Source organism: Actinomadura sp. NPDC047616 (assembly GCF_040642915.1).
In the GTDB taxonomy this organism is placed as follows: domain Bacteria; phylum Actinomycetota; class Actinomycetes; order Streptosporangiales; family Streptosporangiaceae; genus Spirillospora; species Spirillospora miaoliensis.
This window is the reverse complement of sequence record NZ_JBEYTB010000011.1, coordinates 114808-170102: the sequence shown is the minus strand read 5'-3', so window position 1 is coordinate 170102 and position 55295 is coordinate 114808. Positions and strand designations below refer to the sequence as shown.

Below are 55295 nucleotides of genomic sequence, written 5' to 3'. Positions count from 1 at the left end.
GAGCCGACCACGTCGGTGAAGTCGGCCAGGCCCTCGGCCAGCGCCGCGGCCGCCTCGGTGTCGCCCGCCTCGGCCGCCTGCTGCGCCTCCACGCGGCGCTTGTTGGTCAGCGCCAGCTCCTGGTTGGCGGTGACGTAGCCGCGCAGCTCGCTCTCGTACGCGGCGAACGCGGCGTGGTGGTCGCCGCCCGCCGCCTTCAGCTCCCCGGCCAGCACGTACGCGCCGACCATCGCCATGGACGTGCCCTGCCCCGACAGCGGCGACCCGCAGTAGCCCGCGTCGCCCAGCAGCGCCACCCGGCCGTGCGACCAGGAGTCCATGTGGATCTGCGCCATGGAGTCGAAGTGGAAGTCCGGCGCGTCCCACATGTGCTCCAGCAGCCGCGGGATCACCCAGCCGGCGTTCCTGAGCCGCTCGGCCAGGATCCGCTTCTGCCCGGCCACGTCGCGGTGGTCGTACTCCAGCGGCGTCGCGCTCTCGAACCCCAGGTAGACCCGCAGCTCGGTGTTGTCGCGGGCGGTCAGGACACCGCCGCCCCAGCCGTCCGGCGTCTGGTGGAACACCTGCCAGCGGTCCAGGCCGAGGAAGTTCGGGGCGCTCCACACGCCCACGTACGTTCCGAGATGGGTGATGAAGTCCGACTCGGGCCCGAACACCAGCCGCCGGGTGGTGGAGTGCAGCCCGTCCGCGCCGACGACCAGGTCGAACCGGCGCCGCCCCCCACCGGCGAACACCACGTCGACGCCGTGCTCGTCCTGCTCCACGGCCGCCGGGGAGTCGTCGAACAGGTACTCCACCTCCCCGCCCGCGGCCCGCATGAGGATCGCGGCCAGGTCGTCGCGCAGCACCTCCACGTCCGGCGAGGCCAGGTCGCCGCCGCTGAGCGTGTGCTCCTCGCTGCGGAAGATCTCCGCGCCGTCGGCGTCGACCATCGACATCCCGCGCATCCCCGTGGACGCCGCGCGGATCTCCGCCAGCACGCCCATCCGCTCGGCCACGTCCAGGGCCGGCCCGCGCACGTCGACCGCCTGCCCGCCGGGACGCGGCCCCGGCGCCCGCTCCACCACCGTGACGTCGAAACCGTGCCGCACCAGCCAGTACGCCAGCGCGGGACCGCCGATGCTCGCGCCGCAGATCAGCACCTTCGCGTCGGTCATCGGGACTCTCCTTCGGATCGCCTGCTCCCGCCTACCTCCCGTAGGCTCGCGGGCCGCGCTGACCGCCCGCGCACGGCCGGCGCACCGCGCACTGACCGCGCCGCGCGATCATGAAGGCATGACGACGGGCGGGGCGGTCTACCTGATCACGGGCGTGCAGGCGTCCGGCAAGTCCACGGTGGCGCAGGCGCTGGCCGAGCGGTTGCCGAGGTCGGCGCATGTGCGGGGCGACGCGTTCCGGCGGTTCGTCGTGAACGGGCGCGCGGAGATGACGCCGGAGCCGTCGCCGGACGCCCTCGCGCAGCTCCGCCTCCGCTACCGGCTGGCCGCCCAGGCCGCCGACGCCTACGCCGACGAGGGCTTCACGGCCGTCCTCCAGGACGTGGTGCTGGGGGAGTGGCTGCCGTGGCTGGCCGGACGCGTCCGCACCCGCCCGCTGTACGTGGTGGTGCTCGCGCCCAGGGCGGAGGCCGTCGCCGCCCGGGAGGCGGGCCGCGCCAAACGCGCCTACGGAACGTTCACCGTCGCCCAGCTCGACCGGGGCCTGCGCGAGACGACCCCCCGCATCGGCCTCTGGCTCGACACCTCCGACCAGACCGTCGACGAGACCGTGGACGAGATCCTGGCGCGGGCCACCCCATACGCCTAGTGGTACGCCTAGTGCGCGCTGGGCAGGCGCGCCGGGCAGCCCGGTTCGCAGTGCCCGGCGTGCCAGGCCAGGCGCCGGGCGAACGAGCGCATCACCCGCCGCATGACGAAGCGCGCGATCGCCCCCGTGATCCGGTACTTCGGCTCGAACACCGCACGCCAGCGGACGAGCGTGTACGGGCCGTGGGGCTCCATCGTCACGTCGGCCCGGTAACCCCGCAGCGGCATCCAGGACACCACCACGTACCCGTAGTGCCGGGGCGGGTCGTACGCCACGACCTTCTCGCGCGCGCCCCCGATCTTCCGGATGGCGCCCACGCCGTTGGGCACCTCGTCGCCCTCGCGGATCCGGGTCGCGGCCGGGAAACGGCCCCACTCGTTCCACGCCTCCGCCACGCTGAGGTGCTTGAAGATCGCCTCGGCGGTCGCGGTGGACGTGGCGGTGGCCTCGACCTCGTACTGCATGCGCCCTCCCGTCACAAGGACAGGATGGACGCGAGAAGGCGTTCCTGGAAGGCCGTCACGTCACTGCCGACGGCGACCCTGACCGGACGGCGTTCGTCGTCGGCGGGCAGCGACCGGGCGTCCCACACGGTCGTGCCCCGGGTCAGCTCACCGCGCAGCTCCACGCGCACCGGCCGTTCGGCGTACTCGCCGAGCCCAGGGTCGACGGCCAGCATGGCGGCCAGCGCGTCGTGGATGACCGCGCCCCGGCGCTTGAGCGTCGGGGTGTAGGCCGTCACGTAGAACTCCAGGATCTTCGTGGCGAACCGGGCCGGCTCCGAGTCGTGCGCGGACAGGCGGTCCAGCCAGGCGTCGCCCACCGCGGTCGGGTGGGTGGCGTCCAGCGGGACCAGCACCATCGGCCAGTCCGCGGCGAACACCAGGTCGGCGGCCTCGGGGTCGTGCCAGATGTTGGCCTCGGCGTGCGTGGTGATGTTGCCCGGGTGGTCGAACGCGCCGCCCATGATGACCACCTCGCGCACCAGCGCCGGCAGCTCGGGGTCGAGCAGCAGGGCGGCGCCGAGGTTGGTCAGCGGCCCGGTGGCCAGCAGCGTCAGCTCTCCGGGCCGCGACCGGGCCAGCCGCACGATCTGCGCCGCCGCCGCCTCGTCCACCGGCCGCCCCGCCGGGTCGGGCAGCCCGGTGTCGCCGAGCCCGTCGGTGCCGTGCCAGTCCAGCGCGTAGTGCACGTCCTGCGCCATGGGACGGGCCGCGCCCACCGCCACCGGCACCTCGTGCAGACCCGCCAGCTCCAGCACCCGCAACGTGTTGAGGGCGCCGGAGTCCGGGTCGACGTTGCCGTGCACGGTGCCCACGCCCACCAGCTCCGCCTTCCCCTCGCGCACGAGGGACGCCAGGTAGAGCAGGGTGATCGCGTCGTCGATGCCGGTGTCGCAGTCGAACAGGATGGCGGGCACGGAACTCCTCGGAGGTTGTGCGGATCAGGCGGTGTCGACCACCTGGAAGGGCTCGGCCAGGCGGCCGTCCGGAAGGCCCGCGGCGGCCGCGTTGGCCCCCAGCCAGCCGCGCAGCATCTCGGCGAGGCCCTCGCCCATGTGCGCGGTCTGGGTGACGTGGGACTTCAACGCCGCCAGCTTACGGTCGAAATTGTCGGTGACGTCCACGTAGTGGTTGACGGTGGGACCGCCGCTGAGCCACACCTCCCGCGCCGTCCACGCCTCCAGGCCCTCGTCGGCCAGCAGCTCGGGGTAGGCGTAGGGGTTGCGCGCGTCGGGGTACACCGCGTCGAGGGCGGCCGCGCCCACCGCCCGGTGGTCGGGGTGGCTGGGGTAGATCCGCTCGTAGTTGCGTTCCGGGCTGGGCATCACGACGCGGTCGGGCCGCACCTGGCGGATCACCCGGGCGATGTCGCGGCGCAGGTCGAACGTCGGCTCCAGCAGCCCGTCGGGATAGCCGAGGAACCGCACGTCGTCGACGCCGACGCAGGCCGCCGCGGCGCGCTGCTCGTCGCGGCGCAGCGCGCCCATCTCCGCGCGGGTCATGCCGTCGTCGAACCCCCCGGCGTCGCCGTCGGTGACGATCAGGTACGTCACCTCGATGCCGCGGGAGGTCCAGCCGGCGATCGTCCCGGCCGCGCCGAAGTCGACGTCGTCCGGATGCGCCATCACCGCCAGGACGCGCCGCACCTCACTGTCGTCGAGCACATTCGTCACAAGATCACCCTAACCGGAGGTCGCGTGCCTGCCGCCATGGTCGCCACTCGGGCCTGGGACGCGCCAGCCCGCGAGGGTAAGGAACCGCACATGCGCAAACTCATCAACGCCCCGGCGGACGTGGTCGCCGACGCGCTGCGCGGCCTGGCCGCCGCGCATCCCTCGCTGCGGGTGGACCCGGAGGGCAGGACCGTCGTGCGGGCCGACGCGCCGCGCCCCGGGAAGGTCGCGCTGGTCTCGGGCGGAGGCTCCGGCCACGAGCCCCTGCACGCCGGGTTCGTCGGGTACGGCATGCTCGACGCGGCGGCGCCCGGGGAGGTGTTCACCTCGCCGGTGCCCGACCAGATCCTCGCCGCCACCCTCGCCGTGCACGGCGACGCGGGCGTGCTGCACGTCGTCAAGAACTACACCGGCGACGTGCTCAACTTCCGGGTGGCCGCCGAGCTGGCCGAGGACGAGGAGGTCGAGGTCGCCGCGGCGGTGGTGAACGACGACGTCGCCGTGGAGGACGCCGTGCACACCGCCGGGCGGCGCGGCACCGGCGGCACGCTGTTCGTCGAGAAGATCGCCGGGGCGCTGGCCGAGGAGGGCGCCCGCCTGGCACAGGTCGCGGACGTGGCGCGGGAGGTCAACGAGCGCACCCGCTCGTTCGGGGTGGCGCTGTCGTCCTGCACGGTGCCGGCCGTCGGGGAGCCCATGTTCCGGCTCGGCGAGGACGAGATCGAGCTGGGCATCGGCATCCACGGCGAGCCCGGCCGCGAGCGCGTCAGGATGATGCCGGCCGCCGAGATCGTGGACGTCGCGCTCACCGCGATCGACGCGGACGTGCCGCTGCGCGGCGCCGAGGTGCTGGTGCTGGTCAACGGCATGGGCGGCACCCCGCTGATGGAGCAGTACATCGCCTACGCGGCGGCGGCCGAGTGGCTGGAGCGGCACGGCGCCACCGTGGCGCGGAGCCTGGTCGGCGCGTTCGTCACCAGCCTGGAGATGGCCGGCTGCATGATCTCGGTGTGCCGCCTCACCCCCGAGCTGACCCGCCTGTGGGACGCCCCCGTCGAGACCCCCGCGCTGAGGTGGGGCCGGTGAACGTCCTGGAATGGATGCGGCGGGCGGCCGAGATGATCGCGGCGGAGGCCGAGCGGCTGTCCCGGCTGGACGCGGCCATCGGCGACGGCGACCACGGCCACAACCTCGACCGCGGGTTCGCCGCGGCCGTGGAGGCGCTGCCGGAGAACGCCACGCCCGGCCGGGCGCTGGTCCTGGCGGGACGGGCGATCGTGTCCAGGACCGGCGGGGTGTCCGGCCCGCTGTACGGGATGGCGGTGCGCCGGGCGGGCAAGGAGCTGGGCGACGCCACGGAGGTCGACGCGGCCAGGCTCGGCGCCGCGCTGCGGGCCGCGCTGGGGTGCGTCCAGGAGCTGGGCGAGGCCGAGGAGGGCGAGAAGACGATGGTGGACGCGCTGGCCCCCGCCGTCGCCGCCTACGAGCAGGCCCTGGCGGCCGGGGGCGACCTGGCGGCGTGCGCGCGGGCGGCGGCGGACGCGGCCGAACGCGGCGCGCAGGCCACGGTGCCGATGCAGGCCCGCAAGGGCCGTGCCAGCTATCTGGGCCGGCGCAGCATCGGGCACCTGGATCCCGGCGCCGTGTCCACCGCCCTCCTCATCCGGGCGCTCGCCGACGTGGCGTCCGAAGACGCCTGAGGGGGCCGGGATGGTCGGGATCGTGGTGATCGCGCACAGCCGGACGCTGGCCGAGGGCGTCGCCGAGGTGGCACGGGCGATGGGCGTCGGCAAGGCCGTCGTGGAGCCCGCCGGCGGTGACGTCCACGGCGGCCTGGGCACCAGCATGGAGCGGCTGGAACGGGCGGTGCGCGCGGCCGACGGCGGCGACGGCGTGGTGGTGCTGGCCGACCTCGGCAGCTCCGTCCTGACGGCCAAGGCGTTCGTGGCGGACGCCGGGACCGGCGTCGTCCTCGCCGACGCGCCCCTGGTGGAGGGCGCCGTCGCCGCCGCGTCGATGGCCGCCACCGGGGCGGACCTGCGCACCGTCGTCCAGGCGGCCGAGGCCGCCCGAGGGCACCGCAAGACCTGATCACAAGCCTGGTCGCAAGACCTGGTCGCAGGACCGCCGGGGCGCCGCCGGACCCGAGCGAAAGGACGAGAACGTCGGACGGGCGCCGTACACTCGCACATGATGTCGAACACGCATGCCCATCCCCTGTTGGACGGCCTGAACCCGCAGCAGCGCGCCGCGGTCGTGCACTCCGGAAGCCCGCTGCTGATCGTCGCGGGCGCCGGGTCGGGCAAGACGCGCGTGCTCACCCACCGCGTCGCCCACCTGCTGGCCGAGCGGGACGTGCATCCCGGGCAGATCCTGGCGATCACGTTCACCAACAAGGCCGCCGCGGAGATGCGCGAGCGCGTGTCGGCGCTGGTGGGGCCGCGGGCCGGCGCCATGTGGGTGATGACCTTCCACTCGGCGTGCGTGCGGATCCTGCGCCGCGAGGCCAAGCGGCTCGGTTTCCCCTCCAGCTTCTCGATCTACGACCAGGCCGACGCGCAGCGGCTGATGGCCCTGGTCTGCCGCGAGCTCGACCTGGACCCCAAGCGCTACCCGCCCCGCTCGTTCAGCGCCCAGGTGTCCAACCTGAAGAACGAGCTGATCGACTACGAGACGTTCAAGTCCCGGGCCGGCTCGCACATGGAGCAGACGCTCGCCGAGGCCTACGAGATGTACCAGGCGCGGCTGCAGCAGGCCGGCGCCATGGACTTCGACGACCTGATCATGCTGACGGTCAACCTGCTGCAGGCGTTCCCGGAGGCCGCCGAGCACTACCGGCGCCGGTTCCGGCACGTGCTGGTCGACGAGTACCAGGACACCAACCACGCCCAGTACGAGCTGGTGCGCGAGCTGACCGCGCCGGTCGAGGGGGTCGGCCCGGCCGAGCTGTGCGTGGTGGGCGACGCCGACCAGTCGATCTACGCCTTCCGCGGCGCCACCATCCGCAACATCCTGGAGTTCGAGCGCGACTACCCGGACGCCACGACGATCCTGCTGGAGCAGAACTACCGCTCCACCCAGACGATCCTGTCGGCGGCCAACGCGGTGATCGAGCGCAACGCCGACCGCAAGCCCAAGAAGCTGTGGTCCGACCAGGGCGAGGGCCACCCGATCGTCGGCTACGTGGCCGACAACGAGCACGACGAGGCCGCGTTCGTCGCGCACGAGGTCGACCGGCTCACCGACGCGGGCGACGCCCGCCCCGGCGACGTGGCGGTGTTCTACCGCACCAACGCCCAGTCGCGCGTGTTCGAAGAGGTGTTCATCCGCGTCGGCCTGCCCTACAAGGTCGTCGGCGGCGTCCGCTTCTACGAGCGCAAGGAGGTCCGCGACCTGCTGGCCTACCTGCGCGTCCTGGTCAACCCTGAGGACACCGTCTCGCTGCGGCGCATCCTGAACGTGCCCAAGCGCGGCATCGGCGACCGCGCCGAGGCGTGCGTCGAGGCGTACGCCTCCCGCGAGCGGATCTCGTTCTGGCAGGCGCTGCGCCGTCCCGAGGACGTGCCGGGCATGGCCACCCGCTCCATCAACGCCGTCCGCGAGTTCGTGGCGCTGCTGGAGGAGCTGCGCGGCGAGGTCCCCGACCGCACCCCGGCCGAGATGATCGAGTCGGTGCTGCGCAAGAGCGGCTACCTGGCCGAGCTGCAGGCGTCCAAGGACCCCCAGGACGAGACCCGCGTGGAGAACCTGCACGAGATGGAGGCCGTCGCCCGCGAGTTCGAAGATCGACTGGACGAGGAGCCCGCCCAGGGGCGCCTGGTCGACTTCCTGGAGCAGGTGGCCCTCGTCGCCGACGCCGACTCCATCCCCGGCGGCGCCAAGAGCGCCCCGCTGCCGCCCGGCGAGCAGCCCGAGGAGACCGACCAGGGCGTCGTCACCCTGATGACCCTGCACACCGCCAAGGGCCTGGAGTTCCCGGTGGTGTTCCTCACCGGCATGGAGGACGGCGTCTTCCCGCACCTGCGCGCCATGAGCAACCCCAAGGAGCTCGAGGAGGAGCGCCGCCTCGCCTACGTCGGCATCACGCGCGCCCGCCAGCGGCTCTACCTGACGCGTGCGGCGATGCGCAGCTCGTGGGGCGCGCCGCAGGTCAACCCGGCGTCCCGGTTCCTGGCCGAGGTGCCCGGCAACCTGCTGCGGTGGGAGCGCGCGGCGTCGTCCACCTCGTCCCCGGCCATGGCGTCGCTGGCGGCCCGTCCCGGCACGCGGTCGCCGGGCAACCGCGCCGTCCCGTCGCTGTCCCCGGGCGACAAGGTCACCCACGACTCGTTCGGGCTCGGCACGGTCGTCTCGGTGGACGGCGCGGGCGAGCGGGCCGCGGCCAGCATCGACTTCGGCGGCGAGTACGGGGTCAAGCGCCTCGTCCTGCGCTACGCCCCCGTCGAGAAGCTCTAGCGTTCGGCGTGGCGGGCCGGCTCGGGCAGTCCGAGCCAGCGTGCCGCGGCGGCGCGCAGGGCGTCCAGTTCCGCGGTGTCCGGACGGGGGGACGACGACGCCCACGCCACATGGCAGTCGGGCCGCAGCAGCAGCGCCGTGACGGACACGGCGTCGGGATCTTCGGGGCGCGCGGCGACCACTTGCACGCGGCCGTCCCAGCCGGAGGTCTCCCGCGCCGCCGACGCGTCCTCGGTCAGGTCGATGAGCAGGGGCCGCGCGGTCGCGGTCAGCTCCGCGAGCCGGACGGCGCCGGCCGGCGTGCGTAGATCGAGGTCGGGGGCGAAACGGCCGGTCAGCGGATGCGCGTCGGCCGCGCCCATGTCGTAGCGGACGTCGGAGCCCGCGGTGAGGGCGGCCAGGCGCGCCACGGTGCCGGGGTCGGCCAGCAGTTCGGCGAACAGCTCGCGCAGCTCGGTGACGTCGCTTCCCGGCGCGGTCAGAGCGGCCTGCGCCTGCGCCAGCATGGCCATGCGGCGCGCGGCGGGGCGGCGTTCGGCGTCGTAGCTGTCCAGCAGCCCGGGCGGGTCGGCGTCACGGACCGCCGCGGCGAGCTTCCAGCCCAGGTTGACCGCGTCCTGCAGGGCCAGGTTCAGGCCGGAGCCGCCCGACGCGCTCACGTGCGCGGCGTCGCCGACGAGGAAGACCCGGCCGGCGCGGAAGCGTTCGGCCAGCCGGGTGTTGCCGCCGCTCAGCCGGCGCAGCACGTGCGGCCCGTCCCCGGCGGGCGGGTCGAACGGCACGTCGGCGCCGAGGACGCGGCGGACGCTGGCGCGCAGCTCGTCCAGGGTCATCGGGCCCTCGGGCTCGGGCTGGTCCCACTCGGTGGTGCTGACCAGCGGCGGACGCCCGGGGAACGGCGCGTAGGAGAAGGTGCCGTGCTCGGTGCGGCGCGGCAGGAACGGCGGGACGGGCCCGTATCCGGGCACGTCCAGCGCGCCCGTCGCCGGGTCGATCCAGCCCGCGGGGACGGTGACGTGCGCCGTCCGGCTGGTCGTCCGGTCATAGGTGATCCCGGGGAAGCCGATGCCGGACCGCTTGCGGGTGACGCTGTGAGCCCCGTCCGCGCCGACCAGGTAGCGGGCGCGGACACGGTACGGGCCGTCGGGGCCCTCGACCTCGGCGGTGACCGCGTCGTCGTCCTGGGCGAACGCGACGAGCCGGTGCCCGCGCCGTATCTCGGCGCCGAGGTCGGCGGCGCGTTCCTGCAGCACCTGCTCGATGTGCCGCTGCGTGGCGGGCAGCGCGTAGAGCGGGCTCTCGTCCAGCAGGCTCAGGTTCAGCGGCATCGCGGCGAACATGAAGTACGCCGAGTTCGGCTGCGGCGGCCCGGGCGCTCCGGCGAGCCGCTCGTACAGGCCCCGGCGGTCGACCATCCGCACGACCTGCCCGAGCAGCCCGTTGGCCTTGGGCACGCCGCTCGGCTCGGGCAGGCGCTCCAGCACCAGCGGCCGCACCCCGGCCAGGCGCAGCTCGCAGGCCAGCATCAGCCCGGTCGGGCCGCCTCCGACGATGACGACATCGGTGTTCATCGGTCTCCTCCTGGGGCGGGCAGGCCCGCGGTCAGCCGGTCGAACGCCTCGCGCAGCACGGGGCCGAGCGGCGTCGGCTCGTCGGCGCGCAGGCAGTGCTCGGTCGCCACGCCGATGGCCGCGCAGACCGCGGCGGCGGCGAGCTTGGGGTACAGGTCGCGGTCGGGGTTCAGGCCGGTGCGCTCGGCGATCGCCGCGGCCAGCTCGTCCTGGGCGGCGGCGTTGGCCTTGACGATCTCGCCGTGCAGCGCCGGGTCGGCCAGCATGAGCCGCACCGCGTCCTGCCAGCGGCGGTCGTGGGCCAGGCCGCCGCGCGGGGCGGAGTCGGCGGGCGCGAACTCGGCGAGCACCGCGCCCGTGATCGAGTCCCACAGCGGCTCACCGGCCGGACGCGCGCGCAGCTCGTCGGCGATCCGCAGCACCCGGTCGACATGGCGGGACGCCACCGCCTCGGCCTTGCCGGAGAAGTAGTTGCGGAAGGTGCGCGGCGAGACGTTCGCGGCGGCGGCGATGTCGTCCACCGTGACCTTGTCCCAGCCGCGTTCCACGCACAGCCGGATGGCCGCCATGCTCAGCGCGCTCCGCGTCTCACGCCGCTTGCGCTCCCGCAACCCCAAGGCCGCGTCCTCGCCCACGAATCGCTCATGACTCACACCCCCGACCCTAACCAAAACTTTGCCACATCGGCAATCTTTCCAAACCGGCAGATTTATGAGGGGCGCGGTGGGGTGGATCGGGGGCGGATCGCGGTCGTGGTGATCGAACACAGCCACTTGCCGGCCGTTGAACGTCGGGACGGGTGGCTGGGGCTGGTCAGGTGGTGGTGGGGCGGCGGAGTAGCAGGTTCACGGCGACCAGGTCGAGCACGGTCCGGTCGTCCTCGGTGAGGAGTTCGCCTCGGGTGCGGACGATTCCGCGGTCGGGCTTGGACCGCGACGGCCGGGTGTCCAGGACGGTGGCGCGCAGCCGCACCGTGTCACCGGGACGCAGCGGCGCGGGCCAGCGCAGCTCGTCCAGGCCGGGGGAGGCGAGGCTTGCCACCCGGGAGAGGTAGTGGTCGGCGAAGATCCGCATGAAGATGCCGCCGGTGTGCCAGCCGCTGGCGATCAGCCCGCCGAACGGCCCGCCGGCCGCGTACGCGGGGTCCACGTGGATCGGCTGCGGGTCGAAGCGTTCGGCGAACTCCAGGATCTCCGCCTCGCCGACCGTCACGGTGCCGTACTCGTACACCGCGCCCGGCACGTAGTCCTCGAAGTAGCGGTCGTCGATCGGAGTGGAGAAGTCCCCGTTCAGCGGCTTTGTCATGGGCACAAGAATGCCGTTCACCGGCCGGGCGCGGCGAGGCGCTCCAGCCACTCGGCCAGCAGTGCCCGTTCGGCCGGGCTGAGCGGGTCGTCCGCCGACGCGGCGGCGAGTTCGGCGCGCAACGCCATCGCCTGCGCGGCCAGGGGCCTGGACCCGGTGCTCTCCTCGGCGGTCGTGATGGCCGCGATCATCGCCTCCCGGGTGCGGGTGGACAGGTCGCCGCCCGCCGCGTCCGGATCGTTGATCAGCGTGAGCACGACGCCGACGCCCGCCGCGTGCACCATCCGGGCCGCGACCTCGGGCGGGACGGTCAGGCGTCCGGCCCTGGCGATGCCGGTGACGATCTCCAGCAGGAGCCGCTCGCTCTCCCGGGCGGCGGCGGAACGGTGACCGGACGGGGCGGACCCGTACATCACCACGTAGAGGGCGGGGTTCTTCAGGCCGAACTCCACGTGCAGGTCCCAGCCGTCGCGCAGCCGCTTGAGGGGGTCGGCGGGGATGAGCATGGCCCGCTTCTCGGCCACGTACGTCTCGAAGCCGTGGGCCGCGACCGCCTCCAGCAGCCCGCGCTTGTCGCCGAAGTGGTGGTAGAGCGTGGGGGCGCCGACCCCCGCGGCCTGGCAGATCGCCCTGGTAGAGACCGGTTCGCTTCCCGACTCGGCCAGCAGCGTGGCGGCCGCGTGCAGGATCCGCTCCCGGGTATCGCCGTCCTTGCCGTCCTTCACGGACGCCAGTCTAGAGCAGTGCTCTACCGTTCTTCATGTAACGCTACTACACAAGTTGATGTATCGTCGTTTTCGAAACAACGCGTTCACTCGAAGGAGTCACTGATGCGTGCAGCCGTTATGACCGCGCCGGACACGCCGCTGACGATCGAGGACCGGCCGGTCCCCGAGCCGGGCCCCGGCGAACTGCTGATCAGGGTGGTCGCCTGCGGGATGTGCCACTCGGAGGTCGTCCAGTGGCACGGCCACCACGTGTTCGGCCGCTTCCCGGTGGTGCCGGGCCACGAGATCAGCGGCGTCGTGGAGGCCCTCGGCCGGGACGTCGACTTCCCGGCCGTCGGTACGCGGGTGGGCGTGCCGTTCCTGTACGACTCGTGCGGCCACTGCGACATGTGCGTGCGCGGTGACCAGATTCTGTGCCGCGACAAGCGGGCCACCGGGCTGAGCGTGGACGGCGGCTACGCCGAATACGTGATCGTCAAGGCGGGGTACGCGACCCCGATCCCCGACGGGCTGGACCCGGTCGCCGCCGCCCCGCTGATGTGCGCGGGCATCACCGGCTTCAACGGCCTGCGCCAGGGCGGCGTCCGTCCCGGCTCGAAGGTGGCCGTGCTGGGCACCGGCGGCGTCGGCACCATGGCGATCCGCTTCGCCGCGGCGATGGGCGCCCGCGTCGCGGTCGTCTCCCGTGGCCGGCACAGCGAGGACGAGGCCAAGCGCCTCGGCGCCGAACTGTTCGTGGCCACCGACGAGCAGGACCCGGCCGAAGCCCTGCGCGCCTGGGACGGCGGCGCCGACCTCGTCCTCAACACCACACCCGCCAACGCCGCGGCCGAGGCCGCCCTCGGCGGCATCGCCCCCGACGGCACCCTCCTCATGCTGGGCTACGGCCAGGCGCCGCTGAGCATCCCGCCGGTGGTGCTGGTGGTGAACCGGATCCGGGTCATGGGCATGCCGTCAGGCTCCCCGCACGACCTGCGCGACACCCTCGCCTTCGCCGCCGCGCACGGCATCGTCCCGGAGAGCACGCCGATCCCCTTGGAGGAGGCCCCCGCCACCCTCGCCGCGATGGCCGACGGCACCGCCCGGGGCCGCCACGTCATCACCTTCCCTTGACCCGCAGCGGTGGTGGGAACGGCTCGGCCGTTCCCACCACGTCATCCTGGCGGGGCGTTGCTCTCTTCCTAGACTCTTGATCTAGATATAGACGTGGTAGTCTAAATGTGCTGATCGCCACTGAGGTGCCCGCACGTTCGCGCTCGGATCGCGAGTCCGCGGGACGCCGACGACCCAGGCGGCGGCACTCACCGCACCCCTCCACGGGGATGCGGCCCGGCGTCGGCCGTCCCGGGGAGGGATCTGTGAGCGAGGCAATGGAAGACGATGAGCGCCGCCAACGGTCCGGCGAGGACGTCATCGATGAGCGGGACGCCGACGAGCACCTGATCCGCGAGGCGGAGAAGATCGCTGTCGCGTTGGGCAGGATGTTCCCCGGCCTGTGCGAGGTCGTCCTGCACGACCTGCGTGATCCCGCGAACGCCATCAGGGTGATCGAGAACAACCTGTCCGGTCGTCAGGTCGGCGACTCGGCCACCGAACTGGGGCTGCGGCGTATCAGCGACCCCGGGTATCCGAGCGTCGTCCAGAACTACGCCAACCGGTTTCCGGACGGACGTCCCGCGAAGAGCACGTCGATCGGCATCAAGAACTCCTCCGGGCGGTACGTCGCGGCGCTGTGCCTCAACCTCGACATCTCCGTGCTCTCGCCGCTGACGCTGACCCTGTCCAACCTCGTCGCGACGGAGACCGGCCATCGTGACGAGCCGCTCGAAACGCTGCGCGACCGCAACGCGCGAGAGCTCCGCCGCGCCGTCGAGAGCCTCTCCGCGGAGCGCGCCGCCACCCCCAGGGCCCTGTCCAGGGAAGCGAAGAAGGAAGTGGTCAGGAAGCTGCGGGAGGACGGCTACTTCGAGTCCCGCGACGCCGCGCAGACGATCGCCGATCTGCTCGGGATATCCCGAGCCACCGTCTACAACTACGCGAAGTGAGGTCGGGAGCCATGTGCCGTATGACCCCTCACAGCGCTTTCACCCGGGGCCCGGCCCTCCTGGAACGAGCCCTCCTGGAACGAATGGGCATCACACTGTGACCACCTCCGCCGCCCTCCTCACGCTGAACGACCCGGACACCCCGTTCGCGGTGGTCGACGTCCACCGAGCACGCCGGAACGCGCGGCGGCTCGAATCCAGGCTCGACCGGCTCGGGGTCCGGCTGCGGCCCCACGTGAAGACCGCGAAGTCCCTTCCCGTGGCCGCCCTGATGCAGCCCGGCGGCCCCGGCCCGATCACTGTCTCCACCCTCGCCGAGGCCGAGGCGTTCGCCGACGGCGGTTACACCGACATCACCTACGCCGTCGGCATCGACCCGCACAAGCTGCCGCGCGTTCTGGCGCTCCTGCGCCGGGGCGTCACGCTGCGGGTGCTGCTGGACAGCCCCGAACAGGCCACCGCCATCGCCCGAACCGCGCGCGAGGCCGGGACGCGGATCCCGGCCCTGATCGAGGTGGACTGCGACGGCCACCGAGGGGGCGTCACCGTCGACGACCCGTCCCTGGTCGGCATCGGGCGGACGTTGCACGACGCCGGTTGCCTGTCGGGGGTGCTGGTCCACGCCGGAGAGTCCTACTTCGCCACGACCCCGTCCGACCGGCGGAAGGCCGCGGCGAACGAACGCGACGCCGCGGTGGCCGCCGCGGACCGTCTGCGCGTCGAAGGGTTCCACGTCGACACGGTGAGCGTGGGCTCCACCCCCACGGCGCACGCCGCCGAGGATCTCACCGGCGTCACCGAGGTCCGCGCCGGCAACTACGTCTTCTTCGACCTCGTCATGGCCGGTCTCGGCGTCTGCCGACTCGACGACCTCGCCCTCTCGGTGGTCGTCACCGTCATCGGGCACCGGCCCGAGCACGGCTGGATCCTCACCGACGGCGGCTGGATGGCCATGTCGCGGGACCGCGGGACCGCCGACCAGGCCCAGGACCAGGGGTACGGCCTCGTCACCGACGTGCGGGGGAACCTGCTGCCCGGCCTGGTCATGTCCGGCGCGAGCCAGGAACACGGCATCCTCACCGCCCGCGACGGGCACGCCCTGCCGGACCTGCCCATCGGGACCAGGCTGCGCGTCCTGCCCAACCACGCGTGCGCCACCGCCGCCCAGCACCGCGGATACCACGTCGTCGACAGCGGCGAACCGGACGCCGGCGGGTCCGCACCGGCGGTGCGGGCGGTCTGGGAGCGCGTCGGAGGCTGGTGAGCCCCAGCCGTCCTCAAAGGCCGGTGAGCCCGAGCCGTCCCCGAAGGCCGGTGAGCCCGAGCCGTCCCGGAACGACATGTCAGGAGCATCATGACCACCGACAGGCCCGCCCTGATCGATCGCGCCGGCCGCCGCTACCCGATCGACGAGCCGCGCTGGTGCGGTGACGACGGATCACCGCTGCTGGTGGAACCCCTGCCCGGCATCACCCGCGAGCGGATCGACCCCGGGATCCCCTCGCAGTGGCGCTACGCCGCCGCACTCGCGCTGCCCGACACTCCCGCCGTGAGCCTGGGCGAGGGGCGGACCCCGCTGCTGCCCCGCCGCCTGGGGGGACTCGACGTCGCCGTCAAGGTGGAGACCGCCAACCCCACCGCCAGCTTCAAGGACCGAGGCACCTCGGTGATGATCAGCACCCTGCGCAGCCAGGGCGTCCGCGCCGTCCTGGAGGACTCCAGCGGCAACGGCGGCTCCTCCGTCGCCGCCTACTGCGCGGCGGCCGGGATCGACGCGCGGATCCTCGCCCCGGAGGCGACGTCGCCGGCCAAGATCCTGCAGAGCAGGATCCACGGCGCGTCGGTCGAGCTCGTGCCGGGCAGCCGGCAGGACACCGCGGACGAGGCGCTGCGCCGGTCCGCCGAACGCTTCTACGCCAGCCACAACTGGCATCCCCACTTCATCGAGGGCATCAAGCTCATCGCCTACGAGATCTGGGAGGACATGGGGTTCACCGCCCCGTCCGCCGTGGTCGTCCCGGCCGGTGCCGGGAGCCTCGTGCTGGGGTGCGCGGCGGGCTTCGGCGAGCTCTACCGGTCCGGTGAGATCGCGCGGATGCCGCGTCTGCTCGTCACGCAGCCGGAACGGTGCAGCCCGCTGGTCCGGGCGTTCGCCTCCGGTGCGGACGGCGTCGAACCGGCCGAGTGGGCCCCGACGCTCGCCGAAGGGACCGCGATCGCCCGCCCCGTCCGGGACCGGGAGGTACTGCGCGCGATCCGCGACACGGCGGGCGCGATGACGGCGGTGGCCGAGGAACGCCTGCGCCCGGCGACGCTCGCCCTGGCCAGGACCGGCCTCTACGCCGAACCCACCAGCGCCCAGGTGGTGCCCGGCGTCGAGCAGTTCGCGCGCGACGGCCACCTCACCCGCGACGACGACATCGTCGTCGTCCTGACCGGCTCGGGACTCAAGGCGAGCGCCGCGATGGCCCGGCTCCTGGACGCCGAACCTGACCGGTGATCGGCCGCCCCTACGCTCGTGGAGATGCGACTCGACCTCATCACGATCGTGGTGGACGACTACGACCGGGCCATCGAGTTCTTCACCCGCGCACTGGGATTCGACCTGGTCGAGGACTCGCCGTCCCTGACCAATGACGGCCGTCCCAAACGGTGGGTCGTCGTCCGGCCGCCGGGTGCCGAGACCGCCGTGCTGCTCGCCCGAGCCGACGGCGACCGCCAGGCGGCCGCCGTCGGAAACCAGACGGGCGGCCGCGTCGGTTTCTTCCTCCGTGTGGACGACTTCGACACCGCCTACGCACGCATGACGGCCGCCGGCGTCGAGTTCGTCAGCCCGCCCCGCACCGAGCCCTACGGCCGGGTCGCCGTCTTCCGCGACATCGCCGGCAACCTCTGGGACCTGCTCGGTCCCGCCTGACGGCCTCACGCGGCGGCGGCCCGGTCGTGCCACCGTGACCCGCCGCGTCATGGCGGTACGGGCGGAGGCTGCCCGTCCGTGCCGATGGCGTCCTCGGCATGGCCGGTGGACCGTCCGGGATCAGGACGGCTCTTCGTAGGTGATGTCGTGTTTGGCGGCGATGGGGTTGAGTTTGTGCGCGTCGAGCTTCCCGCCCGTGGTGATGTGCGGCCTGGCCTCGATGAGGTCCTCGACGAAGACGGGCCGTCGCCGACGTGACCGCGAACGCCAGATCGTGCCCTGGTAGTCCCGCGCTGCCCTCGCTCGGGTCACGGGGGCCTGGGCCGCCGGTTACGGCCGGTTGCTCCCGCTGGTGCCCCGCAACTCACGGAAGGCTTCTCTGAGTTCGGAGACCAGGAGGTCCGGCTGCTCCAAACCGGGGAAGTGCCCGCCGCGGTCCAGTTCGTGCCACGATCGGAGATCGCGGTAGCGTCGTTCGGCCCAGCGGCGCGTCGTCGGCCACGGCTCGGCCGGGAACAGCGAGCAGGCCGTCGGTACGGTCACCGGCTGCGCGTTCTCTTCCTCCGCGCTGAGCGGTACCCACCGCATCGCCTCCCAGTACCAGCGAGCGCTGGAGGCGCCGGTCCCGGTCAGCCAGTACAGGGCGATGCCGTCCACCTGTTGCCGCAAGCTCAGTCCGCCTCCGGCCTCGGGCCGGGTGTCCGCGTAAGCGGCGAACTTCTCACCGAGCCACGCGGCCAGGCCGGAGGGCGAGTCGAGCAGGGAGTAGCCCAGGGTCTGCGGGCGGGTGCTCATCAGCATCCCGAAGCCGTATCCGTCCGCCAGGTGCAGGTCGCGCCGGTCCAGGACGCGTTGTTCCGCCTCGGTCGGCGAAGTCCGGTCCTCCGGCAGGGGAGAGGCCAGCGGCATCGTCAGGTGCAGGCCCGCGATGCGCTCCGGAACCAGGCGCGCCAGTTCGGTGCTCACATACGCGCCCCAGTCTCCGCCGTGGGCGGCGAACCGTTCGTAGCCGAGGGCGCTCATCAGCTCGGCCCACGCTCGTGCGGTACGGCCGGGGTTCCAGCCCTGTTCACGTGGACGGTCGCTGAACCCGAAGCCCGGCAGCGCCGGCACCACCACGTGGAAGGCGTCGTCCGCGGAACCGCCGTGAGCGACGGGGTCACTAAGCGGCCCGAGCACATCCTCGAACTCGAATACCGAACCCGGCCAGCCGTGCGTCAGCAGCAGGGGGAGTGCCGTGGGCTCCGGTGAACGCACGTGCCAGAACGCGATGCGCAGCCCGTCGATGTGGGCGCGGTACTGCGGAATCGCGTTCCACTGTTCTTCCCTTTTCCGCCAGTCGTAATGACGCCATGCGTCCAGCAACGCGCTCATCCGGTGCAGTTCGATGCCTTGCGACGGGTCCGGCACCGTCTCCGGCTCCGGGAGCCGGGTGCGCTCCAGGCGGGCACGCAGGTCGGCCAAATCCTCGTCGGGGACGTGGATCGTGAACGGCTCGATTTCAGTCATCGCGATGACCTCCTCCCGTCGCGTGCGGAATGGAGATGTGCGATGTGGAACACCGCCTGATCGGCGGCAACTTTTCGCGTGTACGGCACGGCCCCGAGCCTAGGGACGTCGTGACCGCGAAGCCCATGTGCGAGGTTGCGGAGACAGCGGTCAGGAATTGCGGTACGCCGACGGCCGCATGCCGGTTTCGCGCAGGAACGCCGCCGAGAGGGCCCCGGGACTGGCGAAGCCGCAGCGTGGCGCGATCTCGGCGATCGGCAGGTCGCTGTTCCGCAGCAGGCGCTGCGCCTCCTCGATGCGCAGCCGGGTCAGATAGCGGTGCGGTGTCTCGCCCGTCGCCGCCTTGAAGACACGCACGAGGTGGTAAACGCTGAGGTAGACCTCGCCGGCGAGGTCGGCCAGGGTGAGCGGCTCGGCCAGCCGGTCGCGCATGAGCGCGATGACCGTCCGGACCCGCGTGTCGTCCCGTACCGGCACGCGCGGATCGGACCGCCCGCGATGGTGCGTGAGAAGGCGGACGGCCAGAAAGGCCGCCGCGGACTCCGCGTAGAGATCCCCGACCTCGTCCGCCGTGCCCAGGGCGCGCATGATCTCGTCGATGAGCGGGTCACCCGCCGCCACGGACGCGGCCATGCTCTCGTAGTCCACCGCATGCCCGCCCAGTTGCGCCGCGGTCCGTTCGACGGTGCCCCACGGGATATGGACCTGCACACTTCGCATCGGCCCGTCCGCCCGATAGCGGCGAAGCGCGGGCCGGCCGGGAACGCTCAGCTCAAGCCGCCCCGGGGACCAGGTGTGACGACTCCAACGGCCGCCGGTCCGCGTCTCCATCTCCGCGTGGCCTGCTTCGGCCAATACCAGGTGCAGGTCCGCCGTGCCCGGCAACTCCAAATCCTCGACCACGGGAGCGTGATCGAACCGCTGAACGAGCAACGACCGCCAGCCGACGTCCCAGCTGCAACGCGTCCGCCGCACATAGCGATCCATGTCGATACCGGCATACGGCTGGAAGTCGAAATGAACGGAGTCGAACACCATGCACCCGAGCGTAGAGCCGGCTTCCGAACTCCATAACGAACAAGGACCGCCCCGGCCCGGCCGCCCCTCCCGGCGAATGACGAGCGGCACCATCTGGTGCCGCGAACTCTTCAGCGGGACCGCCCCCCGTCGCGATCCCCGCTCCGGCCGCCATCCGGATCTGGCGCGCCGCCCCCTTTCGCCGAGTTCGGAGGCCCGGCGACAGGCCCATCGAAGATCCGTGACCTGCCAGACGCCTGTTGTTCCTGTGGATGCAGGCGGCCCACTCGGCGGGGTCAGTTCGAGGACGGGCCCATGCTGTGATGCCAGCGGGAGCCACCGCTGAAGGGCTGGGCCCGACAGATATCGATGCCACCGCGTGCGGCGCCCGATGATCGGATTTCGGCTCCGCCGGAGGGCGCGCCGCCGGTTCCTGGAGCTGCTGGCCGAGGGGGAAGGCCCTGAATCCTTCCTCAACCCCGCATGAGAAACCCCGACGGCCCGAGGCCGACGCGTGGTTCACCGACGTCCTCCGCACTCGGCTGTACAAACCCGCCTGCCTGCGCATGGCGGCACGGCGGCCGCCGCAGATCTTCGCTCGGGAGCAACACCGCCGCCCTCGGGAAGCCTGTGACGGGCCCCGTCCGGCTGGAGCCACGAGCCGACGCCCTGACCGCCGAGGCGACCGGTCGGCGGCAGGCCGCGAAGCCGACGTTCGTCGCGCCCTGCCGCCGATCATGCTCTCAGCGACACCGCGGTGGCCGTCTCAACCGGTGACCGATCTCAGGAGTGTCGCGGCGTGACGATGGGTGTCTAGCCTTCCGGGAAGAAGAGGAACAGCGTGCAGCCCGTCGTCGTCTGCGGGACATGTGAGGAACCCGCGGGGGCGTGGATGAAGGACCCGGCCGGGTAGTCCCGCTCCCCGTCGTTGAAGACGCCGGAGACCACGAAGACCTCCTCGGGACCCGGCTCATGGACGTCGACTCCCTGCCAGCACGTGTTCGCGTCCATCTGGAGCACGAAGGCCTTCGCGCCGTTGTCCCCCTGCCACAGCGGCCGCAGACGGATGCCTGGGAACAGTTCGCGGACCGGCGCGTCCTCGACGGTGGACCACACATAGCCAGACGTGTTCTGTTCTGTCGCCATGGGGCCAGCCTGGCGGCCGGCCGTCGCGCCGCCGAGTGTCAGGAAAGACATCATCCGGTACTTTTCTGCCATGCATCGGGTGACGGCGCTCGTCCGCCCCTCGCAATCGACCTTCGAACTCGCCTGCGCGGCCCAGGTGTTCGGCATCGAGCGGCCAGGACTTCCCGTGCGATACGCCTTCAACGTGTGCACAGAGCGCCCTGGTCCGGTCGCGACGCGCGCCGGTTACGACATGCTCGTGACCGACGGGCTGGACGCACTCGACCAGGCGGACACCGTGGTCATCCCGGGTTGGCTGCCGCCCGAGGAGCCCCCCTCACCTGCGGTCATGCAGGCCCTGTGCCGCGCGCACTCCCGCGGAGCGCGGTTGGTCAGCATCTGCTCCGGCGCCTTCGCGCTGGCGCACGCCGGTCTGCTGGACGGACGGCGGGCGACCACTCACTGGGCCCTGGCGGACGAGCTCGCCGCGCGCTTCCCGCACATCCAGGTCGACCCGGACGTGTTGTACGTGGACCACGGTGACGTGGCCACCAGCGCCGGAGCCGGGGCCGGCATCGACCTGTGCATGCACCTGGTCCGCAGCGACCAGGGCGCCCGGTACGCCGCGCATATCGCCCGGACGATGGTCATGCCGCCCCACCGCGAGGGCGGTCAGCTGCAGTACTCGGCGCCGCCACACCCCGCCCAAATCGACGGCACCCTCGCGCCTTTGCTGGAGTGGATCACCCGGAGACTCAGCGAACCGATCACCATCGAGAGCATGGCCGCGCAGGCGGGCGTGTCGGCGCGCACCCTCGCCCGCCGGTTCGCCGACCAGCTCGGCACCAGCCCCGGGCAGTGGCTGCTCGCCCAGCGGATCGCCGCCGCCCAGGACCTGCTGGAGTCCACCGACCTCCCCTTGGACGCCATCGCCCGCCGCGTCGGTCTCTCCTCGGCCACCAACCTCCGCAGGCGCTTCCTCAACACCCTCGGCACAACCCCAGGCGCCTACCGCCGAGCCTTCCGAACCAAGCCCCAATGACAATCCGAGGTTTCAACGACCCAGAGTGCTGTCCTCGGCTCGTCCGACCTGGAGGCACGTGCTGAGGGGGGGCTCGCTGAGGCTGACTTGCGTCACCGGATGTTGCGCCTGGTCACGCGTCGATTTCGTGCTGACGGATCTTGCGGACGAAGGCGGCCCACTCAGTGGGGGTGAATTCGAGGATGGGGCCGGTGCCGTGCTGCTTGGTGTCGCGGATGCCGATGGTGCCGTCGTCGGCTCGTCCCACCTCGACGCAGTGGCCGTTGGGCTCGCTGTGGCGTGACTTGAGCCAGCCGGAGTAGTGCTTGGTCATGTCTCCGATCCTGCATGGTCGGTGAGTCGGTCGGCTACCCCAGTGAGAAAGGCGATGCTGTCCTCCCGGGACAGGGCGGCCGCTCGAAGGCGGTCGTACATACCGGTGTACCGCGCCACTTCACTTCGTTTGGTGAGGATGAGATCGGTGGTGACGGTGTCGACCACCGCCATGGGCGCGTCCCCCGGATCGGCGAACGTGTAGAGGTAGAAGGAGCACTTGGGTAGGAATCCGCCCGGGATGCGTACGTCATGGGGGAGCACTTGGACGGTGATCCGCTCCTCGTTCGAGACGAGCTCGATCATGTGACGGAGCTGGGCGGCCATCGCCTGCGGCGGTACGGCCAGCCGGTGGATGACGCACTCGTCGAGCACCGTCTCGTAGTACGGGCCGTCCGGTCGGAGCAGTTGGCCCTGTCGGTTCTCGCGGGCGCTGATCATGCGGTCGGGGTGGTAGTCGAGTGACCCTTGGGTTTTGTCGAGGTCGACCAGCGCCGAGATGAATTCCGGGCTCTGGAGGATGGCGGGCATGGCCGTCTGGTCGTAGCTGCGGATCGTCTCGGCGTGGAATTCGAGGTCGGCCGCCAGCTTCTGACGCGGTCCCATGGACATGCCGTAGCGATCCCACCATCCGCGCGTCGCGGCCTCGCGGGCCAGTTGGATGATCTGGTCGTGCTGCTGTTCGGGGATTCCGAGGGCTTCGAGGATGTTCATCAGGTCGGCCAGGTCCGGGCGGAGTTGCGCGTTCTCCAGTCGAATGATCTTCGAACGTGAGATGTGAACGTACTCCGCCAGGGCGTCGATGGTGAGTCCGCGAGCTTCGCGGAGCTTGCGCACCTCGGCGGCGAGCTGGCGCCGGCGCAGATAGGGACTGCGCATGGCGACTCCTTTCCTTGGTCACTCTGCGTACAGGCCAAGACTCTGGGCGCCTCCGTCGAAATGTGCAAGGGAATCTTTGGGGCACATCAGACATTTTTTGGATAATCGCAGGTCAATTCGATCAAGTGGGAACATGCAAAGCCTGCACGTCCAATTTTTGGTGCCCCAAAGTTTGTGAATGTGAGATCTGAAGGCCCCGATTAGGTTGCCGGGCGGCCTTTTACGGCGGTTCTTGGTGCGCGGGTGGCCACGGGGGGTGACGATGTGGTGGTGAGCGGGCCGGGGGGCCGCTTGATCCGACTTCGTCCATTCCCGAGGTGTGCGATGTGCGTTTCGATCTTCTTCGCGAGCGAGCCGGCGGGCGGGATGCGCTGGCGGCGGTCCTTTCCGGGACAGGCGCGGTACGCGGCGGCCGCGCGGCGGTTCGTGGCGGCGCTGCTGGACGACTGCCCCTTCCTTGACGAGGTGACGCTGGCCGCCGACGAGCTGGTGGTGAACGCGCTGCGGCACACCAGGTCGGGCGGGCCCGGCGGGACGTTCGCGGTCGACGTCGGCCGCTGGGACGCGCTCGTCGCCGTCGCGGTCAGTGACCAGGGCGGGCCGAACGAGCCGGCCGTCGTGGACGCCCACGAGCTCGCGGAGTGCGGGCGAGGGCTGCGGACGATCTCGGCGATGGCGGCGGGATGGGGCTGGTTCGGCAACGAGCAGGCCCGGACGGTCACGGCCGTGTTCGCGTCGTCCGGCGTGTCCTGGGTGGCGGCCGCATGAACGGGCGGGTGGTGCGCGAGCAGACCGTCGACCAGGTGTGCTCCGCGCTGGGAACGGCCATGCGCGCCGACCCGGACGCCATCGCCTCGCTCGTGGAGTCGGCAGGGCTGGACGACTTCACCGCGGCTTTCCTCCGCGAGGCGCGGTCACTGGCGCTGGGCCTGGCGGCGGCGCTCAACACCGTCCTCGGCATCCACCGCCACGGCCGGGACCCCCACGACCGGGACGTGTGCCTGGCCTGCGGTACGGCGAAATGCCGCACGGTGCGCGGTGTGGCCGAGGCGCTGTCCGCGTACAGGGTGCGATTCAGTGGTGTCGACCGTGCCGAGGCGTGGCGCCGGGCCGAAGCCTGGTTCGCCCATCAGGCGGGACGTGCGGTGGCGGTGACAGTCGAAGAGTTCGACGCGGGATTCATCGTCCGATCCGCGCCTGGGGAGACAGTGGTGGTCGTCGATCGCCGTACCGGTGCACTCACCCAGTGGCCCGACCTCCCCACGGGCGCCCTCAGCGAGCATTACCGTCGCTATGCACAAGGTTCCCTTGGATAGGCGCCTGGCGCACGCGCCGTCGCCGCGGCCTACTGGCGGCCGTGGGTGGGGACGATGTCGAGTTCGCGCATTCGGCGGGTGCCCCATTCGCCCAGGGCGCTGAGCGCCGCGTAGAGGGCGACGCCTTCGTCGGTCAGTTCGTACTGGACCCGGGGCGGCGTCTCGTTGAACACGGTCCGCCTGACGATGCCGTCCGCCTCAAGTTCGCGGAGTTGCTGGGTGAGCACCTTCTCGCTGATGCCGGAGAGGCTCCGGCGCAACTCGCCGAATCGATGGATCCGCTCATCCAGCGCCCACAGGATCAGCGCTTTCCACTTGCCCCCGACAACGTCCATCGCGGCGTCGAGAGCGCAGATGTAGGGCGGGTTGCGCACCTGCCTCATGGTAGCCGGGACGGCCCGCCCTACTCGCGGACGGACTCAGCCGGCGGTGGCGACGGCGCGTCGCATCCGCCACAGTGAGGCGCGCAGGTGTCCGGCCAGGTCCGCGGGCACGCCCGCTTCCCCGGACGCGGCGAGGATGTTCTCCAGGCCGACCGCCTGCATCTCGGGGTTGTACTCGTCCGGAACGGTGTCACTCACGTCGGCACCGGCGACGAAGATCGGGAGCATCTGCTCCAGCCAGGGTTGCACCACCTCGCGCTTGAACGTCTCCACGTCGCCGCCTTCCGCGTGGAGCATCCTCACGGCGTGGTCCACCCCGGCCCCTATGCCGTACATACCGCTCAGCGCTGCCATGTCGTACAGCGCCGCGAACCCCGGGTCCTCGCCCACCCAGTGAGGACGGCCCAGAGGGCTGAGCGCGGGAGCGACACGGTCGAACAGGTCACGCGCACCGCTGTAGAGGATGAACGCTCCCTCCGTCCCCACCGTCGGCGGTACGGCCATGATCCCGCCCGCGAGGAGACGCACCTCGTACCCCTTGAGCCACCGGTCGAGCTCCCGCGCCTGCCGCACGGAGCCGCTGGTGAGGTTGACGAGCGTCCTGTCGGCCAGCTTCTGCACCACCGGGGCGAGCGTCTCGCGGACGCTGGCGTCATCCAGCAGGCACGCGACCGTCAGGTCGCTCGCCTCGATCGCCTCTTCCACACCCGACACCTCCCGCGCGCCGCGTGCGACAAGGTCGCCCGCCTTCCCGGGAGTGCGGTTCCAGACCGTCACCTCGCGACCGGCTGCGAGGAGCGCGCCCGCGAGCGCGCGCCCCATGGCGCCCAGACCGAGGATGCTGATTCGTTCATGCTGCTCGCTCATGCGGAACACTTTCACCGGCAGCGGTTCGTGCCACAAGAACGCACTTTGAAGTGCGTGGTTACCTGAAGGTTAGTTGTCACGGGGTGCGGGCCTATGGAAGGGAAGGGCTCGAACGAAAGGCATTTCCGCGGGAGGCGACGCACGCCTCTCCTGGGACCCGAAGGCGGCCGGGTTACGGTTGGGTGGGTGGGGTGCCTCTGTGGGAGGGGGCTTGATGGGCCGTTCCCGGTGGTCGGTGGGGCGGCGGTGGGCCGGGGTGCTGGTGGCGGGCTTGGCGGTGCTCGGACTGTCCGGATTCATGGCGGCGTGGCCTGGGGCAGGGCGAGATCCGACGTTGCGGGTGATGACCTACAACGTGCGGGGTGTGGCCGATCCGCCGCCTCGGGACTGGCGGACGCGGTTGCCCCTGGTGAAGCGGTTGCTGCGCAAGCACGATCCGGATCTGCTCGGCGTGCAGGAGGCCAAGTGGCCCCAGATGCGGGATCTGGAACGAGCACTGCCCGGTCACCGGTGGGTCGGCATGGGGTTACGGGGCGACACCCGGGATCAGTTTCTGGCCATTTTCTACCGTGCCGAGCGGTTCGATGTTCTGGATTCCGGCCACTTCTGGCTGTCGGACACGCCTGACGTCATCGGCTCGGCGACCTGGGGAAACAGGTACGTCCGGATGGTGACGTGGGTCGAACTGCGCGACCGGCGGACCGGTGTCGTCTTCTACCAGCTCAATACCCACTTCGATCACGAGTCGGAGAATTCCCGGACGAAGAGTGCCGATCTTGTGCTCAAGAAGGTGCGTGAACTCGAGGCCGGCGTTCCGGTGCTCGCCGCCGGCGATTTCAATGCCGCTGCGGGGAATTCGCGGCCGTACTCGATGCTGACCGGGACGGACGCGTTCCAGGACACCTGGGTGACGGCTCGGCGGCGTGGCGCCCAGTACAAGACCGACGCTCGCTGGCAGGCGCCGGTGCCGGGTGGGAGAAGGGTCGACTGGATCCTGTCGCGCGGGGCCGTGGAGACGCTGTGGAGCGAGATCGATCCATGGCAGGTCGGCGGCGTCTACCCGTCGGACCATTTCCCCGTGATCGCGCATCTGCGGCTTGACGTGCGCGCGGCGTCGTGAACCCCCGATGGCCGGCGGCGCTAGGCGTCGTCGGAGGGGCCGGCCAGGGTGCGGGCGGCGGACTCCTCCTCGGGGGTGAGGCCCCAGTGGCCGCCGTCGGGGGCGCGGCGGGCCTGCTCGTCGATCCAGCGGTGGTGCGCCTCCCAGGCGGCCTGCTTGCTGGAGCCCAGGGCCGCGCCGATCTGCGACCAGGACGCACCGGCCGCGCGCGCCGACCGGACCACCAGCTGGCGGCCATAGGCGGCCTTGCGGGCGATCACCTCTCCCAGGGCGAGGAGTTCCAGGGACTCCTCGCGGGTGAGGGTGGGCGTCGCGGCCTCGGCGGCCTCCGGGCCGGTGACGGCCAGTGCGTGCCGCGTGGCGAGTTCGTCGTAGCGGGCGACGGCGGTGCGGAGGGTGAACTCTCGTTCGAGCGCCTCGGGTGTGGACATGATCCGAGCCTGCCGTCAAGACAGCTTGACGTCAAGTCGGCCTGACGGCGTCAGCGTGTGCGCAGGGCGTTCAGGAAGTCGTCCAGGAGGGTGCGCTGGCGGTCGGGTGGGAAGCGGTCCGGGTCGAAGAGGGCCTGGACGACCAGGCCGTGGGTGAAGGCGGCGACCGTGGCGACGGTGTCGTCCACGTCGGCCGAGGCCGGCAGTTCGCCGCGGTCGCGGGCGGCGGCCACGTGGACGCGCAGGCGGGCGCGCCAGCGGTCGTAGCGGCGGCGTTCGCGGTCGGCCAGGTCGGGGTCGCCGAGGGAGCCGTCCCAGGACCCCACCCACACGCGGTTCACCACGGCGGCGCCGGGGGTGAGGGGGAGGACGTCCAGCAGGGCGGCGCGCAGGGCGGCCAGGCCCTCGTCGGACGGGACGCGGCGGGCGCGGCCTTCGGTGCGTTCGTCGGCCACGTCCAGGGCGTGCGCGATCAGCGCCTTCTTGTTCGGGAAGTAGTGGGTGAGCAGGCCCGTCGAGGCGCCCATCTCCGCCGCCACCGCGCGCAGTGTCAGCCCCGCGAAGCCGCGTTCGGACAGGACGCGCCACACCGCCTCGGACACGTCACGTCGCCGGGCGTCATGGTCACCTCGTGCGGGCATGCGTCATAGAGTACGTAACAAACGTTGGGTACGCACTCTGGAGGTCAGCGTGTTCGGTGTCGACCTGGGGGACGGGGCGCGGCTGCGTCCGCTGGAGCCGTGGCATGCGGAGGAGTTCCTGGCTCACGGCGAGCGTGCGCGCCCGCACATCGCCAACTGGATCCCTTGGGCCACCACGGTGACGGACGTCGAAAAGGCCCGGACGCTCCTGCGCGACTACGCCGACCGGCAGGCCGCCGACACGGGCCGCATGTACGGGATCTGGGTGGACGGCGTGCTCCGGGGCGGCACTGTGTTCCGGACGTTCGACACCGCGATGGGCGTCTGCGAGGTCGGAGTCTGGCTGGAGGCCGAGGCGGAGGGGCGCGGGCTGGTCAACCGCGCGGTCCGGCACATGATCGACTGGGCGGTCGGCGAACGCGGCATGGTGCGCGTGGAGTGGCGGTGCGCGCCGGACAACCTGCGCAGTCAGGCCGTCGCCAAGCGGCTCGGCATGCGGCTCGACGGGACGCTGCGGCAGTCCTACGTGTTCCACGGCGAGCGCCGGGACGAGCAGATCTGGTCGCTGCTGGCCGACGAGTGGCGCTGACCGCGAGCCTTGTCAGGGAACGGGCGGCACGGGCAGGGGGTGCTCCAGGGCCGTGAGCGTCAGCAGCACCAGGGACGCCGTCCAGCCCAGGGGCGCCACACCGGCGGGGCGGCCCTTGGCGTCCACCTTCTCCGGCAGGGCGCCCAGGGACGTGCGGTGCCGGGCCAGCCAGTCCAGGCGTGCCCGCGCCTCCTGAACGCGGCCCGACGAGGCGGCGGTCAATGCGAACATCGCCATCTCCGGGGTCCACGCCACGGTCCGGTTGCCCGCCCACTTCTCGCCGGGCAGCACCCCGCCGTTCGGCAGCGTGAGCCGTTCGGCCGCGTTCAGCACCGCCGCGCTCACCCCCCAGTCCTGCGGGGCGAACGGGGGAGCGACGAACGTCACAGAGGTGTCCATGCGGCCGCCCCGTACCGGAGAACGCGGGTAGCCGTAAGGGGCGAAATGCCGCGCCACCGCGTTCGACAGCCGCAGCGAGGCGTTCTGCCAGTGCGACGACCGCGCGAGATCGCCGCGGTCGCGCGCCAGGGCGGCCGCCGCGCGCAGGCCCGCCAGCACCGGCCCCACGACGCCCAGGGTGGGACGGTCCGGGTCCTGCTCGGTGCCGGGTGAACGCTCGAAGTAGTCCGACGACGGCGGCGGCAGCCCCTCGGAGTCGAGCGAGGAGGCCAGCTGGTCGGCGGCGCGCACCACCATCGGCCACAGCTCCGGCAGCCGTCCCGCCCCGGCCGGATCGTGCGTGTGGACGAGCCAGCTCGCCCACACCACCCAGCCCAGCGAGTCGAGCTGCGGGTCGCGGCCGTCGATCACCGCGCTGCCGTCGGGGTGGTACCGGGCCGCCCACCGGCCCTCGTCCGTCTGCACCCGCTCCAGGAACCGCAGCACCCGCCGCGCCTCCGGCGTGTGCCCGGTGACGGCGAACGCCGCCGCCGCGAACGCCGCGTCCCGAGGCCAGGCGTACCGCCACGCCCCGTACCACGACGCCAGCGACGCCCCGTTGGGACGGGTCAGCAGACGCAGGTCGAGCAGGGCCCTTTCGGCCATCTCCCGTTCGGTCGCGGTCTGTCCCGGGACCGTGCCCCGCGTCAGCCACAGGCTGTCGGACCGCACCGCCTGCCGCACCCGCGGATCGGACGCCGGAACTGTGATCGCCGTCTCGGCGCCGAACGGCACCAGCCGCACCCGCCCGTCGCGCAGCCGCACCACCGAGCTGCCCGGCAGGTACGCGGCGCCGTCCTCCTCGGCGTCCAGCGGCACCCCGGCGAACGGCCAGCCGCCGCCGCCCACCAGCCCCGGGCTGTCCCACCCGGGCCCGCCTCCGCTGGGCATGCGCGCCCCGCACGTGGCCGCCAGACCGGCGACGAGCAGCAACGCCACAGCGCGTCGCACCCTGCGCGGACCGCCGTCGCGCGCGGCCCCCACCCGGTCCTCGGCCACCGGCCCTTCTCCCCTTCTTCACCCCGCATTACCGCAAGGTGAAGACAAGTACATCAAAGGGTGTGCCGCGGTTTCTCCTCCTGCAGGTCAAACACGACATCCTTCTCAGGTGCCATATCGGTACCGTCGGCGACGCCGGTCACATCCCGGGCCGGTGAGACCGGACATCCTTCCCTGACGTCACACCGGGGCCGAGAACCCCGCGCCGAGCCTTCCCCCTGGCGTCCGGTCACTCCTGGTAAGGGGCTAGGCTGCATCGACGGAGCGGACCGCAGGGTGTGGCGGCCCCACGGACCCCCGTGTTGCACACCCCCCACTCGCGCGGTCATCAGCTGTCGATCCGTTACAAGGGACGCCTCGTGGACCTGTTCGAACATCAGGCGAAGGAACTCTTCGCCGAGTACGGGGTACCGGTGCCTACCGGCAAGGTCGCCCATACTCCCCAGGAAGCCCGGGCCGCCGCGGAGGAGCTGTTCGCCGCGGGAAGCTCGAAGGTCGTCGTCAAGGCCCAGGTCAAGACCGGCGGCCGCGGCAAGGCCGGCGGCGTGAAGCTCGCCGACAACGCCGACGAGGCCGAAGCCCTGGCCGGCCAGATCCTCGGCATGGACATCAAGGGCCACACGGTCCACAAGGTCCTGGTCGAGGAGGGCAGCGCGATCGCGCAGGAGTACTACTTCTCCTTCCTGCTCGACCGGGCCAACCGCACCTTCCTGTCGATCTGCTCCGCCGAGGGCGGCATGGAGATCGAGGAGGTCGCCGCGACCAACCCCGACGCCGTGGCCAAGGTGCCGGTGTCGGCGCTGGACGGCGTCGACCGCGCCAAGGCGCTGGAGATCGCCCAGGCGGGCAAGCTGCCGGCCGAGGCCCAGGAGGGCGCCGCCACCCTCATCGAGCGGCTGTGGGCGGTGTTCACCGACGAGGACGCCACCCTGGTCGAGGTCAACCCGATGATCCTCACCACCGACGGCCAGGTGAAGGCGCTCGACGGCAAGGTCACCCTGGACGACAACGCCGGGTTCCGGCAGGCCGAGCACGAGGCCCTGGAGGACAAGGCCGCCGCCGACCCGCTGGAGGCGCGCGCCAAGGCCAAGGACCTCAACTACGTCAAGCTGGACGGCACCGTCGGCATCATCGGCAACGGCGCCGGCCTGGTCATGTCCACGCTGGACGTCGTCGCCTACGCGGGCGAGGAGTTCGGCGGGCAGAAGCCGGCCAACTTCCTGGACATCGGCGGCGGCGCCTCCGCCGAGGTCATGGCCAACGGCCTGGAGATCGTGCTGTCGGACGCCGACGTCAAGGCCGTCTTCGTCAACGTGTTCGGCGGCATCACCGCGTGCGACGCCGTCGCCAACGGCATCGTGTCCGCCTACAAGCTGCTGTCCGAGCGGGGCGAGAACGTCGACCGGCCGCTGGTGGTCCGGCTCGACGGCAACAACGCCGAGCTCGGCCGCAAGATCCTGAGCGACGCGGCGCTGCCCGGCGTCGAGCAGGTCGAGACCATGGACGACGCGGCCCGGCGCGCCGCGGAACTCGCTGCGGCAGGTGCATGAGCATGGCCATCTGGTTGACCGAGAACAGCAAGATCATCGTGCAGGGCATGACCGGCTCGGAGGGCATGAAGCACTCCCGCCGCATGCTCGCCGCGGGCGCCCAGGTCGTCGGCGGCGTCAACGCCCGCAAGGCCGGGCAGAGCGTCGACTTCGACGGCACCACGCTGCCGGTGTTCGGCACCGTGCGCGAGGCCATGGCCGAGACCGGCGCCGACGTGTCGGTGGTGTTCGTCCCGCCGAAGTTCACCAAGGACGCCGTGGTCGAGGCGATCGACGCCGAGATCCCGCTGTGCGTGGTGATCACCGAGGGCATCCCGGTGCACGACACCGCCTACTTCTGGGGCCACGCCGAGGCCAAGGGCAACAAGACCCGCATCATCGGCCCCAACTGCCCGGGCATCGCCTCCCCCGGCAAGTCCAACGCGGGCATCATCCCCGCCGACATCACCTCGCCCGGCCGCATCGGGCTGGTGTCCAAGTCGGGCACGCTGACGTACCAGATGATGTACGAGCTGCGCGACATCGGCTTCTCCACCTGCGTCGGCATCGGCGGTGACCCGGTCATCGGCACCACCCACATCGACGCGCTGCAGGCGTTCCAGGACGACCCCGACACCGCCGCCATCGTGATGATCGGCGAGATCGGCGGGGACGCCGAGGAGCGCGCCGCCGCCTACATCGAGCAGCACATCACCAAGCCGGTCGTCGGCTACGTCGCCGGGTTCACCGCGCCCGAGGGCAAGACGATGGGCCACGCCGGTGCGATCGTGTCCGGCTCGGCGGGCACCGCGCAGGCCAAGAAGGAGGCGCTGGAGAAGGTCGGCGTCCGCGTCGGCAAGACCCCCAGCGAGACCGCCCGCCTCATGCGCGAGATCATGCAGAACCTCTGACGCGGACCCTGTGACGGGGAACGTCTGACGAGGAACCTCTGACGAGGCGCGTCGCAGTTCCGGAAAGACGCCCGAGCCGCCCGTACCGGTGGCCCGGGCGTCTTTCGTTCTCCGGTCCACTCTCCGGCGGCCTCGCGGCGGTTCTGTCGGTGGCGGCTGGCAGGGTGCGTGCCGTGAACCGAGACGACTTCTGGCGGCTCATCTTCGAACCCATGTGGGACTTCGAGGAGGACAAGGCCGAGACCCGGCGCCGCCTGCCCCGCGTCCGGGCCCTGTACGAACACCACTACGCCTGACGTCCGTCCGTCACCAATCCGCAGCAAGGCGACACGCCGGGCGGGTGAGAGGCCCCGGCTGCGCGGGCCCCGGGTGCCAGCATGGACGCCGTGAGCGATGTGAGCCCGGAGACCAGCGTGACCTCACCGCCCCCCGAGCAGCCGAGGGCGGCGTCGGCGTCCGGCAGGGCGGCCCCGCAGGCCGCCGCCGCGGTGTCGCGTCCCCTGTACGTGACGGGGCTGGTCGGGGCGCTGTGGTGCATCGGCATCGGGCTCGCCGTGCTCACCACCATCACCCTCGTCGGCTGGATCGCCGCTCCGCGCACGGCGCTGGGCGCGGGCATGCCCGGGGTGTTCCGGACGGCGGTCACGTTCTGGCTGGTGTCCCACCACGCCGGATTCACCGTCGAGCACGGCCGTGTCGGGCTGCTGCCGCTCGGCCTGCTCGTCATCCCGGGCGCGCTGCTGTACCGCAGCGGCGGCTGGATGATCCGGGTCGGCGGCGTGCGGCGCCGCCCGCGCGTCGCCGTGGCGCACGTCGCCGTCGCGCTGGCCGTTCCCTACGCCCTGCTGGCGGGACTGCTCGCCCTGGCCGCCAGCTCGCCGGTGACCCGCCCGTCCGCCTGGCAGGCCCTGGTCGCCTGCTTCGTCGTCGCCGTGATCGCGGGCGGGCTGGGCGCGGCGCGGGCCGTCGTCGCCCACGTCGCCGCCGGCCGCCGGGTGCGCTCCGGGCTCGGCGCGCTGCTGCGGCTGCTGCCGGAACGGCCCCGCTCGCTGGTGGTCGGCATCGCCGGCGCGCTCGCCGTCCTGCTGGCCGCCGGGGCCGTGCTGGTCGGCGCGTCCCTCGCCGTGCACCTGAACGAGGCGACCCGGCTGTACGACATGCTCGCCCCCGGCATCGTCGGCGGGGCCCTGCTGCTGCTGATCGAGCTGGCGTTCCTGCCGAACGCGGTGATCTGGGGCATGTCCTACGCCGTCGGCCCGGGTTTCTCCGTCGGGGCGGGCACCAGCGTGTCGCCGACCGGGGTGTTCCTGGACGTCATGCCCGCCTTCCCGCCGCTGGCCGCGCTGCCCGAGCCCGGGCCGGCGCCGCTGGTGTCCCTGGTGGCGCTGGCCGCCCCGTTCGCCGCGGGCGCCGTCGGCGGGGTGCTCACGGTGCGGTCCATGCCGAGCCGGTCCTACGAGGCGGCGCCGCTGTGGGGGTTCCTGACCGGGGCGCTGGCGGGCCTGGTCGCGGCGCTGCTGGCGGCGCTGTCGGGCGGCCCGATCGGCGGCGGCCGGATGGCCACCGTCGGGCCGTCGCCGTGGCAGGTCGGCCTGCTGGCGGCCCTGGAGATCGGCATCTCGGCGGCGATCGCGGCGTGGACGGCGAACTGGCTGATCCTGCGCCGTCCCGGCGAGGCGTCGTCCGAACGCGCCGAGCGGCGCCGCAAGATCCGCGGCACCAAGCGGCCCCGGCGGCCCAAGCGGGCGAAGCGGCACCAGCCCGAGCCCGCCGCCGGTCCCGCGACGCCGGAGACACCCGAGGCGCACCCCGTGCCGGTGCCGTCCGCGGAGGCGCCGCGGCCCGTCGCCGCGCCCGAGCCTCCGCAGTCGCCGTACGCCGCCGACCCCCTCGAATTCGAGGAGGCCGAACCCGTCCTCGCGCCGCGCCGCACCGCGCGGAACAGGCCGCGCACCACCGATCCGCTGCCCGACCTGGCCGACGGGCCCGACCGGCCCGGCGCCGGCGCGCCGCCGTCCACCGCCCGCGCCCGGCACGACGACGGGCACGACGACGGGCTGGTAGACGGGCACAAGGACGGGCACGCCGCCGAGCCCTACGCGCCCGAGCCGAGAGCTTCGGAGCCCGAGGAGGCCGAGCGGCGGCCGTCCCACGACGACGCGGCCGGGCCCGAACCGCGCGAACGCACCGAGAACCGCGGTGGCGCCATCTACGTCCTGAAGGACGAAGGGGACCGCTAGGGGAGAACGGTGCCGGACATGCTGCCCTTGGGCAGGTTCAGCTTCTCCTCGATCCTCGGGATGTACTTGTCACGGCACGCGTCCTCGTCGATCTTGGTGTTGGCCGTGTCCATGCACTTGGTGTAGCCGTTCATCTCCGGCCCGATCAGCACCGACACCGCGGCCGCCGCCACGGCCATGGCCAGCCCCACCGCGCCGAGCACCATGCCGGGGCCGGCGCCGGGCGCGAGCACGTTGTGCCGGCGCGCGCGCCGCTGGGCCTTGACGCCCACGACGAGCGAGGCCACGCCCAGCACCAGCGCCAGCGGGAAAAGGGGCCACGCCAGCGCCAGCGCGCCGACGCCCAGCCACAGGGCCCGCCAGCCGGTGCGGTCCTCGGGGCCGTTCGCCGGGGGGCGCCCCGCGGGCGGCGGCCCCGCTGGACCGCCGGGGGCGGTGTCGTCGCCGGGGGTCCGGCCGGTGTCCTGGCGAGGGGCGGTGCCGCCGTCGCCCTGGCCCGGCTGCTCACTCACGTTCATTCCTCCTGGCCGCTGGGGTCGGATGCGCTTTGGGGCGCGCCGAGCACGGCCGATAGGCTTCGTGCTGGGCGGTCAGTGCCCCGGACACTGCCGCGCAGGTCCGTTAACCCCAACGTCCACCAGGGAGTCATGGTGTCCGCCCGGCTCGTCGTCCTCGTCTCCGGCGCGGGGACCAACCTACAGGCGCTGCTCGACGCGTGCGCGGATCCAGCCTACGGTGCGCAGGTGGTGGCCGTGGGCGCCGACCGCGACGGCACCGGCGGCGTGGAGCGCGCCGAACGCGCCGGACTGCCGACGTTCACCGTCCGCGTGCCCGACTTCCCCGACCGCGCGCGATGGGACGCCGCCCTCGCCGACGCCGTCGCCGAGCACAAACCGGACCTCGTCGTCTCCGCCGGGTTCATGAAGATCTTCGGCCCGCGGTTCCTGGAGCGGTTCGGCGGCCGCACCATCAACACCCATCCCGCGCTGCTGCCCTCCTTCCCCGGGGCGCACGCCGTCCGCCAAGCCCTGGCCTACGGGGTGAAGGTGACGGGCTGTACCGTTCACTTCGTCGACGAAGGCGTGGACACCGGACCCGTCATCGCCCAGGAGACCGTCCGGGTCGGCTGGCATGACGACGAGGATTCCCTGCACGAGCGCATCAAGCAGGTGGAGCGCCGGCTGCTGGTCGAGGTCGTGGGCCGCCTGGCCCGCGACGGCTGGACCCAGAAGGGCAGACGGGTCTCCATGAAGTGCGGGACCTGCAACACGTCCGTAGACGGAGACGATGAGGGGAGCTCGGCCGGTGAGTCGGGTGACGATTAAGCGCGCGCTGATCAGCGTGTACGACAAGACGGGGCTGGAGGAGCTGGCCCGCGGCCTGCACGGGGCCGGGGTGGAGATCGTCTCCACCGGCTCCACGGCGGCGCGGATCGCCGCCGCCGGGGTGCCCGTCATGAAGGTCGAGAAGCTCACCGGGTTCCCCGAGTGCCTGGACGGGCGGGTCAAGACCCTGCACCCCAAGGTGCACGCCGGACTGCTGGCCGACCGCCGCAAGGACGACCACGTCCAGCAGCTCGAGGACCTGGGCGTCGAGCCGTTCGACCTGGCCGTGGTGAACCTGTACCCGTTCGCCGCCACCGTCGCGTCGGGCGCCAAGCCGGACGAGTGCGTCGAGCAGATCGACATCGGCGGCCCCACGATGGTGCGCGCCGCCGCCAAGAACCACGCCAGCCTCGCCGTCGTCGTCGACCCGTCGGCCTACGGCCAGGTGCTGGAGGCCGTGGCGGCGGGCGGCTTCACGCTGGAGGAGCGGCGCCGCCTGGCCGCGCGCGCGTTCGCGCACACCGCCGCCTACGACGTGGCGGTCGCGTCGTGGTTCGCCGGTCCGTACGCGGCCGACGCCGACGCCGAGGAGTCGGGCTGGCCGGACTTCCTCGGCGCCGCCTGGGAGCGCAAGGCCGTCCTGCGGTACGGGGAGAACCCGCACCAGCGCGCCGCGCTCTACACCGCGCAGGACGGCCCGGCGGGGCTGGCGGGCGCCGAGCAGCTGCACGGCAAGGAGATGTCGTACAACAACTACGTCGACGCCGACGCCGCCCGCCGCGCCGCCTACGACTTCGCCGAACCCGCCGTGGCGATCATCAAGCACGCCAACCCGTGCGGCATCGCGGTCGGCGCGGACGTGGCCGAGGCGCACCGCAAGGCGCACGCCTGCGACCCGGTGTCGGCCTACGGCGGCGTGATCGCGGTCAACCGTCCGGTGACCGCGGCGATGGCCGAGCAGGTCGCCGACGTGTTCACCGAGGTGATCGTGGCGCCCGGCTTCGACGACGACGCCCTGGAGATCCTCACCCGCAAGAAGAACATCCGGCTGCTGCGCTGCCCCGAGGGGCCGGCGAGCGCCGAGGAGTACCGGCGCATCGACGGCGGCGTGCTGCTGCAGAGCGTCGACAAGGTGGACGCCCCCGGCGACGACCCGGCGAACTGGGAGCTGAAGACCGGCGCCCCCGCCGACGAGGCCACGCTGCGCGACCTGGCGTTCGCGTGGAAGGCGTGCCGCTCGGTCAAGTCCAACGCGATCCTGCTGGCCGCGGACGGCGCCACCGTCGGCGTCGGCATGGGCCAGGTCAACCGGGTCGACTCGGCGCGGCTGGCGGTGTCGCGGGCGGGCGACCGGGCCGCCTCGGCGGTCGGCGCGTCCGACGCCTACTTCCCGTTCCCCGACGGCCTGCAGGTGCTCACCGAGGCGGGCGTGCGGGCGATCGTCGAGCCGGGCGGGTCCATCCGCGACGAGGAAGTGATCGCCGCCGCCAAGGACGCGGGCATCACGCTCTACTTCACCGGCGTGCGCCACTTCTTCCACTGACGCCCGGCGCTCAGCCGCCGACGTTCCACCGGCCCGGTGCATCGCACCGGGCCGGTGGCGTTCGCGCCGCCTGTGGTCGTTTGGGCGATTTCATTCCTGTGGGCTTGGTAGCCTCGCCGTCGGTCGCGTCCGCGCACCCCCCGTGACGTCCGGCGCGCCCGAAGCCTGGCCCGTACTCGCGGCAGGCGACCACCGTTGAGCCTTTGGAGGCGCGATGGACTTCGTTGTGTCCCTGCTGGTGGGAATGGTCATGCAGACCACCTCCCTGCTCCTGGAGTCGCGGCAGCTGATCGGCCTGGCCGCCGCCGTCCTGGCCGCGATCCTGGCCGCCCAGCTCGGCTGGCACGGCACCGACCGCCTGATCGCCTGGCGCGGACGCCCCGACGAGGAGTGATCCGGCCGGCCGCGCCGCCGCCCGGCCCCGGCCGATAGCATGGCGGGGACGCGACTGGCGCGGACAAGGTGGATTCACCACCGGGGAGCGAAGGACATCCGGACACCGCGCGCCTGGGTGTACGGGACGGCAGCCGGGGAACCCGCGACGAGCCCGTCCACACAGGACCCCGGCCACGACAGCGCGGAGGTGCGTATGACTGCACGGATCCTGGACGGCAAGGCCACGGCCGCGGAGATCAGGGCCGATCTGAAGAAGCGGGTCGACGCGCTGCGCGAACGCGGTGTCGGCGTGGGCCTCGGCACCGTGCTGGTCGGCGACGACCCCGGCAGCCACGCCTACGTCAACATGAAGCACCGCGACTGCGCCGAGGTGGGCATCGAGAGCATCCGCCGCGACCTGCCCGCCGACGCCTCCCAGGAGGACGTCGAACGCGCCGTCGCCGAGCTGAACGCCGACCCCGCCTGCACCGGCTACATCGTCCAGCTGCCCCTGCCCAAGGGCCTCGACGAGCACCGCGTGCTGGAGCTGATCGACCCGGCCAAGGACGCCGACGGGCTGCACCCGGTCAACCTGGGACGTCTGGTCCTCATGCAGCCCGCCCCGCTGCCGTGCACCCCCAAGGGCATCCTGGAGCTGCTGCGCCGCTACGACGTGCCGCTGCGCGGCGCCGAGGTCACCGTCGTCGGCCGCGGCCTCACCGTCGGCCGCTCGCTCGGCCTGCTGCTCACCCGCCGCTCCGAGAACGCCACCGTGACGTCCTGCCACACCGCCACCCGCGACCTGGCCGCGCACACCCGCCAGGCCGACATCGTCGTGGCCGCCGCCGGCGTTCCAGGCCTGATCACCGCGGACATGGTGAAGCCCGGCGCCGCCGTGCTGGACGTGGGCGTGTCCCGGGTGGACGGCAAGCTCACCGGCGACGTCGCCCCGGACGTCCGCGAGGTGGCGGGCTGGGTCGCCCCCAATCCCGGCGGTGTCGGCCCCATGACGCGCGCCATGCTGCTGGCCAACGTCGTCGAGGCCGCCGAGGCCGCGTCCGGCGCCTGAGCGTGGTCGTGACCGCGTGACCCTCGGTCGATGCGGCTGAGCCGACAGGGGGTCCACCCGTACGGGACCGTGGCCCTCGGCGCATGGCCCCGTACGGGCGAACCTTGCGCACCGCTCCCCGTTTGCGCTGCCGTGGGAGCGGCCGCAAGCTCACTGCGTCAGGTCAGCTCGCCCTCCGTCCCGCCGTGCCCGCCGGGGGACGGCCGGGCGCGCCGATGCGGCCCGGTGGATGGCCCGGGGCGTGACCGGGACGGCGGACCTCCGTGGTGCGGGCGTCCATCGGCGTCCGGTTCTGCTGCTGCGGCACGTGCACCGGCGGCAGAGGGCGGACGAGCCCCATCGCGATGACCTCGTTGGCGAGACGGGTGCGCCGGTTGGCGCCCTCGGGGATCCGGAACTTCTGGTAGAGCCGCAGCAGGTGCTGCTTGACCGCGGCCTCGGTGACGACCAGGTCGGCGGCGATCTCACGGGCGGTGGCGGGCGCGACGAACGCCTCGTCCGACAGGGCGGGCCGGCACAGCGAGGTCAGCACGTCGACCTCCCGGCGGGTGAGCTCGGGGGCCACGGCGCGCCGCAGCTCGACGTCCGGATCGACCTCCTCCCGGGGGATGCCCCCCATCCGGCAGCGCGCCGTGCCGAAACTCACGACGTCGCCGTCCTCCAGTACGCGGCGGGCGATCGGGCGGCCGTTGACCCGGGTCCCGTTACGGGACAGGCCCATGTCGACGACATAGACGTACGGGCCGCGCCGAACGATCTCTGCGTGCAATCGGGACACACTCGGGTCGTCGAGGCGGATGTCGACTCCGCGCCCTCGCCCGACCGTCGTGACGTCGGGGCGCAGCGGCATCACCAGGCCGCTGTCCTCGATCCGCATGAACGGCCCCTCCACGGCAGTCCTCCCAGCTAGTTAGCGACCCCTGTCTGCCGGGTTACCCGGACCCGGTAGCGCCACACCCTCCTACTGGCGAGTAGGACCCGTGACACAAGGCGTCCGGCGTCCCAGTGCGTTCGTGAAACCCCAGGTGTCCCGCCCAGACGGCCGTCAATTTTCAACCTCGGTCCTGCAAAGCGGTGGAAAATGCCTTCGTAGTCGACGTTACATCCGGAAGGCGTCCGGAGGCTCCGCTGCGGGCCCCGGGCGGAAATTCCAACCGCTACGGTTGGTGTGTCAGACCTTTCGGTGAGGTCGGTGAGGGAAACACACATGAGCGCGGAGCTGGGTCGGCGGCGGAGGCGGGCCCCGGGAGCGGGCGGCGCGCGGGCCAACCGGCTGAGCCGGCTGCCCTATCTGCTGGTGCTGTGCGGCGTGGCCGGCGGGCTGGTGCTGTGCTCGATGGCCTACTTCCGCAAGGGCTCGATGCTGATCGCCGCCGCGCTGCTGTTCGGCGCGCTGGCCCGGGCGCTGCTGCCGGAGTCCCAGCTCGGGCTGCTGGCGGTGCGCAGCCGCTCGCTGGACTGCTGGACGCTGGTCGTCCTCGGCGAGCTGACCGCCTTCGCCGCCCTCAGCATCCCCCCGATGAACAAGGCGGGCCTGGCCGTGGCCGCCGCCTTCGGCGTGCTGGTCGGGCTGGCCGGGCTGCTGCGCGTCCTGCGGTACGTGCTCTTCGAACGGCGCGGCGCGCACCGGCGCGGGGCCGACGATGCCGGGGGTGTGCCGGTTCACCCCTTGTGATGGGAATTGTGAGGTAAGGGGCAGGTCTAGACCGGTACGGGCGGTCGGCTAGCCTACACAGTTGAGCCTTACAAGGACTGCCGGCCGGTGTAGGAAGAGGGACAGCAACAGCATGCCCAAGATCAAAGTAGCGGGCCCGGTCGTCGAACTCGACGGCGACGAGATGACGAGGATCATCTGGCAATTCATCAAGGACCAGCTGATCCTGCCCTACCTGGACGTGGACCTGAAGTACTACGACCTGGGTATCGAGCACCGGGACGCCACCGACGACCAGGTGACGATCGACGCCGCCAACGCCATCAAGGAGCACGGCGTCGGCGTCAAGTGCGCGACGATCACCCCGGACGAGGCCCGCGTCGAGGAGTTCGGCCTCAAGAAGATGTGGCGGTCGCCCAATGGAACGATCCGCAACATCCTGGGCGGCGTGGTCTTCCGTGAGCCGATCGTGGTGTCGAACATCCCGCGCCTGGTGCCCGGCTGGACCAAGCCGATCATCATCGGCCGTCACGCCCACGGCGACCAGTACCGCGCCTCCGACTTCGTCGTCCCCGGCCCCGGCACGGTGACGATCTCCTACGTCCCCGAGGACGGCGGCGAGCCCATCGAGATGGAGATCGCCAAGTTCACCGGCGGCGGCGTCGCGCTGGGCATGTACAACTTCGACGACTCGATCCGGGACTTCGCCCGCGCGACCATGCGCTACGCGCTCGACCGCGGCTTCCCGCTGTACATGTCGACCAAGAACACGATCCTCAAGGCCTACGACGGCCGGTTCAAGGACCTGTTCGCCGAGGTCTACGAGACCGAGTTCAAGGCCGACTTCGAGGCCGCGGGCCTCACCTACGAGCACCGGCTGATCGACGACATGGTCGCCCAGGCTCTCAAGTGGGACGGCGGCTTCGTCTGGGCCTGCAAGAACTACGACGGCGACGTCCAGTCCGACGTGGTGGCGCAGGGCTTCGGCTCGCTCGGCCTGATGACCTCCGTGCTGATGACCCCCGACGGCCGCACCGTCGAGGCCGAGGCCGCGCACGGCACCGTCACCCGGCACTACCGGCAGCACCAGCAGGGCAAGCCGACCTCCACCAACCCGATCGCGTCCATCTTCGCCTGGACGCGCGGTCTGGCCCACCGCGGCAAGCTGGACAACCAGCCCGAGGTCATCGAGTTCGCCCGCTCGCTGGAGCAGGTCTGCATCGAGACCGTCGAGAACGGCCAGATGACCAAGGACCTCGCCCTGCTGGTCGGCAACGACACCCCGTGGCTGACGACGCAGGAGTTCCTGGAGGCCCTGGACGTCAACCTCCAGAAGAAGCTCGCCAAGTGAGGTAACCCCTCCCGGCATCTGAAGGCCGTCTCGGTGATCCCGGGGCGGCCTTCGGCGTGTTCGGGCGTATGTGTGCATCTTCGGGGTAGGCGAGCAGCGACACCTGGCGGAAGCCGTCGCGTCGGCGCGCGATAGCCTGGCGGGCGGTATCTCGACAACGAGACAAACCGCGCGGCGGCCCGCCCCCGGGCGTCCGCGCCGGAGATCCACCGGCGGCCGACCGGCCCCGTCAGGTCACAGCAGGAGATGAGCGCATGACTCGCACCCCAGTCAACGTCACCGTCACCGGCGCCGCGGGCCAGATCGGCTACGCGCTGCTGTTCCGCATCGCGTCGGGGCAGCTGCTCGGCGCGGACGTCCCGGTACGCCTGCGGCTGCTGGAGATCCCGCAGGCGGTCAAGGCCGCCGAGGGCACCGCCATGGAGCTGGACGACTGCGCCTTCCCGCTGCTGGCCGGGATCGACATCTTCGACGACCCGACGCCCGCGTTCGAGGGCGCCAACGTCGCGCTGCTGGTCGGGGCGCGGCCGCGGACCAAGGGCATGGAGCGCGGCGACCTGCTGGAGGCCAACGGCGGGATCTTCAAGCCGCAGGGGCAGGCCATCAACGCCGGCGCCGCCGACGACATCAAGGTGCTGGTCGTCGGCAACCCGGCCAACACCAACGCGCTGATCGCCCAGCAGAACGCCCCGGACGTGCCCGCCGAGCGGTTCACCGCGATGACCCGCCTGGACCACAACCGCGCCCTGGCGCAGCTGTCGAAGAAGGCGGGCGTGTCCGTCGCCGACATCAAGAAGATGACGATCTGGGGCAACCACTCGGCCACGCAGTACCCGGACATCTTCCACGCCGAGATCGGCGGCAAGAACGCGGCCGAGACGGTCAACGACCGCGAGTGGCTGGAGAACGACTTCATCCCGACGGTCGCCAAGCGCGGCGCGGCGATCATCGAGGCGCGCGGGGCGTCCAGCGCCGCGTCCGCCGCCGGTGCGGCCATCGACCACGTGTTCACGTGGGTGAACGGCACGCCGGAGGGCGACTGGACGTCCATGGCCGTGCCGTCGGACGGCTCCTACGGGGTGCCCGAGGGCCTGATCTCCTCGTTCCCGGTGACCTGCAAGGACGGCCGCTGGGAGATCGTCCAGGGGCTGGAGATCGACGACTTCTCACGGGCCCGCATCGACGCCTCGGTCAACGAGCTGGCGGAGGAGCAGGACGCCGTGCGCAAGCTCGGCCTGGTCTGACCGCGCCGACCCGCGGGGGCCCCGGACCGGCGTGCCGGTCCGGGGCCCTTTCGGCTGCGCGGACGGCCGGTGAGAAATGTCGGAGGTGGACGCTTTTCTGTCGCTAAGGTGGCTGACCAGCCGCCGGACGACGACGGTGGCCGAGCGGCCGAGGTGCAGGAGGGCATACGGGGTGGAGCAGGCGTTTCAAGTAGATCTTCGGGGCGTGGTCGACCTGCTCAGCCGCCATCTCTACTCCAGCCCTCGGGTGTACCTGCGGGAGCTGCTGCAGAACGCGGTCGACGCGATCACGGCGCGGGGCGGCGCGGGCGGGACGGTGCGGATCGAGACCGGCGGCGGACGGCTGCGCGTGCACGACGACGGCGTCGGGCTGACCGAGGACGAGGTGCACCGGCTGCTGGCCACGATCGGGCGGTCGTCCAAGCGGGACGAGCTGGGCTTCGCCCGCCACGACTTCCTGGGGCAGTTCGGCATCGGGTTGCTGTCGGCGTTCCTGGTGGCCGACGAGATCGAGGTGGAGACCCGGTCGGCGAGGGCGGCCGACGCGGCGGCGGTGCGGTGGACGGGCCTGGCCGACGGCCGGTACCGCGTCGAGCCGGGCGGGCGGGACGAGCCGGGCACGACGGTGACGCTGCGGCCCCGCCCCGGATCGGCCGAGCTGCTGGAGCCGGCGGTGGTGGGCGAGCTGGCCCGGGCGTACGGGTCGCTGCTGCCGGTCACCGTGACGGTCGACGGCGTGGAGATCACCGGGGACGGCGCGCCGTGGCTGGCGGCGCATCCGGATCCGGCGCGGCGCCGGCGCGCGCTGGACGCCTACTGCCGCGAGCTGTTCGGGTTCGAGCCCTACGACGTGATCGATCTGGACGTGCCCGAGGCGGGGCTGACCGGTGTGGCGTTCGTGCTGCCGCACGCGGTGTCGCCGACCGCCCGGGGCGCGCACCGGGTGTACCTGAAGCGGATGCTGCTGGCCGAGAGCGTCGAGGGGCTGCTGCCGGACTGGGCGTTCTTCGTCCGGTGCGTGGTGGACGCGGGTGAGCTGCGTCCCACCGCGAGCCGGGAGGCGCTGTACGAGGACGAGCTGCTGGAGTCGGCCCGGCGGGCGCTGGGCGAGCGGCTGCGGCAGTGGCTGGTGCGGCTGGCCGAGACCGACCCGGTGCGGCTGCGCGGTTTCCTGCGGCTGCACCGGCTGGGCGTCAAGGCGATGGCGCTGCACGACGACGAGATGCTGCGGATCGTCGACCGCTGGCTGGAGTTCGAGACGTCGGCCGGTCCGATGACGCTGGCCGAGTTCCGCAGGCGGCACGCCGAGGTCCGCTACACCGCCAGCGTGGAGGAGTTCCGGCGGCTGTCGGCGGTGGCGGGCGCGCAGGGCGTGGGGCTGGTCAACGGCGGCTACGTGCACGACACCGAGATCATCGAACGGCTGCCGGACATCGACCCGGACGTGGTGCCGCGCCGCCTGGAGCCGGCCGAGCTGACCACCCACTTCGGCGTGGTGGACCCGGCGGCCGAGCTGGCGCTGCGGCCGTTCCTGGCGGCGGCGCAGCGCGCCGTGGAGCGGCTGGGCTGCGAGGTGGTGATCCGCGACTTCGACCCGGCGTCGCTGCCCGCGCTGTACCTGACCAGCCGTGCCGCGCAGCATCAGCAGGAGCTGTCGCAGGCCAAAGAGATGGCCGACGACCTGTGGTCGGACGTGCTCGGCGCGCTGAACAACGCCGTCGAGTCGGACCGGCCGCAGCTCGTCCTCAACCATCGCAACCCGCTGACCCGGCGCGTCACGGCACTGACCGAGGACGGCCTGATCGAGCTGGCCGTCCAGGGGCTGTACGGGCAGGCGCTGCTGCTGGGGCAGCATCCGCTGCGCGCCGCCGACACCGCCGTTCTCAACCGTTCGTTCCTCGGCCTGCTCGACTGGGCCGTGCACAACCCGGAGGCCGGAAGTTGAGCACCGATGACGTCTACGAGCTGATGGCGCGGTCGGAGGAGCTGCCGTACGGCGAGGCCAAGACGGTGCTGGTGGAGGACGCGCTGCGGCGCGCCGAGGCGGCGGGCGACGACCACCTGGCGTTCCGGGTGCGGATGTCGCTGACCACCGCCTACCAGTACGGCGGCGAGCCGGCCAAGGCGTTCACCACGTTCAGCCGGTGCCTGGCCGACCACGACCGCGACCCGGGCCGCTTCGACGCGGAGGAGCGGCTGCTGTGGCACTTCAAGTGGATCGTCAACTCGCTGACGCTGTTCCCCGAGGTGCCGCTCGACCGCACGTACGCGGTGCTGGACGACATGGAGCGCCGGTACCGGGCCGGCGGGCACAGCCCGCAGGCGGTGTACCACTACCGCAACGCCGTGGCGCGGCACGTGGGCGACCACGACGCCGCCGACGAGTGGTACGCCAGGTGGCACGCGGCGCCGCGCGACGGGTTGTCGGACTGCGAGGGCTGCGACCCGACGGGCATGGTGCGGCACCTGGAGGCCCGGGGGCGTGACGAGGAGGCGCTGGCCGTCGCGGCGCCGGTGCTGAGCGACGAGCTGAACTGCAGCGAGCAGCCGCAGGGCATCCTGACCGCGCTGCTGCCGGTCTACCTGCGGGCGGGCCGGCTGGAGGAGGCGCGCGACGCGCACCGCCGCGCGTACCGGCTCGTGCGGTCCAACGTGGCGGACCTGTCGGAGATCGGCGAGCACGTGTGGTTCTGCGCGGTGACGGGCAACGAGCCGCGCGGGTTCGAGATCCTTCAGCGGCACCTGGGGTGGCTGGACCGGGCGCCGAGCCCGTACGACGCCATGCGGTTCGCCGCGGCGGCCGCGCTGCTGCTGCGCCGGATGGAGGAGGCCGGCGCCGGGGACGTGACGCTGCGCCGTCCGGGCGGGGCCGGCGAGGTGAGCGCGGCGGAGCTGCGGGTGGAGCTGGCGGGACGCGCCCGCGAGGTCGCGGCCCGCTTCGACGCCCGCAACGGCACCTCCTACCAGGGTGAGCGGATCGAGCGGCTGCTCGCGGACGAGCCGGTCGTCGAGCATCTGCCGCTGACCGCCCACGACCGCCGGCGTCCCGCCGCGGCGCCGGTCCGGCCGGAGCCGGAGCCGCCGCGGGGCCGTGACCTGTCCGGCGTGACCGACCTGGACGCGCTGCTCGACGCGGCCGAGGAGGACCGGTCGGCGGACGACATGGACGGGGCGCTGGCGGCGTGGCGGCGGTTCGACGAGGTGGCGGGCGACGGTCCGCTCACCACGTCGCAGGCGGCGCGGCGCGCCGACGGCCGCGGCCTGGAACTGCTGCTGAACGGCGACCACGAGGCCGGGCTGGCGGAGTGGCGCCGGGCGGTGTCGCTGTTCGCCGAGGCGGGCGACCGGGTGCGCGAGCAGAGCGGGCTGAGCCGGATCGGCGCGATCCTGTTCGGCACGGGCGAGCAGGACGAGGGCATGGCGCTGATGCGGACCGCCGCCGCCTTCCTCGACGAGCACGACGCGGGGTCGCACCGCGCGTTCGGCGCCCGTATGCGGTTGGCCGACGCCCTGTTGCAGAGCGACCGTCCGGAGGAGAGCCTGGCCGCGCTGGACGGTCTGGCGCCGTCCCGTCCGCGGGACGCCGGGGAGGTGGAGCTGCACCGGGGCCGCGTGTTGGGCGTCCTCGGCCGCGGCGCGGAGGCCGTCGCCGCGTTGCGCCCGGCCTGCGCCGCCTTCCGGGAGGCCGGGCAGCCGGGCCGTCTGGCCGAGGCGGCGTTCCTGCTGGGCCGGGTGCTGGCGTACGGCGACGAGCGGGACCCGGACGCCGCGCTGGAGGCGTTCGACGAGGCCGTCGCCAACGCGGCCGCGGGCCCGCCCGGGCTGGTGCCGGCCGCGCACGCCGAACGCGGCTCCCTGCTGCTGGCGTGCGACCGCGCCGCCGACGCGGTCCCCGACATGGTGGAGGCGGTGGCCGAGTTCACGGCGCTCGGCGCGCAGTCGCAGGCCGCCTACGCCCGTGTCGACCTGGCCGCCGCGTACCTGACCACGGGACGGCACTTCGAGGCGGCGGAGGTCGCCGAGGAGGCCGCGCCCGTGCTGGCCCGGCTGGACGACCCGGGCGCCGAACGCCGCTGCCGGTTCATCCTGGGGCACGCCCAGCGCGAGCTCGGCGAGGAGCAGGCCGCGGAGATCTTCACGGGGCTGGCCGAGGAGGAGGACGACCCCGGCGCGGCCGCGCGGCTGCTGGAGACGGCCGCCGACGTGCTCACCGACCTGGACAAGGACGCCCTGGCGGCCGACGGGTTCGTCCGGGCCGCCGAGGCGTTCGCCAAGGCCGGCGACCCGTTCGGGGTGGTGCGCTGCCGCCGCCGCGGCGCGCTGTGCCGCGCGTGGGGCGGCAACGGCGGCCGTGCCCTGGAGGAGATGGAGGTCGCCCGCCAGGCGCTCGGCGAGCTGCCGTCGGAGGGGCACGAGGCCGAGGTTGTCTGGGAGACGTCGGCGCTGGGCTACGACGAGGCCCGCATGCTGGCGAACCTGGGCCGGCTCGCCGACGCCCTGGAGCCGGCGGCGCGGGCCGCCGACGGGTTCGCCGCGATCGGCGCGGACGACGCCGCGCAGGCCGCCGCCCGCCTGCGCGACGAGATCCGCGAGCGGCTCTAGAGGAGGCGGCGGGCGCCGTCGGCGGCGACGGCGGTGAGGAACCGCGGCTCCTCCCATCCGCGCCGCTCGTAGGCGGCGCGGATCGCCTCGCTCACCCGGTCGACGCGGTCGGCCGGGGTGAGCACGATGGCCGAGCCGCCGAATCCGCCGCCGACCATGCGTCCGCCGCGCGCGCCGGCCCGCTGCGCCTCCTCGACCGCGACGTCCGCGCCCGGCCAGGAGATCTCGAACTGGTCGCGCAGCGACAGGTGGGAGGCGGTGAGCATGGCGCCGAGCTCGGCCGTCGCGCCCGCCCGCAGCAGCCCGACGGCCGCCTCCACGCGGTGGTTCTCGGTCACCACGTGCTGGACGCGGCGGCGCAGCACGGGATCGTCCAGGGCCTTCAGCGCGGCGGGCAGGTCCTTGACGTCGCGCAGCGCGGCGACGCCGAGCAGTTCGGCGGCCCGCTCGCATTCGGCGCGGCGGCGCCCGTAGTCGCCGTCGACCAGCTCGTGGTGCATGCGGGTGTCGACGACGAGCAGGCGCAGGCCGCTGTCCTCCAGGGGGAGGGGCACCTGCGTGGACAGGCCGCTGCGGCAGTCGAGCATCAGCGCGTGGCCCGCCGTGCACAGCAGGGACGCCGACTGGTCCATGATGCCGCAGGGCATGCCGACGTACTCGTGCTCGGCCCGCTGCGCGAGCCGGGCCAGCTCGCGCCGCCCCGCCGGAGTCGGCAGGTCGGCCTCGCCGTACAGCTCGCACAGCGCCAGCGCGGTGGCGCACTCCAGCGCCGCCGACGACGACAGGCCCGCGCCCTGCAGCAGGTCCGCGTCGATCAGCAGGGACGCCCCGCCGATCGGCACGGACGTGACGTGCTCGCGCAGCACCCAGGCCGTTCCGGCCGGGTAGGCGGCCCAGCGTTCCCGCTGCGGCGCCGTGTCGCGCCAGCGCCGCGCCTCGGGCGCGTGCGGGTCGACCGGCACGGTGACGACGGTGTCGGCGGCCTGCAGGGACCGCACCTCCAGCACGCCGTCGTCGCGGCGCGCCGCCGCCACCGACACGCCCTGGGGCAGCGCGAACGGCAGCACGAACCCGTCGTTGTAGTCGGTGTGCTCGCCGATCACGTTGACGCGGCCGGGGGCGCGCCACACGCCCTCCGGTGCGCGCCGGTACGCCTCGGTGAACGCGGCGGCCAGCGCGCGCGGGTCGGAGGCCGTCATCGAGCCCGCTGGGCGAACGCCCACGCGTCGGCGACCATGGCCCGCAGGTCCCGCTCGGGCTTCCAGCCCAGCGCCGACCTGATCTTGTCCGACGAGGCCACCAGCACGGCGGGGTCGCCGGAACGGCGCGGGTGCGGCTCGGCCGGGATCGCGTGGCCGGTGACCCCCCGGCACACCTCGATCACCTCGCGGACCGAGAACCCGTTGCCGTTGCCCAGGTTGAAGATCTGGTGGACGCCCGGCTCGCACGCCTCCAGCGCCAGCTGGTGCGCCACGCCCAGGTCGACGACGTGGATGTAGTCGCGCACGCAGGTGCCGTCGGGCGTGGGGTAGTCCTCGCCGAACACCATGACCTTCTCGCGCTCGCCGAGCGCGACCTTCAGCACGTTGGGGATCAGGTGCGTCTCGACGGTGTGCCGTTCGCCCTGCACCCGCCCGCCTTCGAGCAGCGCGCCCGCGACGTTGAAGTAGCGCAGCGAGACCCCGCCGAGGCCGTGCAGCCGCGCGTACTCGGCCAGCGCGGTGTCGATGGCCAGCTTGGACGCCCCGTACGGGTTGGTCGGCCGGGTGGGGTCGGTCTCCAGAATCGGCGTGGACTCCGGCTCGCCGTAGGTGGCCGCCGTGGAGGAGAACACGATCCGGTTCACCCCGGCGCGGCGCATCGCGTCCAGCAGCGCCAGCGACTCGCCCAGGTTCTTGTCCCAGTACAGGCCCGGCTTCTCCACCGACTCGCCGACCAGCGACCTGGCCGCGAAGTGCAGCACCGCGTCGAAGCCCGCGCCGTCCAGCACGCCGAAGGCGGCCTCGCGCAGCGTGCCCCGCACCAGCCGGGCGCCCTCGGGGACGGCGTCGGCGTGCCCGGTGGACAGGTCGTCCAGCACGACGACCTCGTGCCCGGCGTCCAGCAGCTGGGCGGCCACGACCCCGCCGACGTAGCCGGCGCCCCCGGTGACGAGCAGCTTCACGTGTCGTTACCTCCAAGTTCGACGGATCCGCCCCGGCTGGTCGGCCGACGCGAGTGATCGGCTGCTCAAGGCTATCCGCGCCGCCCGAACCGATCCTGGGAAGACTCGCAACGATAGCCTGGCGACGCGGGCCGGTGGCGGACCTTCGGCGCGGGTACGTCCTGCGGAGGATCTCCGGCTCGAAGGGCGGACGGACAACCGACATGGACGATCGCAGCAGCGCCCCGCCGCCGCGCAGGGGCCGTCCCGACCGCCCGGACGCGGCCGCGGACTCCGCGTTCGGGAGCGGGTCCGAGCCGCGCCGCCCGCCTCCCGCGACCGCGCCGCCGGCGCCCGGGACGGCGGATCCGCAGCCGCGCGCCGAACCCGACGTGCTTCCGCCGTCCGCCGCCGCCAGGCCGCGCGGTGCGGCCGTGGCGGACCGGCCGCGGCAGCCGCGCAAACCGGCCCGTCCCCTGGTGTGGCTGCTGTCGCGCTCCACCGACCTGGTCGTCCGGCTGGCGGGGGGCGATCCGGACGCCGTCCGGGAGGAGATCACCGCCGACCGGATGCGGGCCCTGGTGGCGGCCAACACCGAGCTCACCGACGACGAGCGGGCGCTGATCGAGGAGGTGTTCGTCGCGGGGGAGCGGCCGCTGCGCGAGGTGCTGGTGCCGCGCACGGAGGTGGTGTTCCTGGACGCGGCGCTGCCGCTGTCGAGCGCGGCCCGGATCGCGGCGGCCAGCCCGCACTCGCGGTTCCCGGTGTGCCGCGACTCCCACGACGAGGTGATCGGGTTCGTCCATCTGCGGGACCTGCTGGTGCCGGAGGTCGCCGACCGCTCGGTGCCGGTGGGGGAGCTGGTGCGGCCGGTGAAGTTCCTGCCCGCCTCGCAGCGGGTGCTGCCGGTGCTGTCGGAGATGCGGCGCGAGGGCCACCACCTGGCGATCGTCGTGGACGAGTACGGCGGCACCGCCGGGATCGTCACGCTGGAGGACCTGGTCGAGGAGCTGATCGGGGACATTCGCGATGAATATGATGTGCAGGACGCGCAGGCGCGCCGGCTGCACGGCGGGGTGGTCGAGGTGGACGGCCTGCTCAACCTGGACCAGTTCGCCGCGGCGACCGGCATCCGGCTGCCCGCAGGCCCCTACGAGACGGTCGCGGGCCACATCATGGCGGTCCTGGGACGCGTGCCCGCCGAGGGCGACGCGGTGGAGGCCGCCGGTCACCGGCTCGCGGTCGCCCGCATGGACGGCCGCCGGGTGGCCCGCGTGCGCGTCACGCCGGTGGCCCCCGCGGCACCGGCGGTCCCGTCAGCTCCGCACACCCCCGCGCGCGGGGGCGTCCCGCCCACCGGCGACCCCGAGGGGACTCCGGAACGTCCCGGACGTCCGGACGATCGTGAAAACCCGACGGCCGCCCCCGGTGACGACGACCCCCCGAGCCGGGTCTGAGAGAATCGGTCTGTGCATATGTCCGTAGCGCCCACTTCCGAAGGCACCGGCGCCGGGGCTGTGTCCGCCCCGGCGGTCCCGCGCGTGCTGTCCGGCATCCAGCCCACCGCCGACTCGTTCCATCTCGGCAACTACCTGGGGGCGCTGCGGCAGTGGGTGGCGATGCAGGAGACCCACCAGACCTTCTACTGCGTGGTCGACCTGCACGCCATCACGGTGAAGCACGACCCGGCGCTGCTGCGCCGCCGCACCAAGGTCGCGGCCGCCCAGTTGCTGGCCATGGGCGTCGACCCCGAGCGGGCCACCCTGTTCGTGCAGAGCCACGTCCCCGAGCACGCCGAGCTGAGCTGGATCCTGGGCTGCCTCACCGGGTTCGGCGAGGCCGGGCGGATGACCCAGTTCAAGGACAAGTCCGCCAAGCAGGGCACCGCCGGCACCACGGTCGGGCTGTTCACCTACCCGGTGCTGCAGGCCGCCGACATCCTGCTCTACACCCCCGGCCCCGGCGAGGGCGCGGCCGAGCGGGTGCTGCGGGTGCCGGTCGGCGAGGACCAGCGCCAGCACCTGGAGCTGACCCGCACCCTGGCGCAGCGCTTCAACCAGCGGTTCGGCGAGACGTTCGCGGTGCCCGAGGCCTACATCCCCGAGGGCGCCGCCAAGATCACCGACCTGCAGGAGCCGACCGCCAAGATGAGCAAGTCGGCGTCCTCGCCGCAGGGCATCATCGACGTGCTGGAGGAGCCGGGCCCGATGCGCAAGAAGATCATGCGCGCGGTCACCGACACCGGCACCGAGGTCCGCTACGACGAGGAGAACAAGGCCGGCGTCACCAACCTGCTGCGGATCTACTCCGCGCTGGCCGGCACGCCCGTGCCCGAGCTGGAGGAGCGGTACGCGGGCAGCGGCTACGGCCAGTTCAAGAAGGACCTGGCCCAGCTCGTGGTGGACACCTTCACCCCGATCCGTGAGCGCACGCACAAGCTGCTGGACGACGAGGACCAGCTCGACCGCATCCTGGCCGACGGCGCCGCCCGCGCCGGGGAGGCCGCCGCGCGCACGATGGAGGTCGTGCGCGACCGCGTTGGATTCGTGGGACGTGGCCACTAGCTCCCAGCCGACGGGGGGTGTGGGGGGTCGTCCGAGGAGCGGTCCCCCCGCAGGGAGAACACAGGGCGCAGGGGGCCACGAGACGCACGGCACGCGCACGATAGGGGTCGCGATCCCGATTCCGCATCCCTACGGGCGCGAGCTGCAGCGTGTCCGCGAGTCGTTCGGCGACCGTCTGGCGCCCGGCATCCCCACGCACATCACGCTGCTGCCGCCCACGCAGGTCGACGCCGCCGAACTCGGCGCCGTCGAGGAGCATCTGGCGGGGGTGGCGCGCACCGAGCGTCCGTTCCGGATCCGCTTGCACGGTACGGGAACGTTCCGTCCCGTCTCACCGGTGGTGTTCGTGGCGCTGGCCGAGGGAAAGGACGGCTGCGCGCGCCTGCACACGAAGGTGCTGGCGGGCCCGCCGGGTCAGCGGCCGCAGTTCCCGTACCACCCGCACGTCACCGTGGCGCACCACCTGTCCGACGAGCAGATGGACCGCGCCGCCAAGGAGCTGGCCGACTACGAGGCCGCCTTCCAGGTGTGGGGGTTCTCCCTGTACGAGCACGGCGCCGACGGGGTGTGGCGGCCCCGCCGGCACTTCCTGTTCGGCTCCGGGGCCGCCGACTAGCCCGCCGAGCTGGGCGTTCGGAAGGGCCGTGCATCGAGGGGCAGCGGCCGGGTACGGTGCGTGCATGCGGCAGGCGATCAACGCGGCGGTCGGCCTGGCCGCGGACCTGCGCGACCGGGCCGTGCGCCTGCTGAACGCCGCACGCGCCCGCTGGCGGTGGTTCGACCACCTGGGCCGGGCGTTCCAGCGCTACCAGGAGCGCCGGGGCGACCGGCTGGCGGCCGCCCTCACCTGCTACGCCTTCCTGTCGTTCTTCCCGCTGCTGGCGTTGGCGTACGCGCTGCTGGGCTACCTGCTGGGGATCAGCGAACAGGCCCGCGACTACTTCGTGCAGGCGGTCCGGTCGCTGCTGCCGGGGCTGGCCGACGAGCTGCACGTGGAGCAGATCGCCCAGTCCAAGACCGCCGCCGGGCTGATCGGCCTGGCCAGCCTGCTGGTCGTCGGGCTGGGCCTGGTGACCGTGCTGCGCGAGTCGCTGCGTGACATCTGGGGCAACAAGCCCGACCCGGACGCCAACATCGTCGTCCGCAAGCTCTGGGACGCCGGGGTGCTGGTGTACCTGGGCTGCATGCTGATCCTCGGCATGGTCCTGTCGACGGTCGCGGTGTCGGCCTCCAGCACGGTGCTGGGCTGGCTCGGCCTGGCGCACGTGCCGGGCGCGGGCACCGCGCTGTGGCTGCTGTCGGTGGCCGTGGCGATCGCGTCCAACACGGTGATCTTCCTGGTGCTGTTCTCCCGGCTGTCGGGCACCCGGGCGCCGTGGCGGACCATGCTGCGCGGCGCGCTGGTGGGCGCGGTGGGCTTCGAGGTGCTCAAGCAGGCCGCCTCGCTGCTGCTCGGGCACACCACCGGCAACCCGGTGTACGCCTCGTTCGCCGTCCTCGTCGGGCTCATCGTGTGGATCAACATCGTGGCCCGGTACGTCCTGTACGTCGCCGCGTGGACCGCCACCCGCACCGCCGTCCTGGTCGCCGACCGCCGTGCCGACGAGGCCGCGGCCGCTGATAGGCAGGCCGCCGCCGGGGACGAGCAGGCGGAGAGCGAGAAGGCCGCCGCCGACGGGCCGGTGCCCGGCGGCGAGGAGCCCGCGGCGAGCGGCGAGGAGGCCGAGGGCGCCGCGGCGAAGCCCGCAGGCGCGCCCGACCGGGACGGGTCCGAGGCGGGCCGGGTCGGGTCCGTGGGGTCGCGCGAAACCGCGTCCTGAACTGGCCTAGCCGCGCCGGCGCCGGACGGCGACGAACACCAGCCCGGCCGCCAGCACCGCACCGCCTGCGGTGCCCGCCATCAGGCCCCAGCCGCCCGCCGAGTCGCCGCCGCCCAGCGGCGTGTCGGCGAGCATCCCGCCGCTGCCGGCGTCCGCCTTCTTCGGCGTCAGGTCGCCGGGCGGCACCAGCGCGCCCACCGGCTTGACCTTGCCGCGCGCCTTGAACCCCCAGTCCAGCAGCTCGGTGGCGTACTCGGACGGCGGCTGGTCGGCCCCCATGAGCGAGATGTAGATCGTGTGGCCGTCGCGGCGGGCCGCCGCCACGAACGTCTGCTTGGCGGCGATGGTGTAGCCGTTCTTGCCGCCGAGCATGCCCCGGTAGGCGTGCGCCTGGCCCGGCAGCATCCGGTTGTGGGTGTGGATCGGGTAGCCGCCGACCTTCTTGCCCTTCTTGCGCTCCTTCTTGGTCGGCGGCGCGGGGAAGTGGTGGTCGATGGTCTCGACGTAGCGGCGGAAGTCGGGGTGGCGCATCGCCTCGCGCAGGATCAGCACCAGGTCGTAGGCGGAGGTGTGCTGCGTCTTCACGCTGAGGCCGAGGTCGCGGTCGAGGCCGTTGGGGGAGCCGGCGCGGGTGTCGCGGGCGTTGATCCGCCTGGCCTCGGCGTTCATGTCGGCCAGGGTCCGGTCCATCCCGCCGTTGGCCTCGGCCAGCGTCACCGCCGCGTCGTTGGCCGACATCATCATCAGCGCGTAGAACAGGTCGGACACCTTGTAGCTCATCTTCGGCGTCATGCCGACCTTGGTGCCCTCGACGTCGCACGCCTTCTGCGAGGGACGCACCGTCTGGTCCGGCTTGAGCCTGGGGATCAGCGTCAGTGCGGTGAGGGTCTTGAGGGTGCTGGCGGGCAGGTAGCGGCCGTGCGGGTCCTTGGCGGCCAGCACCTCGCCGGTGTCGCCGTCGGCGACCAGGTACGACGCCGCCTTGATCTTCGGCGCCGCCGGGACGCCCGCGGCCGGGTTGACGATCGTGCCCTTGCCGCCGAGCTGCGCCCCGCCCAGCGGCCCCGCGGGGGCGGCCGTCGCCGCGCCGGACTGGACGGGGGGCGCCACGGGTTCGGCGGCGGCCGGGGGCGCGGCCAGGGCGGGGGAGAGGAGGAGGGAGGCAGCGACGGGCGGCACGGCGATCGCGGAGACGGCGCGCGGTGGTCTTCTCATGGCTCCCCGATGGCGTTGTGTCCGAGTACGGTCCGCGGT

General features: G+C 72.6%; 56 protein-coding genes (1 of these 56 running past the window's edge). 32 read left to right on the top strand and 24 right to left on the bottom strand.

All coding sequences use genetic code 11. The annotated features are described in order from the left end of the window. On the bottom strand, positions 1–1157 hold the 5' portion of the coding sequence (locus ABZ801_RS25720) for an FAD-dependent monooxygenase (protein ID WP_360702240.1). It extends 22 nt beyond the left edge of the window; the window shows 1157 of its 1179 coding nt (coding positions 1–1157); it begins with the start codon at positions 1155–1157; its stop codon lies off the left edge, out of view. A 118-nt stretch (positions 1158–1275) separates the two neighbouring features. Here ABZ801_RS25720 and ABZ801_RS25715 point away from each other — a divergent pair, with 118 nt between their 5' ends. Then, positions 1276–1806: an AAA family ATPase gene (locus ABZ801_RS25715; RefSeq protein WP_360702237.1), complete on the top strand. Its 531-nt coding sequence runs from the start codon at positions 1276–1278 to the stop codon at positions 1804–1806. Positions 1807–1814: 8 nt separating this feature from the next. Here ABZ801_RS25715 and ABZ801_RS25710 read toward each other — a convergent pair whose 3' ends face one another. The 3 genes from ABZ801_RS25710 to ABZ801_RS25700 are packed head-to-tail and all read right to left on the bottom strand — an operon-like array spanning position 1815 to position 3973. Continuing rightward, positions 1815–2270: an SRPBCC family protein gene (locus ABZ801_RS25710; protein ID WP_344947860.1), complete on the bottom strand. Its 456-nt coding sequence runs from the start codon at positions 2268–2270 to the stop codon at positions 1815–1817. 11 nt (positions 2271–2281) lie between these two features. Further along, the gene (locus ABZ801_RS25705; RefSeq protein WP_360702233.1) at positions 2282–3226 is read right to left on the bottom strand and encodes a nucleoside hydrolase; all 945 of its coding nucleotides are present in this window, start codon (positions 3224–3226) and stop codon (positions 2282–2284) included. Between the two features lie 24 nt (positions 3227–3250). After that, the gene (locus ABZ801_RS25700) at positions 3251–3973 is read right to left on the bottom strand and encodes a PIG-L deacetylase family protein (RefSeq protein WP_344948044.1); all 723 of its coding nucleotides are present in this window, start codon (positions 3971–3973) and stop codon (positions 3251–3253) included. Between the two features lie 99 nt (positions 3974–4072). On the opposite strand from ABZ801_RS25700, the gene dhaK reads away from it, so the two are divergent. The 4 genes from dhaK to pcrA all read left to right on the top strand — a co-directional run bounded on the left by dhaK (position 4073) and on the right by pcrA (position 8437). Then, a complete protein-coding gene (gene dhaK / locus ABZ801_RS25695) occupies positions 4073–5068 on the top strand; it encodes a dihydroxyacetone kinase subunit DhaK (RefSeq protein ID WP_360702230.1) in 996 nt (331 codons plus the stop codon). After that, positions 5065–5682: a dihydroxyacetone kinase subunit DhaL gene (dhaL, locus tag ABZ801_RS25690; protein ID WP_360702227.1), complete on the top strand. Its 618-nt coding sequence runs from the start codon at positions 5065–5067 to the stop codon at positions 5680–5682. Before dhaK ends, dhaL begins: the two co-directional genes overlap by 4 nt. A 10-nt stretch (positions 5683–5692) precedes the next feature. Next, the gene (locus tag ABZ801_RS25685; RefSeq protein WP_360702224.1) at positions 5693–6073 is read left to right on the top strand and encodes a phosphoenolpyruvate--protein phosphotransferase; all 381 of its coding nucleotides are present in this window, start codon (positions 5693–5695) and stop codon (positions 6071–6073) included. Between the two features lie 102 nt (positions 6074–6175). After that, entirely contained in the window at positions 6176–8437 is a 2262-nt protein-coding gene (gene pcrA, locus ABZ801_RS25680) for a DNA helicase PcrA (RefSeq protein ID WP_360702221.1), read from the top strand. On the opposite strand, the gene ABZ801_RS25675 is transcribed toward pcrA, so the two are convergent. The 4 genes from ABZ801_RS25675 to ABZ801_RS25660 form a co-directional block, all read right to left on the bottom strand. Further along, positions 8434–10008, bottom strand: a complete 1575-nt coding sequence (locus ABZ801_RS25675; RefSeq protein WP_360702218.1) for an FAD-dependent monooxygenase — start codon at positions 10006–10008, stop codon at positions 8434–8436. The two genes, pcrA and ABZ801_RS25675, sit on opposite strands and share 4 nt — an antisense overlap. Continuing rightward, positions 10005–10661, bottom strand: coding sequence for a TetR family transcriptional regulator (locus ABZ801_RS25670; RefSeq protein WP_360702215.1), 657 nt, complete (start codon positions 10659–10661; stop codon positions 10005–10007). The genes ABZ801_RS25675 and ABZ801_RS25670 overlap by 4 nt, the downstream gene beginning before the upstream one ends. A gap of 160 nt (positions 10662–10821) precedes the next feature. Further along, positions 10822–11313, bottom strand: a complete 492-nt coding sequence (locus ABZ801_RS25665) for a MaoC family dehydratase (protein WP_344947879.1) — start codon at positions 11311–11313, stop codon at positions 10822–10824. A gap of 17 nt (positions 11314–11330) precedes the next feature. After that, on the bottom strand, positions 11331–12038 hold the full coding sequence (locus ABZ801_RS25660) for a TetR/AcrR family transcriptional regulator (protein WP_360702211.1): 708 nt from the start codon (positions 12036–12038) through the stop codon (positions 11331–11333). 105 nt (positions 12039–12143) lie between these two features. Here ABZ801_RS25660 and ABZ801_RS25655 point away from each other — a divergent pair, with 105 nt between their 5' ends. The 5 genes from ABZ801_RS25655 to ABZ801_RS25635 all read left to right on the top strand — a co-directional run bounded on the left by ABZ801_RS25655 (position 12144) and on the right by ABZ801_RS25635 (position 17003). Then, on the top strand, positions 12144–13154 hold the full coding sequence (locus ABZ801_RS25655) for an alcohol dehydrogenase catalytic domain-containing protein (RefSeq protein WP_360702208.1): 1011 nt from the start codon (positions 12144–12146) through the stop codon (positions 13152–13154). Positions 13155–13399: 245 nt separating this feature from the next. Beyond that, positions 13400–14086, top strand: a complete 687-nt coding sequence (locus ABZ801_RS25650; protein ID WP_360702206.1) for a PAS domain-containing protein — start codon at positions 13400–13402, stop codon at positions 14084–14086. A 97-nt stretch (positions 14087–14183) separates the two neighbouring features. Continuing rightward, entirely contained in the window at positions 14184–15350 is a 1167-nt protein-coding gene (locus ABZ801_RS25645) for a DSD1 family PLP-dependent enzyme (protein ID WP_360702204.1), read from the top strand. A gap of 90 nt (positions 15351–15440) precedes the next feature. Further along, positions 15441–16586: a threonine synthase gene (locus tag ABZ801_RS25640; protein ID WP_360702202.1), complete on the top strand. Its 1146-nt coding sequence runs from the start codon at positions 15441–15443 to the stop codon at positions 16584–16586. A 24-nt stretch (positions 16587–16610) separates the two neighbouring features. Continuing rightward, positions 16611–17003, top strand: coding sequence for a VOC family protein (locus ABZ801_RS25635; RefSeq protein WP_360702199.1), 393 nt, complete (start codon positions 16611–16613; stop codon positions 17001–17003). Between the two features lie 120 nt (positions 17004–17123). On the opposite strand, the gene ABZ801_RS25630 is transcribed toward ABZ801_RS25635, so the two are convergent. The 4 genes from ABZ801_RS25630 to ABZ801_RS25615 all read right to left on the bottom strand — a co-directional run bounded on the left by ABZ801_RS25630 (position 17124) and on the right by ABZ801_RS25615 (position 20747). After that, on the bottom strand, positions 17124–17315 hold the full coding sequence (locus tag ABZ801_RS25630) for a hypothetical protein (RefSeq protein ID WP_360702197.1): 192 nt from the start codon (positions 17313–17315) through the stop codon (positions 17124–17126). Positions 17316–17333: 18 nt separating this feature from the next. Beyond that, positions 17334–18512, bottom strand: a complete 1179-nt coding sequence (locus ABZ801_RS25625) for an epoxide hydrolase family protein (RefSeq protein WP_360702194.1) — start codon at positions 18510–18512, stop codon at positions 17334–17336. 150 nt (positions 18513–18662) lie between these two features. Further along, a complete protein-coding gene (locus ABZ801_RS25620; protein WP_360702191.1) occupies positions 18663–19550 on the bottom strand; it encodes an AraC family transcriptional regulator in 888 nt (295 codons plus the stop codon). A gap of 792 nt (positions 19551–20342) precedes the next feature. Beyond that, on the bottom strand, positions 20343–20747 hold the full coding sequence (locus tag ABZ801_RS25615; protein ID WP_344947908.1) for a cupin domain-containing protein: 405 nt from the start codon (positions 20745–20747) through the stop codon (positions 20343–20345). Between ABZ801_RS25615 and ABZ801_RS25610 the strand changes: the two genes are divergently transcribed. After that, positions 20746–21696, top strand: a complete 951-nt coding sequence (locus ABZ801_RS25610; RefSeq protein ID WP_360702188.1) for a helix-turn-helix domain-containing protein — start codon at positions 20746–20748, stop codon at positions 21694–21696. The two genes, ABZ801_RS25615 and ABZ801_RS25610, sit on opposite strands and share 2 nt — an antisense overlap. Positions 21697–21808: 112 nt before the next feature. Here the strand turns inward: ABZ801_RS25610 and ABZ801_RS25605 are convergent, their stop codons facing one another. Continuing rightward, positions 21809–22009, bottom strand: a complete 201-nt coding sequence (locus tag ABZ801_RS25605) for a DUF397 domain-containing protein (protein ID WP_360702186.1) — start codon at positions 22007–22009, stop codon at positions 21809–21811. Next, complete coding sequence (locus tag ABZ801_RS25600; protein WP_360702183.1) at positions 22006–22887, bottom strand: helix-turn-helix transcriptional regulator; 882 nt, start codon at positions 22885–22887, stop codon at positions 22006–22008. Before ABZ801_RS25600 ends, ABZ801_RS25605 begins: the two co-directional genes overlap by 4 nt. Positions 22888–23211: 324 nt before the next feature. Between ABZ801_RS25600 and ABZ801_RS25595 the strand changes: the two genes are divergently transcribed. Then, on the top strand, positions 23212–23655 hold the full coding sequence (locus tag ABZ801_RS25595; RefSeq protein WP_360702180.1) for an ATP-binding protein: 444 nt from the start codon (positions 23212–23214) through the stop codon (positions 23653–23655). Then, the gene (locus ABZ801_RS25590) at positions 23652–24203 is read left to right on the top strand and encodes a hypothetical protein (protein ID WP_360702177.1); all 552 of its coding nucleotides are present in this window, start codon (positions 23652–23654) and stop codon (positions 24201–24203) included. Before ABZ801_RS25595 ends, ABZ801_RS25590 begins: the two co-directional genes overlap by 4 nt. A gap of 29 nt (positions 24204–24232) precedes the next feature. Here ABZ801_RS25590 and ABZ801_RS25585 read toward each other — a convergent pair whose 3' ends face one another. Both ABZ801_RS25585 and ABZ801_RS25580 read right to left on the bottom strand, forming a co-directional pair. Then, the gene (locus ABZ801_RS25585) at positions 24233–24586 is read right to left on the bottom strand and encodes a helix-turn-helix domain-containing protein (protein ID WP_360702174.1); all 354 of its coding nucleotides are present in this window, start codon (positions 24584–24586) and stop codon (positions 24233–24235) included. A gap of 36 nt (positions 24587–24622) precedes the next feature. Beyond that, entirely contained in the window at positions 24623–25453 is an 831-nt protein-coding gene (locus ABZ801_RS25580) for an NAD(P)-binding domain-containing protein (protein WP_360702171.1), read from the bottom strand. 343 nt (positions 25454–25796) lie between these two features. On the opposite strand from ABZ801_RS25580, the gene ABZ801_RS25575 reads away from it, so the two are divergent. Then, complete coding sequence (locus tag ABZ801_RS25575) at positions 25797–26573, top strand: endonuclease/exonuclease/phosphatase family protein (RefSeq protein ID WP_360702168.1); 777 nt, start codon at positions 25797–25799, stop codon at positions 26571–26573. Between the two features lie 20 nt (positions 26574–26593). On the opposite strand, the gene ABZ801_RS25570 is transcribed toward ABZ801_RS25575, so the two are convergent. Further along, a complete protein-coding gene (locus ABZ801_RS25570) occupies positions 26594–27004 on the bottom strand; it encodes a hypothetical protein (protein WP_360702165.1) in 411 nt (136 codons plus the stop codon). A 50-nt stretch (positions 27005–27054) separates the two neighbouring features. Continuing rightward, positions 27055–27645 carry a TetR/AcrR family transcriptional regulator gene (locus tag ABZ801_RS25565; protein ID WP_360702162.1) on the bottom strand — a complete coding sequence of 197 codons (591 nt, stop codon included), beginning with the start codon at positions 27643–27645 and terminating at the stop codon, positions 27055–27057. Between the two features lie 49 nt (positions 27646–27694). Between ABZ801_RS25565 and ABZ801_RS25560 the strand changes: the two genes are divergently transcribed. Beyond that, positions 27695–28234 (top strand): GNAT family protein, encoded by a 540-nt coding sequence (locus tag ABZ801_RS25560; protein WP_360702159.1) that lies wholly within the window; start codon positions 27695–27697, stop codon positions 28232–28234. Positions 28235–28246: 12 nt separating this feature from the next. Here the strand turns inward: ABZ801_RS25560 and ABZ801_RS25555 are convergent, their stop codons facing one another. Continuing rightward, positions 28247–29671 (bottom strand): glycoside hydrolase family 15, encoded by a 1425-nt coding sequence (locus ABZ801_RS25555; RefSeq protein WP_360702156.1) that lies wholly within the window; start codon positions 29669–29671, stop codon positions 28247–28249. A gap of 359 nt (positions 29672–30030) precedes the next feature. Here ABZ801_RS25555 and sucC point away from each other — a divergent pair, with 359 nt between their 5' ends. The 4 genes from sucC to ABZ801_RS25535 all read left to right on the top strand — a co-directional run bounded on the left by sucC (position 30031) and on the right by ABZ801_RS25535 (position 34351). Then, positions 30031–31221: an ADP-forming succinate--CoA ligase subunit beta gene (gene sucC / locus ABZ801_RS25550; RefSeq protein ID WP_344947959.1), complete on the top strand. Its 1191-nt coding sequence runs from the start codon at positions 30031–30033 to the stop codon at positions 31219–31221. 2 nt (positions 31222–31223) lie between these two features. After that, positions 31224–32111, top strand: coding sequence for a succinate--CoA ligase subunit alpha (gene sucD, locus ABZ801_RS25545; protein ID WP_344947962.1), 888 nt, complete (start codon positions 31224–31226; stop codon positions 32109–32111). A gap of 173 nt (positions 32112–32284) precedes the next feature. After that, on the top strand, positions 32285–32407 hold the full coding sequence (locus ABZ801_RS25540; protein ID WP_360702152.1) for a hypothetical protein: 123 nt from the start codon (positions 32285–32287) through the stop codon (positions 32405–32407). A gap of 90 nt (positions 32408–32497) precedes the next feature. After that, positions 32498–34351, top strand: a complete 1854-nt coding sequence (locus ABZ801_RS25535; RefSeq protein WP_360702150.1) for a DUF6350 family protein — start codon at positions 32498–32500, stop codon at positions 34349–34351. On the opposite strand, the gene ABZ801_RS25530 is transcribed toward ABZ801_RS25535, so the two are convergent. Continuing rightward, a complete protein-coding gene (locus ABZ801_RS25530) occupies positions 34348–34863 on the bottom strand; it encodes a hypothetical protein (protein ID WP_360702147.1) in 516 nt (171 codons plus the stop codon). The two genes, ABZ801_RS25535 and ABZ801_RS25530, sit on opposite strands and share 4 nt — an antisense overlap. 135 nt (positions 34864–34998) lie before the next feature. Here ABZ801_RS25530 and purN point away from each other — a divergent pair, with 135 nt between their 5' ends. The 4 genes from purN (at position 34999) to ABZ801_RS25510 (ending at position 38663) form a co-directional block, all read left to right on the top strand. Continuing rightward, positions 34999–35676, top strand: coding sequence for a phosphoribosylglycinamide formyltransferase (gene purN, locus ABZ801_RS25525; RefSeq protein WP_344947974.1), 678 nt, complete (start codon positions 34999–35001; stop codon positions 35674–35676). Then, on the top strand, positions 35657–37219 hold the full coding sequence (gene purH / locus ABZ801_RS25520) for a bifunctional phosphoribosylaminoimidazolecarboxamide formyltransferase/IMP cyclohydrolase (protein WP_360702143.1): 1563 nt from the start codon (positions 35657–35659) through the stop codon (positions 37217–37219). The genes purN and purH overlap by 20 nt, the downstream gene beginning before the upstream one ends. 214 nt (positions 37220–37433) lie before the next feature. Continuing rightward, positions 37434–37613, top strand: coding sequence for a hypothetical protein (locus tag ABZ801_RS25515; protein ID WP_344947980.1), 180 nt, complete (start codon positions 37434–37436; stop codon positions 37611–37613). A gap of 195 nt (positions 37614–37808) precedes the next feature. Next, complete coding sequence (locus ABZ801_RS25510; RefSeq protein WP_360702141.1) at positions 37809–38663, top strand: bifunctional methylenetetrahydrofolate dehydrogenase/methenyltetrahydrofolate cyclohydrolase; 855 nt, start codon at positions 37809–37811, stop codon at positions 38661–38663. A 163-nt stretch (positions 38664–38826) separates the two neighbouring features. On the opposite strand, the gene ABZ801_RS25505 is transcribed toward ABZ801_RS25510, so the two are convergent. Beyond that, complete coding sequence (locus ABZ801_RS25505; protein WP_360702138.1) at positions 38827–39555, bottom strand: FHA domain-containing protein; 729 nt, start codon at positions 39553–39555, stop codon at positions 38827–38829. 315 nt (positions 39556–39870) lie between these two features. On the opposite strand from ABZ801_RS25505, the gene ABZ801_RS25500 reads away from it, so the two are divergent. From ABZ801_RS25500 to ABZ801_RS25480, 5 genes are all read left to right on the top strand, one after another. Continuing rightward, positions 39871–40338 carry a DUF3017 domain-containing protein gene (locus ABZ801_RS25500; protein WP_344947989.1) on the top strand — a complete coding sequence of 156 codons (468 nt, stop codon included), beginning with the start codon at positions 39871–39873 and terminating at the stop codon, positions 40336–40338. Positions 40339–40450: 112 nt separating this feature from the next. Beyond that, complete coding sequence (locus ABZ801_RS25495) at positions 40451–41668, top strand: NADP-dependent isocitrate dehydrogenase (RefSeq protein WP_360702135.1); 1218 nt, start codon at positions 40451–40453, stop codon at positions 41666–41668. A gap of 254 nt (positions 41669–41922) precedes the next feature. Then, the gene (locus tag ABZ801_RS25490; RefSeq protein ID WP_360702132.1) at positions 41923–42912 is read left to right on the top strand and encodes a malate dehydrogenase; all 990 of its coding nucleotides are present in this window, start codon (positions 41923–41925) and stop codon (positions 42910–42912) included. 172 nt (positions 42913–43084) lie between these two features. After that, positions 43085–44857, top strand: a complete 1773-nt coding sequence (locus ABZ801_RS25485; protein WP_360702129.1) for an HSP90 family protein — start codon at positions 43085–43087, stop codon at positions 44855–44857. Further along, complete coding sequence (locus ABZ801_RS25480; RefSeq protein ID WP_360702126.1) at positions 44854–47514, top strand: hypothetical protein; 2661 nt, start codon at positions 44854–44856, stop codon at positions 47512–47514. The genes ABZ801_RS25485 and ABZ801_RS25480 overlap by 4 nt, the downstream gene beginning before the upstream one ends. Here ABZ801_RS25480 and galK read toward each other — a convergent pair. Both galK and galE read right to left on the bottom strand, forming a co-directional pair. Then, a complete protein-coding gene (gene galK / locus ABZ801_RS25475) occupies positions 47511–48713 on the bottom strand; it encodes a galactokinase (RefSeq protein WP_360702539.1) in 1203 nt (400 codons plus the stop codon). The genes ABZ801_RS25480 and galK overlap by 4 nt on opposite strands. Next, positions 48710–49678 carry a UDP-glucose 4-epimerase GalE gene (gene galE / locus ABZ801_RS25470; RefSeq protein ID WP_360702123.1) on the bottom strand — a complete coding sequence of 323 codons (969 nt, stop codon included), beginning with the start codon at positions 49676–49678 and terminating at the stop codon, positions 48710–48712. The genes galK and galE overlap by 4 nt, the downstream gene beginning before the upstream one ends. A gap of 203 nt (positions 49679–49881) precedes the next feature. On the opposite strand from galE, the gene ABZ801_RS25465 reads away from it, so the two are divergent. The 4 genes from ABZ801_RS25465 (at position 49882) to ABZ801_RS25450 (ending at position 54041) form a co-directional block, all read left to right on the top strand. Continuing rightward, complete coding sequence (locus ABZ801_RS25465; RefSeq protein WP_360702119.1) at positions 49882–51114, top strand: hemolysin family protein; 1233 nt, start codon at positions 49882–49884, stop codon at positions 51112–51114. A 60-nt stretch (positions 51115–51174) separates the two neighbouring features. Further along, a complete protein-coding gene (gene trpS, locus ABZ801_RS25460) occupies positions 51175–52221 on the top strand; it encodes a tryptophan--tRNA ligase (protein WP_360702116.1) in 1047 nt (348 codons plus the stop codon). 19 nt (positions 52222–52240) lie between these two features. After that, positions 52241–52837 (top strand): 2'-5' RNA ligase family protein, encoded by a 597-nt coding sequence (locus ABZ801_RS25455; RefSeq protein WP_360702114.1) that lies wholly within the window; start codon positions 52241–52243, stop codon positions 52835–52837. 64 nt (positions 52838–52901) lie between these two features. Next, positions 52902–54041 carry a YhjD/YihY/BrkB family envelope integrity protein gene (locus ABZ801_RS25450; RefSeq protein WP_360702111.1) on the top strand — a complete coding sequence of 380 codons (1140 nt, stop codon included), beginning with the start codon at positions 52902–52904 and terminating at the stop codon, positions 54039–54041. Positions 54042–54047: 6 nt separating this feature from the next. On the opposite strand, the gene ABZ801_RS25445 is transcribed toward ABZ801_RS25450, so the two are convergent. Next, positions 54048–55256 carry a D-alanyl-D-alanine carboxypeptidase gene (locus ABZ801_RS25445; RefSeq protein ID WP_360702108.1) on the bottom strand — a complete coding sequence of 403 codons (1209 nt, stop codon included), beginning with the start codon at positions 55254–55256 and terminating at the stop codon, positions 54048–54050. Positions 55257–55295 lie beyond the last annotated feature (39 nt).

Excerpts from the sequence above, each read along its gene's own strand:
- ABZ801_RS25715 (WP_360702237.1), top strand. The coding sequence starts at position 1,276 with ATGACGACGGGCGGGGCGGTCTACCTGATCACGGGCGTGCAGGCGTCC.
- ABZ801_RS25710 (WP_344947860.1), bottom strand. The coding sequence starts at position 2,270 with ATGCAGTACGAGGTCGAGGCCACCGCCACGTCCACCGCGACCGCCGAG.
- dhaK (WP_360702230.1), top strand. The coding sequence starts at position 4,073 with ATGCGCAAACTCATCAACGCCCCGGCGGACGTGGTCGCCGACGCGCTG.
- ABZ801_RS25685 (WP_360702224.1), top strand. The coding sequence starts at position 5,693 with ATGGTCGGGATCGTGGTGATCGCGCACAGCCGGACGCTGGCCGAGGGC.
- pcrA (WP_360702221.1), top strand. The coding sequence starts at position 6,176 with ATGTCGAACACGCATGCCCATCCCCTGTTGGACGGCCTGAACCCGCAG.
- ABZ801_RS25675 (WP_360702218.1), bottom strand. The coding sequence starts at position 10,008 with ATGAACACCGATGTCGTCATCGTCGGAGGCGGCCCGACCGGGCTGATG.
- ABZ801_RS25665 (WP_344947879.1), bottom strand. The coding sequence starts at position 11,313 with ATGACAAAGCCGCTGAACGGGGACTTCTCCACTCCGATCGACGACCGC.
- ABZ801_RS25655 (WP_360702208.1), top strand. The coding sequence starts at position 12,144 with ATGCGTGCAGCCGTTATGACCGCGCCGGACACGCCGCTGACGATCGAG.
- ABZ801_RS25640 (WP_360702202.1), top strand. The coding sequence starts at position 15,441 with ATGACCACCGACAGGCCCGCCCTGATCGATCGCGCCGGCCGCCGCTAC.
- ABZ801_RS25635 (WP_360702199.1), top strand. The coding sequence starts at position 16,611 with ATGCGACTCGACCTCATCACGATCGTGGTGGACGACTACGACCGGGCC.
- ABZ801_RS25625 (WP_360702194.1), bottom strand. The coding sequence starts at position 18,512 with ATGACTGAAATCGAGCCGTTCACGATCCACGTCCCCGACGAGGATTTG.
- ABZ801_RS25620 (WP_360702191.1), bottom strand. The coding sequence starts at position 19,550 with ATGGTGTTCGACTCCGTTCATTTCGACTTCCAGCCGTATGCCGGTATC.
- ABZ801_RS25610 (WP_360702188.1), top strand. The coding sequence starts at position 20,746 with ATGCATCGGGTGACGGCGCTCGTCCGCCCCTCGCAATCGACCTTCGAA.
- ABZ801_RS25615 (WP_344947908.1), bottom strand. The coding sequence starts at position 20,747 with ATGGCAGAAAAGTACCGGATGATGTCTTTCCTGACACTCGGCGGCGCG.
- ABZ801_RS25605 (WP_360702186.1), bottom strand. The coding sequence starts at position 22,009 with ATGACCAAGCACTACTCCGGCTGGCTCAAGTCACGCCACAGCGAGCCC.
- ABZ801_RS25600 (WP_360702183.1), bottom strand. The coding sequence starts at position 22,887 with ATGCGCAGTCCCTATCTGCGCCGGCGCCAGCTCGCCGCCGAGGTGCGC.
- ABZ801_RS25595 (WP_360702180.1), top strand. The coding sequence starts at position 23,212 with ATGTGCGTTTCGATCTTCTTCGCGAGCGAGCCGGCGGGCGGGATGCGC.
- ABZ801_RS25590 (WP_360702177.1), top strand. The coding sequence starts at position 23,652 with ATGAACGGGCGGGTGGTGCGCGAGCAGACCGTCGACCAGGTGTGCTCC.
- ABZ801_RS25585 (WP_360702174.1), bottom strand. The coding sequence starts at position 24,586 with ATGAGGCAGGTGCGCAACCCGCCCTACATCTGCGCTCTCGACGCCGCG.
- ABZ801_RS25580 (WP_360702171.1), bottom strand. The coding sequence starts at position 25,453 with ATGAGCGAGCAGCATGAACGAATCAGCATCCTCGGTCTGGGCGCCATG.
- ABZ801_RS25575 (WP_360702168.1), top strand. The coding sequence starts at position 25,797 with ATGACCTACAACGTGCGGGGTGTGGCCGATCCGCCGCCTCGGGACTGG.
- ABZ801_RS25570 (WP_360702165.1), bottom strand. The coding sequence starts at position 27,004 with ATGTCCACACCCGAGGCGCTCGAACGAGAGTTCACCCTCCGCACCGCC.
- ABZ801_RS25565 (WP_360702162.1), bottom strand. The coding sequence starts at position 27,645 with ATGCCCGCACGAGGTGACCATGACGCCCGGCGACGTGACGTGTCCGAG.
- sucD (WP_344947962.1), top strand. The coding sequence starts at position 31,224 with ATGGCCATCTGGTTGACCGAGAACAGCAAGATCATCGTGCAGGGCATG.
- purN (WP_344947974.1), top strand. The coding sequence starts at position 34,999 with ATGGTGTCCGCCCGGCTCGTCGTCCTCGTCTCCGGCGCGGGGACCAAC.
- ABZ801_RS25515 (WP_344947980.1), top strand. The coding sequence starts at position 37,434 with ATGGACTTCGTTGTGTCCCTGCTGGTGGGAATGGTCATGCAGACCACC.
- ABZ801_RS25510 (WP_360702141.1), top strand. The coding sequence starts at position 37,809 with ATGACTGCACGGATCCTGGACGGCAAGGCCACGGCCGCGGAGATCAGG.
- ABZ801_RS25500 (WP_344947989.1), top strand. The coding sequence starts at position 39,871 with ATGAGCGCGGAGCTGGGTCGGCGGCGGAGGCGGGCCCCGGGAGCGGGC.
- ABZ801_RS25495 (WP_360702135.1), top strand. The coding sequence starts at position 40,451 with ATGCCCAAGATCAAAGTAGCGGGCCCGGTCGTCGAACTCGACGGCGAC.
- ABZ801_RS25490 (WP_360702132.1), top strand. The coding sequence starts at position 41,923 with ATGACTCGCACCCCAGTCAACGTCACCGTCACCGGCGCCGCGGGCCAG.
- galK (WP_360702539.1), bottom strand. The coding sequence starts at position 48,713 with ATGACGGCCTCCGACCCGCGCGCGCTGGCCGCCGCGTTCACCGAGGCG.
- ABZ801_RS25465 (WP_360702119.1), top strand. The coding sequence starts at position 49,882 with ATGGACGATCGCAGCAGCGCCCCGCCGCCGCGCAGGGGCCGTCCCGAC.
- ABZ801_RS25450 (WP_360702111.1), top strand. The coding sequence starts at position 52,902 with ATGCGGCAGGCGATCAACGCGGCGGTCGGCCTGGCCGCGGACCTGCGC.
- ABZ801_RS25445 (WP_360702108.1), bottom strand. The coding sequence starts at position 55,256 with ATGAGAAGACCACCGCGCGCCGTCTCCGCGATCGCCGTGCCGCCCGTC.